The organism is Psychrobacter raelei (assembly GCF_022631235.3).
Lineage (GTDB): Bacteria > Pseudomonadota > Gammaproteobacteria > Pseudomonadales > Moraxellaceae > Psychrobacter > Psychrobacter raelei.
This window is the reverse complement of sequence record NZ_CP093310.2, coordinates 1-57,671: the sequence shown is the minus strand read 5'-3', so window position 1 is coordinate 57,671 and position 57,671 is coordinate 1. Positions and strand designations below refer to the sequence as shown.

Genomic DNA, 57,671 nt, shown 5'->3' with positions numbered 1-57,671 from the left:
ACAAGCGGTAACCCTAACTATGTTTGCAGCGGACTTCTCCTCAAGTCCGCTTTTTTTGATTCACCTTTTTTTGACTCGCCTTTTTTGAATGTAGCACCTTGATATTTATGCCCTCCCCCCTCATTCAGTTAGATATAATAGTCTAACGACTGTCTCTTATTGCATTTTTGATTTGATTACACGTTTTATTTAACGGCACTTTTCGTTTAATTGCATCTCTCATTTACCTATTAATTAACTCATTGCGTGATTTCTTATGGCCATATTACCGATTTTAAGCTACCCCGACCCTAGGCTGCGTACCATCGCAGAGCCGATCAAAACTGTTGATGCTGAAATAAAACAGCTTATCAAAGACATGATTGAAACCATGTATGACGCCAAAGGCATTGGGCTTGCAGCCACTCAAGTGGATCGTCATATTCAGCTTATCGTCATGGATTTGTCTGAAAACAATGACTCGCCTCGTGTATTTATTAACCCCAAAGTTACCCCGTTGGTGGAAGATAAAAAGCCTTACGAGGAAGGGTGCCTATCGGTACCAGATGTCTATGATTCAGTGGATCGTCCAGTAAAAGTGAAAATCGAAGCGCTTGATGCAGATGGCAATGCCTTTGAAGAGATTGCAGAAGGCCTATTGGCAGTGTGTATCCAGCATGAAATGGATCACTTAAACGGTGTCTTGTTCGTCGATTATTTATCACGCCTAAAGCAGACCCGTGCCCGTGATAAGGTCAAAAAATATCTTAAAACCCGTGAAAAGCAACTACAGCACAACAAAGCCTAGTCGCTAACGATACCGTGGTAAACATCAAACCCAAAAAAAAGCCCATCACACTTAACTGTGATGGGCTTTTTTGACTTTAGGCCATTTAGAAGATCAAAGCAGAGCGGCTCAGCCCTTAGCCCTTTAGGCCCAGAACATCTTGCATGTCATAGCGACCTGGGGCCTGCGCCACTACCCAAGTGGCCGCACGCACAGCACCTGCGGCAAAGGTCATACGCTCACGGGCATGATGCTTGATCTCCACCATCTCACCATCCGCTATTAGCATCACACTGTGGTCACCAATGATTTCACCGCCGCGAATAGCGTGGATACCAATGCTACCTGGTTTTCGCTCGCCAGTTTGCCCCTCTCGGCCATAGACAGCCACTTGTTTTAAGTCCTGACCACGGGCGGTAGCAGCGGCATTGGCCATCATAAAGGCGGTACCTGAAGGGGCATCGACTTTGTGCTTGTGATGTGACTCAATGACTTCGATATCAGCGCTATCACCAAAAGCCTTAGCGGCCATCTCAATAAGCTTTAATGACACGTTAACACCAGTAGAATAGTTGCCGGCATACACCACAGGGATTTGAGCACTGGCGGCATTAAGCATGGCTTCTTGGGCTTCACTGAGGCCTGTGGTACCGATCACCATCGCCACCTTGTGCTTCGCGCACAACTGCACATTTTTTTCAGTGGCGTCAGGCAAGCTAAAGTCGATTAGCACATCAATGTTGCCAAGCTCAGCGGCTAAGTCATCTGATAAGGCGACCTGATTTTTGTGTTGACCAATCAATTCGCCCGCATCTACCCCGATAAGACTTGAGCCACTGCGCTCAATGGCGGCAGCCAATACGGTGTTAGCATTGTTGTGTACCGCTTCAATTAACATGCGCCCCATCCGGCCGCCGGCACCAATCACGCCTACTTTGATGGTCTGTGATGCAGTCTGAGTCATTATTTTATCCTTTAAGTAATCTGTATGAGGCTAATAATAGCATGATTATCTATGCTGCTAAATTTGCAAGTTGCCATGATAAGTTTGACGTCTACCTGACAGTCGTCCTTTGATTTTGATTGCCCCATTATCTAGCCATAAGGGGAGTAGCAGATAGCCCACAAAAAAACCCATACGTTTCACGTGAAACATATGGGCCATAACTGAGCCATCTAAGCTATCTTAGTCAAACAGATCGCCTAACTTTTCAAAGAAAGATTTTTTCTTGGGCGACTGATGATGCTTGCTGTCACCATCTAAAGTGTCTTGGAACTGACGCAGTAAATCTTTTTGTTCACGGGTTAGGTTCACAGGCGTCTCAACCATGATACGGCAGATTAAGTCGCCTTTCATGGTGGTGCGTACAGGGGTGACACCCTTGCCGCGGACACGCAGTAGCTTACCACTTTGGGTGCCTTCAGCTACTTTGATTTTGACCTTGCCATCAAGCGTTGGGATTTCCACTTCTTTGCCGAGCGCCGCATCGGTAATACTCACAGGTACATCCATATAAAGGTCAGCACCTTGGCGCTTGAACACAGGATGTTCTTTGACACGCACTTCAACATATAAGTCGCCGTTTTGGACGCCTGCGCCTCCCGCTTCGCCTTCACCGGCCAAGCGTACTCTGTCACCATCGTCAACACCGGCTGGGATAGAGACCTCTAGGGTGCGTGACTTATCTTTTACGCCAGTACCATGGCAGTCATTACAAGGGTTCTTAATCTCTTGACCGCTGCCGCCACAGTTAGGACAGGTTTGCTGCACTGCAAAGAAGCCTTGCTGCATGCGTACTTGACCATGGCCACCACAAGTACTACACGTTTGGATATCTGAGGCATTCTTAGCGCCTTTACCATCACAAGTTTCACAAGGGGCAGGTGCGGTAAAGCTGATTTCTTTTTTGCAGCCTCGTACGGCCTCTTCTAAGCTCAGCTCAATGACATAGCGTAAGTCTGAGCCACGGCGCTGACGACCACCGCCCCCACGAGATTGACCGAAGATATCACCGAAGTTACCAAAGATATCACCGAAGATGTCTTGGAAGTTACCCGCACCTGCGCCACCAAAGCCGCCGCCACCCATGCCATTTTCGAAGGCTGCATGACCCATGCGGTCATAGGCTGAGCGTTTTTCTTTATCGCTTAATACTTCATAAGCCATCGAGGCTTCTTTGAATTTTTCTTCTGCATCAGGATCATCAGAATTACGATCTGGGTGGTATTTCATGGCCAGTTTACGGTAGGCCTTTTTAATCTCGCGCTCATCTGCGCTTCTATCAACGCCTAAAACTTCGTAAAAATCTCGCTTACTCATGGAGGCTCCTATCAACATGCCGGCTATGTTTCACGTGAAACACATTTATAGTTGGCATTAAAATGGGTACTAAACACACAATGGTTTAAATGATTCAAAATAATTAATCAATACTTTGCCTGTTTAATGGTGACAAACACCTCAATTATCAAGCAATTATGCTAAAATCGCCCTATTCTCCCTGTTATTTATTGAAGTTGATACCTCGCCTCTATGAAATCATTAAAATTTTTACTGATTAGCCTAGTTATTATTGCCGTTGTGATTTTTGCAGGATCACCTTACTACGCTGCGTATCAACTCAAGAATGCTTATGACACCCATGATGGCGCTACTTTGACCCATCACATCGACTTTGAGCAGCTACAGCCCAATATCCAAAACCAGCTCACCAGCAAGTTTGCCAACACTTTGCAGCAGTATCCGCTGGTGGCACAATTGGGCGGTGAAGCATTAACCGAAGCGGCCGATGAGTTCATCCATGCGTCAGTCACTAAGGCGGTCACTGAGGAAAATATCCGTAGCCTAATTAATACCCAAGGCCAAGCCAATCAAGCCACCAAAGAGCTTGCTGCCGCGTGGGCTATTGCCAGTAATAAGGTGGATTTGCAGCGCTTGATTCAAGACATCATCGTGCAGCGTGGTGATATCAATGCGGTACTCAAAAACCAAATGCAGCAGATTATGAGTGCACAATCCACAGAGCTTGAAAGCCATGTTCAAAGTGGCGAGGACAGCGCCAAACCAGAGCTGTCTTACTGCGGCATCAACTGCTTTACCCTGTCAGGTCAAGTTAAAGGCTACCCGCTGACGCTACAGATGCAGCGTGAGGGTCTAATTGGCTGGAAAATTATTAACGTGGTGTTGCCTTAGCCGCTTAACATTTCGTTCGGCCTTCAGGCGTTAATTTAGCCCTAAAAAAGGGAGAAAACTTGGGTCTTTATAGGGTGCGTTAAATGCCGCCCCATCTTCTCGATAAATAGCAGGCGTAGCAAATACTGCCAGCCCTGCTACCTTCACCTGATTTGCCTTTAGATGATCGATGCCACTGCGACAGGTATTGCTCACAGGCTTGCCACTCATCGCTTCATCTAAGGCTTGTTTGCGAGCTGCTTTGTCAGTGGTACACCATATCTGACGCATTTGTTCTGGTGACTGCTCATAGTAAGGATAAGCGATGACTTTAACGGTCACACCTTTGGCATTCAGCTTGGCCATATCCTGATGTAGAACTCGGCAATAAGGACAAATAAATTATATACATTGACATAATAACAATAGCTTATTTATCCTACCCCGATGACTCTATTTGTTATATTTTGTTAGGCGCTCACTATCTATCTCGGCTATCTATCTCAATGCACTAATCATCTAGCCCATCATACACTCTACCCAAATTGTCTGGGACCCCATCTAACACCATCACCTCATCGAGTAAACAGCGATCAGGGGCTTGTGTCACTGTCTGATTCTGCTTTAGATAATCTTCAGCCGACTGCTCAAAGCCACCTGCAATAATCATGTCCTGCATATTAAATTTAACCTGTAGCATCTCTAAGGTTTGATTCCGTTTATCAAAGACAGTTACTGCATTGGGAAAGACCGGAGTCACGTATTTAGAACCATTAAATAATGCCAAACAACCATTACGGTAAACCAGCTTGCCTCCTTGTGCTTTCATTGTTCTAACTTGATACAAGTCTGAAGTCTTAAAGGGATAGCTGTAAAATAAATCATCGCCATAACTGGATGGTGCTGTTTTGATTATGGGCAATTGAGAGTTCACATTTTCGCTACTGTCACCAATACCTGCACTCTGGCATCCTATTAAACCCGCTAATAAAAAAACACCATAACTGGCACCCAATATTGGTTTAATTATTGAAGTCATTCTCCCTTACTCCTACTTGTTATACTTGTCTGAACGATTATTTTCTTATTTTTTATTAAGCTATTCATAGCAATACTATCAATATAAGGCATCAAATAGACAAAAAAAATGGACACCTAAAGCGCCCATTTAAATAAAAAAACGAATAAACTTACTATCATTTAGAAGCTATTTACCTCATCTTCGGTCAAGAAGCGGCTATCGCCTTTCTCTAATCCTTCAAGTGTTATGCCGCCAATGCTGGCACGGTGTAGCTCAACAACTTTATTGCCAAAATAGGCCATCATACGTTTGACTTGATGGTATTTACCTTCGGTCAAAATTAGACGCGCGTGGGTCTCATCAATGAATTCTAATAACGCAGGCTTGGTCGGCTCATAATCGCCATCTAGCAAGATGCCTTGGCCTACTTTTTTGATCGCATGCGCTTGCGCTTCTTCATCCATAGCATCGGCTAAGGTTAATTCATACACCTTTTCATGCAGATGACGCGGGCTGGTCACTCGGTGTAGCCAGCTGCCATCATCACTTAAGATTAAGGCACCGGTGGTATCCACATCAAGACGGCCTGCGATACGCAAGTTACTCAGCTCAGGCACTGCGATAAGTTCAGTAACAATCGGATATTCTTTGGGTTTTAGGGTACACTCAAAGCCTTCAGGCTTATGCAATAAAATATAGCGGCTACCGGTCGCCACTGATAACGGCTCACCGGCCCACATCACTTCATCATTAAGCACATCAACGTGTACGCTGCCATCTTTTACTACTTCATCATTGACCGTAATCTCACTGGCGTGCAGCACTTTTTTCGCTTCTTTACGCGACAGTTCGGTGGCCTTGCTGATAAATTTGTCTAAACGCATTTATGGTATCCTTGGTTCTATAACTGAATGGGTCTACTATAAAAAATAGTGGTAACCTCACTTATCAGATATAAATATTTTTGGGTGGTTAATATGATTCACAGTTTAACACACCCGCTCTAGGTGCGATTGATGACTTTTTTGACCCGACCTATTTTTGGCAGTTTGTCTATTTTTATTTTTAATCAACCACTCACAAATCTATAGCCCGATAACCTATAACCCCTAACGCTTAAATCCCTAACGCTTATGACTTATCAAACCTTAGCTGCGCCCGTTAGCGCCCGACTTGAAATCAAGAAGTCTGACTTTATTACTTACGCCTATCCGGTTCACAGCCGTGAAAAAGCTATGTTTCACGTGGAACAATTGCGAGCCAAATATCCCGATGCCCGCCATCACTGTTGGGCTTACATAATCGGTGATCCCAATAACACCACCAGTGCCGGTTTCGATGATGATGGAGAGCCCAATGGGACTGCTGGGCGGCCGATCCTTAATGTGTTGCAGCACAAAAGTATTGGCAATGTGATTGTCATAGTGGTGCGTTATTTTGGCGGTATTAAGCTCGGTGCTGGTGGCTTGACTCGGGCTTATGCCGGCTCAGCTCAGGCCGTGGTAGATGAGATGACCCTCACTACTTATGTGCCGATGACTCAGGTTGAGATTGAGGCGGATTTTGCCAATGAATCGCAAGTGCGCTATGTGGTAGAGGACATGGGCGGTGAAATTGGTGATGTCAGCTATAGTAAGTGTGTTACCTTAACTGCCACTTTGCCAGAGGCTAATGTCGCGGCGCTAAAAGAGCGTTTGAGCATATATGGCAGGCTATTGGAGCAGGAATAACATAATATAACAAATCTCAGTAACCAATCGTTCACTGAAAGTTGTTGGTTTTTTCTCATTTTAACGGCATTATAGCGTTCTGAAAGGTTGATAACGACCCGTTGATGACGGAGAAGTTATTGGCCTTTTTCATCTGTATCAATAATATTTTTATACCAATAACAAGATGAGCTCATTGCTATGATCGATCTAATAAAAAAACAAATAAAATTACAAACAAGAATTGTGGCCGTAAAAGCTGCCAAAAAGAAAAGAGCCACCGCCAGATCTCACCTCTCATTGAGCAAAAGAGGCCAATTTAATCCTCCCCCTTTTAACCCTCCATTTTGGTTAAGCAACCCGCATTTGCAAACCATTTTGCCAAAGTTTGTTGCCCCACAGGCGCCTAAATACAGACGTGAAATCCTGCGCGACTCGTTGAATGAAAGCGATGTGGCCTATGACTTTTATGATGCACATCCGGTAGATAATACCGATGATAAAATCGAAACAACCCCGCTTGTGGTATTGTTCCATGGTATGGAGGGCAGCAGTGACAGCCACTATGCCCGAGTATTGGCGCATCAGATGCACGCTGAAGGGTGGCACTTTGTGGTGGCGCACTTTCGTAGCTGCGGCGGCGTCCCGGCTAAAGGCCGAGTATTCTATAACGCCGGCGATACCGCTGAGATTCATCACATGCTACAAACCTTAAGACAGCATTATCAGAATATCTATGCCGTTGGGGTCTCGCTAGGCGGTAATGCCTTGGCCAAATATATGGGCGAATACGCAGATGACGCACAGTGTGAAGCGGCAGTGGTGGTCTCAGCTCCAGTAGATATGTCTTCTGCTGCGGTAAGTATGCACCGCTTTGTCAGCCATAAGATTTACACCCCATATCTGCTCAATCCCATTATTAAAAAAGCCTTGCTCAATGAGATCAGTGAAGAGGAGATTGAAGCCATTAAGTCGGTCGATCGTATCAGTGATTTTGATACCATATTTACAGCGCCGCGCCATGGCTACCGCTCAAATACGGATTACTACTATCGCTCATCGGCTCTGCCCCATCTTGGTGATGTGGCCCACCCTATGCTGCTGATCAGTGCCAAAGATGACCCCTTTATCGGCTTTACCGCCACCGCCAATGATGTGTCTGACCAAGTCACTATCTTAGACACCAAGCATGGCGGTCATATTGGCTATTTGCGCTACCAACCCAAAGCCGCTAAAACCACTCGAAATGGCGCCGCTAAACCCAGCACAAAAGAGGGTAAGTTCGATATCAACTGGATTCCAGAAACCGTCAGTGCTTACTTTAAATCAGTAGGCATCGATGAGGCAGCTCACTCTTCATAAAGGCGGCTACTATCTGCCTATGGTCTCAAGAAAATGGTTGCGGGTGACGCCTTAGGCACGCCCGCTGCTTTGAAAGCAGGACAGTTTTGCGCATAATCTAAGTCCTACCTTCAATCTTGAGACCTGTGTATGTATCCTTTTTATCGTTATACCAAATCTATTGTTAAGGCGATTGTCGCCCAAAAAAAAGGGGACACCGTTGGCCTAGAAGATGTAGCCACAATGCAGTTTCGATGCAGCCTGACGGATATCGATAACTTCTTGGAGATGAATAACGGCCGCGTGTTTACCTTATATGACTTGGGTCGTACCGACTTTGCGGTGCGCAGTGGCTTAGGCAAGCAGCTGCTTGAGAACCGCTGGGGACTGGTGGTGGCAGGCAGTACCATTCAATACCGCAAGCGTATTCGGGCTTTTGACTTGGTCACCATCAAGACGCGTATTGCTGCTATTGATGAGCGCTGGATCTATGTAGAGCAGTCAATGTGGGTTAAGGGTCAGCCTTGCTCTTCGGCACTACTGCGTACTGGCGTGACCAAAGGTGGACGCGTTTTGCAGACCCAACAGGTGCTAGATGCGCTGGGTAAATCTGACTGGAAACTACCGCCCACAGGCTATGTGGCCGAGTGGATTAAAAGCGATGCCGATCGCCCTTGGCCGCCTAGTGTTTAAGCCCTCCCAGATGGCCGTTATTCCCCTCTAAATCAGTCGCTACATAAAAGACTAAGTGTCAAAAAGAACTCCGATACTGTGGGTTCTTTTTTTATGGCTGTGACTGTGATTGTGGTTGTGGTTGTGGGTGTAACTGTAATTTGGTATTTAAAATATTCGATGTATTTAAAACATTCGATGCAAAAATGGGCCAAATTCGCATTATAAAAATACCCATGAGAGGTGTAGAATACCTGCCTTGCTTTGCTACAGATCCTATTGAGTTAACTGCTGTTATTAGGCAGAATATTGGAATATCCACTCATGAGCCCGTCAAACATTCCGTCAAATCCCCCTTTACATGGCCTTGCCGATACGCCGGCAAATAATCCGCTCAACAAGCCTCTTGCTCCTTTACACACCACTGCCAAGCCCAATATTAATAAGCCAGCTAGAGGTGATGGCAAAAACAATAAAAAATACGCCACTATTTGGCGATGGCACTTCTATGCCGGCATGTTTATTGCGCCTTTTTTACTCATACTCTCGTTATCAGCGCTGGGTATGCTGTTTATGGCCAATACAGTGGGGCCAAATAATGAGCTGCTCACTGTCTCCAAACAAGACACGATAACGCCTGTATCGGTACAGGCCCATAGTGCTTTGAGCGCTGTCCCTGATGGCACGCTAAAGCAATATATTGCGCCCAAAAGCGATCACAATGTGGCTTTATTTCGCGTGGGCTCAGAGACAGGCCAGACCATGGTCGCTGTCGACCCTTATAGCGCAAAAGTCATAAAAATCGCCCCTAGCGACAGCAACCTTTACCATACCTTTGACAATATCCACTCTGATTTGCTTATCGGAAAAGTTGGTGATTATCTGCTAGAGACTGCAGCATCACTCACCACGCTATTGGTATTAACGGGTTGGTATCTGTGGTGGTACCGCCGTAAATCGATCAAAGCCATGCTGATTCCAGATGCCAAGCTAAACAACAAACGCTCAACCTTCGTCACCATACACGCCACTTTAGGCACTTGGCTGTCTGTTTTGTTATTGCTATTTTGTGTGTCGGGTATGGCCTGGGCAGGTATCTGGGGCGGTAAGGTGGTGCAGGCATGGAGTCAGTTCCCAGCCGGCAAATGGGGCAATGGGCCTATGCCCGCCTCCACCCTACCCCCTACCCACGGCGAGGCTCTAAACAGCAGTGGCATAAAAGAAGTGCCTTGGATTCTTGAGCTAACCCCTATGCCAACGTCAGGCTCCACGCTTGGTGAAAAAGGCATTGACCCAAGCTTACCGATAACTCTAGATACTGTAGACAGATTTGCCCGTGACAGTGGGTTTGAGGGCCGCTATCAGCTTAATTTGCCGCAAGGTGAAACCGGCGTCTGGACCTTGAGTCAAGACTCGATGAGCTATGATATGCCAAGCCCAATGGCGGATCGCACCATGCATATAGATCGCTATTCGGGCAAGGTATTGGCTGATATTCGCTTCGAGGATTACAATGCCTTTGGTAAATTTATGGCCGCAGGCAATGCCATTCATATGGGCACTTTGGGACTGTGGAGCTTAATGGCCAATGTGTTATTTTGTCTGTCGGTCATTACCATATGTATCAGTGGTTATGTTATGTGGTGGCAGCGCCGTCCCAGTAAGCTTAATACCGCTGCAACTCAAAAATCAGGCCTAAATCCGCCACCGAGCAAAGGCGATATCCCTTGGGGATTGGCCATTATCTTATTGATAGTATCGGTGATTTTTCCCACCGCTATTATTGCCATTGTGGCCATTGCGGTGCTCGACTTTGTAATTATCGGCCGAGTCCCTGTATTAAAAAGGCTGCTTAAGTAGGCCAAGATAAGATGGTTTAGCCTATAGTCGATTATTCATAGTGGCATAAACCAGCACTGCAAACCAATCAGAGCTTATCGCAACCGGTAAGCTCTTTTTTATTGAAATCTCTTTATGACATCCTAACGAGAGCCTAGTGTAAATGGCGGATAAATATGATTACAGCTCTATTAAAGACGCTATGGGTTTTATCCTCTATGATAAACCATTGCATTTACTGGCCTGTTATTTAATAGGCCCCAGATGACGTACAAGGATCCACATTGAGTCAAAAAACCACCCCTAATAAACAACTCGATCTCACCCAAGGGTCGATCGCCAAAACCATGCTGCTGTTCGCACTTCCCACATTGGGGTCGTCGATACTGCAGTCGTTAAATGGGTCGATAAATGCGGTCTGGGTGGGCCGATTTTTGGGAGAAGAAGCACTGGCCGCCACCGCCAACGGCAATATTGTCATGTTCATCTTGATCTCTTTTGTGTTTGGCTTCGGTATGGCCTCTACCATCTTGATTGGGCAAGCCATGGGACAGCGTGACAACGTGATGGTCAAGCGCACGCTCGGCACAGCCCTTGGCAGTATTATTCCTATCAGTGCCATATTGGCTACTATAGGCTGGCTATTTGCGCCCAACTTGCTCGATATATTAGGCACGCCAAGCAGTGCCTTTGATTTGGCATTGACGTATCTGCGCATGATTTTTGTGGCCATGCCGATCACCCTCACCTTCACTTTGATGATGATGGCGCTACGAGGAACGGGCGATTCTAAAACCCCGCTTTGGTTTATAGCGCTGTCGGTGGCTATAGATTTGATTTTGACGCCTCTGCTTATCATCGGCGTTGGTCCTTTTCCTGAGTGGGGCATCTTTGGCTCAGCCTTTGCGACGGCTGTTGCCAATACATTGGCGCTGATTGGTATGATTATCACCCTGTATTTGCGCGGCTCAGTACTTGCTCTTAATAGGTCTGACTTACGCTTTTTGCGCCCTGATCGAGGTATTCTTGCCTCGATGTTTTCTAAAGGGTTGCCGATGGGTCTACAAATGATAGTCATCTCTTCGGCCGCATTGACTATGCTCTCGCTGATTAACCGCGAAGGGGTGCAGACGACCGCAGCCTATAGTGCCACTCAGCAGCTTTGGACCTATGTGCAGATGCCAGCAATGGCGCTCAGTGCCGCAGCCAGTGCTATGGTGGCCCAAAATATCGGTGCCAACCAATGGCATAGGGTCTCTGACATCACCCGTTGGGGGCTTATTTTTAACGTATTATTGACAGGTCTACTTATCGGAGCACTGACTTTATTCGATAAATCCATATTAAGTTTATTCTTGGGCACTGACAGTACTGCGTTGCCCATCGCCAGTCATATTCAGATTATGGCGACGTGGGGGTTTTTATTCTTCGGGATAGCTCAGGTATTCTTTGGTACGATGCGAGCAAATGGCTATGTGATTTGGCCATTGATGGTGATGGTCATCTCTATGTATCCGGTACGTCTTGGCTTTGCTTTTGGCTTCTACTCCTGGCTTGGCGCCGATGCATTGTGGCTGTCGTTCCCTGCGGGGATGGTGGCGACTGCGGTTATGGGTGCAGGGCTATATCTACATGGCAAATGGCGTAAAGGTCAGGTGTTACCGCCCAAAGAAGCGGCTCAAATCACTGAGGGCTACCGTGCTCAGGGAAGCTGTAGCGCCTCTTGTCGTGATGTGGCCTCCACTACGGCGTGGGAGCCTTTAGAGGATCAGCAAGTTGCAGCTCGTCGGTCTTGAGGGTGGGTTTCATCGGTTTTAAATAAAAAAGAGCCATCGATTGACGGCTCTTTTTTCTTGCTCGATAAATATTAGCTTTCATCAGCATACTTAATAGTTAGCTCATCTTCGGCTTCAAAAACTTCCAAAGCATATTTAATTCGCTCAAACTTATTGACATTACTAAGATTTGTTTCTATAACATATGTCGGATTAATACTCTTAGGCTGTCTAAGTCTATCTTGGTTAGTAATCTTTACCAATTCAATTTTCTCGGCCAAGTCAGTATTGAAGAACAACTCAGGGTTTTGTTCAAACAAATAGCTTAGTACCTTCATATATAAATCAGCCATGTTTACTAAATTTATTTTTTGGCCGAACAATACTGCGTAATCTATTTTTTTATGTGTTGGGTCTTCAGCCTCAAAAATACTGACTTCCTCCAAACTCTCATCATACTCTTCAATATCTACATCAGGGTATGGCCAGACTTTCAAACACCTTTCAGCCAAGATATTGAATCTATTTTCTAAATTTTGTATATTCCAAACATCAATCTCAGACAAATATCTATTCAACCATAACCTGCTGTCTCTGTAGCCTTTGTCTGGAATATCTCTTTTACTAATAAAATCTTTATTACCTAAACTGCCGTTGTTGCCTGATAAGGTGAGATTGCCAAGAGTATGAAGATACTCATCTTTCATTTCTCTAATCTCTATATCAGATAGCTGCGACTTCCACGCATGACTCGGCTTTTGTGGAAATATATGCTCAACAGTTATATCTGAATTACCCTCAATTGTGACCACTTCATTATTATTAAAGTTTTCTAGCCTGCTGAATAGGTATAGTCTATTTTTTGATTTGATGTTATACACATCTTTATGTTTTAGAGCCTCTATCACCTCAGAATCTTGAGGCATTCTATGACTGCCTTTACGCTTAGCAATATGTTTCTGAATTGACTCCAAATAATCATCCTTATCCACTTTCTCATAAAGTGTCATAAACACCTTATTTAACGCATTCGTAGGCAGACTAATAACAAATCGCCTCCACACATATGACTGCACAAAGCTCAATATGGCTAGGAAATCATTTTTAGAGATAATGCCATTAGCGTAGTCTTCATATACTTTAATCAAAAATGGATAAGCGACTTTTATTTCAAGCTGGTCAATATATTCAAGCTGTCGACGTATATCACTATCTGCTTCATTCCTAGGATTTATCAATTTATTATAGAATTTAGCCAGTGATTTTATAGGTGACAAAATATCTTCTAGTTCAGCAATATCTGATGTAGGAAACTTGTTCTTAAACTCTTCATACACTTTATTTTTATTTGGAATTTTATTACTAATAAGAGTTAAATAGTCTCTGATAAAATCAGATACCTTGCTTATATTACGATTTTCATCTCTTGCTAGGTTTTCTATTAACTTCCAGTAATCCTCATAAATACGATTTTGGCTCTCTCGAGTCAGCCCCATTAAAATATAGTTTCTGATTAAGTCTGCTTGTGATAACTCTAGCCCAGTAGAGTTGAGGCTCTCAAAAATACGCTGTGGATTATCTTTTTGCCTTTCCAATGATATCTCGACTACCATTAATTTAGACAATCCCTCTAAAACCGTTTCGTAATTTTGCTCATTAATTCGGCTTTTAAAGTAATCAAAGTTTTCAGTAATTTTTGAGTATTTACTAAACTCCTCTGTGGCATCTGCTCTCAATAAATAATTAAGTGCCGCCAGATTATCTTGTGTAGGACGTAATTTTGACTTCTCCGACTCAGGCACAAACTTATTAACTAAGTAGGTTTCATAGATTTCACTTTTTAGGTTCTCATCCTCCATTTCTATAGCTAGATGATATATAGCTAAATAGATTAGCGTTAACGTGGTTAGTCTTTGCTGACCATCAATAATTGACAGCTCTTTAATCTTGGATGACGTATAAATATCATCATGAACATAAACAACACTCCCAATAAAATGAGCAAGTTCATAACCTGTGCCAATATGTAAGATATCATCTAAAAGCTGTTTACACTGAGCGGTTGACCAATCATAATTTCGTTGATAGATAGGTATCACAAATCTTGTTTTATTTGCCGATAAAAAGTCTTGAATTTTTGTTTCGTTTGCTTTCATTCACCTATCCCTACTCTATTTTCATCTAATCAAATCATTATAAAAATTAAATTTAGCTCATTATTATCATTATAGGTATAACTTAGTTTCTAGGCTAGACGATAAGCAGTATTAAACCCCCATTTATGCATACCACTATCCAGTCGGAGAGAATTTAACTTAATATATTTATTCAAAGGTTCATCAAACACTTAATTTTAATGTCACTTAAGCCCACACCCCAATTACTGCACCGTTTGACGCTCTTTTATTGCCTGAACAAACTGCTGTTTATCTTTGGGTGACACAACAACACGCTTATCGCCATAATGGACAGCCAATCGATCCATAGACAACGCAGGCGCAGACAAGATGCTATGTGTGGGGGCAATATAATCGATATCAGACAACGGCACCTGCCATTTAAATAGTCCGCTTTTGACCAACAATTGGTGATCATCAATCGTATATACCGTATGAAAATAGCTGGGTAATAACATTCCCAGACTAAATAGCATCGGTAGCAACATCATAAATACGCTTTGTATAAAAGACACCTCACGGCGGCTTTTGTAATACAAATACGGTAATGCCAGTACCACCAGAGTAGTGACAATGAATACCCCATGTATCCATAAATCTATCTTAGAATAAAAAACCATCTCTGGCATTGGCGCCCTCTTCCTATCAAGCCTACCCTTAGACTACGACCCAAAGAACCCCTTAAACCACTGCCAAAACCTTTTGTGGTTAGGGTTAAAACTACTCTGAGAAGGCTGATTATTCATAAATGCAGCATCCAGCGTCTCGCAAGTCGGATATTTGGCCTGTAAGTCTGCTAAATAATCGGCTTGGCTTTTCTCACCAACAAACCCATCCAAAATACCGGCCTCTTGACTGGCTCCACATTGCTCAGTTAGTCGGTTCCATCCTGGGTTATCGGGAGCGAAGATAGGCCTACCAAGCTTTATAACGTCATTATGGCAAGTGACTGGTGCAATAGCATAGACTCTATACGAGGAGGACTGAGCACTGTCATAAGTATCAACTAACGCGATAATCATATCTTGCGGCTTTACATTACTGGGGTTGAAGGTGGCCTCCAGCTGTTGCGGAGCTTCTGTGCCAAGCCGATCAAACACAGAGCCAAAAGCAAACTTAGGAGCAAAAAGGCGTAGCATATAACCTGTTTTGTCCAGGGTGTAAGACTGAATCTGACTGTTAGGCTCAACGCTTTGCAAGCGACCCAATAGAGTGCTACTGGGCGCTAGTGGCATACAAGCAAAGCAAATATTTGAGACGAATATTAGGCTTATACAAGTGAGCTTATGGAATAAAAGCTTCATAATTCTAAATATTCCTACTATTGAAAGCGGTATGAATAGCAGTTATTGCTAAACTCTTCTTAGACTAGGGCAATCAAGTGCAAACTGTTTTAATTCTTCTTTAAGATTAGCAATTGCTCGCTCAGTAACCTCAAAACTATCTAAGGAACGAATTGTTTTATAACGTTCTTCGCCATAACCTGAAAGCTCATAATCACATTGCCAAGTATTGCCAAATTGCTGCGGCTGATAGATGGTTACGGTTATTTCATGAATAATGCCTTGCTTGTCTTGGAAGTAGTGAGTTTGAGTGGCGACAATGCTTTCTGGCATCGGTTTGTAAGGCTCAAACCCTAAAAACTGATTCTTAATTTGTTCTGCTTCCTCCCAAGATTTTGCGGAAAAAACCAAACTTAATTGCTCATCATCTGCTATCGGCTTACCGAATGCTTGTAATTTAAGTTCAGTGTTTTCTTGGTTTCTATTTAATTGATAAAACGCGGCTTCAACTTGGTTATTTGGGTTGTTTAATTCATGAGCCACCTTATCTAAAACCATCTGGTCATTCGCATAATCAATCTCTTCTAAGGCTTCCTCTGATGTGTTTGGATTATCTATTAGCTGCTGCATAGCATTGATTCGATATGCGACCGCCTCTTTTAATAGGCAAATAAATTTAGGAGATATATTTAAGATAAGTGTAGGGTTCATAACTGACTCCAAAAAAAGTATCTCTGCTTCATTCTATGATAAGACAATACACCTATCGACTAGATTTTGAATGCACTGACCATCTAATAATAAAATGACTCAATAGAATCAATCCTGCCATAACGGGGAAGTAAAAGGTGCTATTTACTATTGCTTGTAACGTCGTTAATTGGGCCTCTCCCATATTGACTGCATACCAATCAATTGGCTTCCAAGTCTCATCAATAAGAACACTTATTACGAAAGGCAAAGTAAACATTACACCGTACACATCTGTATAACAGTAGGCCGAAGGTGAAATCCGGTCAATAACACAATAGACGACGCTAACGATACCATGGAATAGCACAATAAAGATGAGTGCTAACGGCCACCATCCTCTAACATCCGCGTTATTAGCAATTGTTATTTCATAGATGATATAGCTTACATAAACCAAAAAATTTGGGATAAAAACTATCAGGAATTTTTTGAGTGGCATGGCTGTAATCTTCATTATCAAATTAATATTTATTTCACTCTGTTTTAACACAGCTTGAATACTTTATGTATCATACTCAACCATATACATACTATTCACGAATTAAATAAGCACTATGCATCCCTTATCAGCCTTAGTTCTGCTAAAGTTACTCATGCGCACTTTTCTCCAACTATAAAAAATCAAAAGGGGTCAGCATGAGCACCAAAAACCTATTATCTGACCTAAACCTAACCTGCCCTATCGTCCAAGCGCCGATGGCAGGCGGTGCGACCACACCTGAGCTTATCGCTGCGGTGAGTAACTTCGGTGGATTGGGCAGCTTGGGTGCGGGTACCACTGCACCTAGTAAGATTAGTGAGCAGATTAACCAAATCAAAGCGCTTACTAACAAGCCGTTTGCAGTGAATCTGATGGTGCTATCAAAAGCTGAGTCGACTACTTTTGATACGCCGATGCCAGAGTGGTTACAGGCGCATTACGATACGCTTAATATACCAGTGGATTTGCCTTCTCATCCGGCGCAATCTTTTGAAGCCCAGTTTGCAGTACTGCTCAACAATCCGGTTCCTGTGGCCAGCTTTACCTTTGGTATTATTAGCAAGGCCCAAGTGGCAGCGTTACATGCGGTTGGCACTCAAGTAGTGGGCACCGCCAACCATCCGTTAGAAGCCAAAGCCTGGGCAGATATCGGAGCCGATGCGGTCTGTGTGCAAGGGGTCGAAGCTGGCGGGCATCGTGGCGGCTGGCTGCCCCAAAGTCAGCAAGACCCACTGGGTTTACTGACGCTAATTACGCAGACCAAGGCGGTGACCGATGTGCCGCTTATTGCGGCAGGCGGCATTATGAGCGCTGAAGCGATTAAAGCGGTACAGGCAGCAGGTGCGCAGTTGGCACAGCTGGGGACGGCATTTTTGACCACGACTGAAAGCGGTGTCAGCGACCTATATAAGGCACAGTTATTGAAAGCTGCCCAGGGTGAACGTCGGGCACAAACTCGCCTGACTCGCCTGTTCTCAGGCAAGCAGGCACGCGGTTTAATGAATGACTATCTTGAGCGCTTTAGCTCCTATGATAACGAGACCCTGCCCGCCTACCCTCAGCTCAATGCCATGACTCAGCCGATGCGAGCGGCAGCCGCGACAGCCAATAATCCAGAGTATATGTCACTGTGGGCAGGGCAAGGGGTGAGTCAGGTTCAAGCATTATCGGTTAATGAGCTCATGACGCAGTTGACTAATGGTTAGCTGCTCGCGCTTTAAGCTGACTGTGTGTCGCCCGCAGTAAGAGCAGTGGCTTGTTGTTAGTAGCAATTATTGAAATGATAATTTAATAATTGCTCATCAGTTAATAAAACTTAACATTTCCCCCTATTTAAATTCTCATCTTCATACCCATACTAAGAGTCACTAATGATTTATTGATTTGAGTTTTGGGGCATATTTATGAATGAACGAGTATCTGATAATCCTCATCAAGGGTTACGTATTCACACCAAATACTATCGTCTGATTTTTACTGGTCTGATGGCGCTATTGATGTCGCTGATCATTTCATCTGCGCTTATCCTATTAAAACAAGGGTATAGTCAGCACTTCTTTAGTGAGCTGATGCACTCATGGGGCACCTCGTTTATATTCGCTTGGCCCAGTGCTTATGTGTGTGCTTATGTGATTCAGACCAAAATACTGACCCGCGTTCACTTCCATAATGATGACTAACGCTTATCAGTAACACCGCACATATTAGGTAAAAAGCCCCAAACGGTTAAGGTTGGGGCTTCTTCACTATGGTTTTTTACTTTAATGATTGACGGCTCTAATGGGCTTGAATGGCCAATCGTAAGCATGCCGTTATTTTTTGCTAGAATCTGGCATACCTTTATAGAATCCAGATAGCGCACAGATATGTTTCGCCATTTTAATATGATGCTCAAACACACCTTTATCATAATCGTCTCTGCCTAACGCCAATAACCACGGTATCTTGTTATGGTTTCGAGTATATTGATTGACACTATATGCCCGATAATAACCATCCTCACAAAATACACGATAAGTGGTATCGGTGTACGCACCACTGGCTTTCACACTCCTTACTTCACCATAAGCAACATTTCTCGAGCGGTAAGGACTATCCACATCCAAATACTCTTTTTGGTTTTCAGCATTACCAAGTAACGGTGGTATCTCATTGACCAACAGCCAGCGCCGCGGTTTTTCTGAACCTACTACTGTGGTAGGCTCAACCTTTTTCACCGCATCCAAAATATCCTGATACTCTTGTGCCGTAGGTAAGCTTCTCATCGCTTGTTTGTCTATATTTCGCTGCTGTACCTCGTTTAAGGTTGCGCAGCCACTCACCGTTAACAGTGAAGCCAGTGCTATAGCTAACGTCTTTATACCTCTATTCATTGTTATACATCCTCACCATTCTCTGTTTTATCAACACTAGGCTTGGGCTATCCATTTCCATTCTCTAGCCCTTAGCCTATGACTTGACGCTATAGCGACTTAATTGGCGGCATCAAGCAGCTGGAAGGGGAACGTCACCACATCAAAGGCTAGAGCGAAAGGCAATAACACCAGCTTGCCCGCCGCACTGGCACCATTGTTGGTGGTTGTGGTGGTTTTGCCATTGGTATAGATAGTGACCGGATAAGGCTTGGTTAAGGCACTATATTTAGATTGTATCAGGCTCAGATTACTGACTGCCGGATAGACACCACCTTTAATGGGTACGGTAAAGCAAAAGCGCTGGGCATTCATACGCTCATCACTTGAGCTACTGCACTCTTTACCACCATTTTGTAAGAAGAAATTGTAATCGCTGCGCTGAAACTCATCTTTTAGCTTGGCATAAGACAGCTTCATTTGTCCTTGGAAGTGCCCGTCGTTATTGGGAGAGTAAAAGCGCATGTCGTTATCAACGCGGATATTTTTAGGGGTTAGATTGGTCAATAGATTGACCATCTCCGGGCCGCCTTGGCTGAGTACATAGCTGTACTTTTCACCCACTATGACCACGCTACTTGAGGGCATATTGGCCAGCGGCGTGGCAGGGCGACCAAAGGCCACCAACTGATCCTCCACCAACACCTGCTCGCTGGTGGTGGTATGGCTGCTACTGCTTCCTGAGTTGAGCAGCTCAGTAGTAGCACAGCCTGATGCCAATAATAGCGCCACTAGTGAGGCGCCGCCTACCGCTAGTTTCAGACCCTTATTTGGCAGCTTAAGCGCTTTATTCATAAAATATCCTTATTTATTATGATGTTTTAAATCCAATATTTAGTATATATTATCAGTACGCTTGAGTGTCAATATCCTTTTACCAAACCTGCAGGTTTTTTGTATATGGCGCTGTGCTGAGTGGCTTAATACGTTAAGCCACGGCACCTGGTAATTGAGTTACTTTGTTCTTTAGACATGCCACTTGGTGATCTGGTGTGCCCTCTAATACTGGCTTTGTCTGCGCACAGCCATCATCTGCTATCGGACAGCGGGTACGGAACACGCAGCCTGAAGGTGGATTAATAGGGCTGGGTAAATCCCCCTCTAACAGCTGAATGGTTTTGTTCCGCTCAATCTGTGGATCTGGAATGGGCACAGCTGACATCAAGGCCTGGGTATAAGGATGGGTGGGATTGTCATATATGGCCTTATCAACACCAAGCTCGACGGCGTTACCTAGATACATCACCAGTACCCGATCTGAGATGTGCTTGACCACAGATAAATCATGGGCAATAAAGATAAGCGCCAAGCCCATCTCTTTTTGGACGTCTTGTAGTAGATTAATCACCTGCGCCTGAATCGACACATCCAGCGCCGATACTGGCTCATCACAGATAATCAGCTTAGGTCTTAAGATAAGAGCGCGTGCAATGCCTATGCGTTGGCACTGACCGCCTGAGAATTCATGGGGATAACGGTTGACTTGGTTGGGCAGCAGACCGACCTTTTTCATCATGGCCCGTACTTCTTGCTCAACCTCAGATTTTGGCATTTTGGGATAGTAAGTGCGTAATGGCTCGGCAATGATATCACCCACCGTCATACGCGGGTTTAGTGACGCTAAGGGGTCTTGGAAAATCATCTGGATGTCTTTTCGCTTAAGACGCATCTGCTTTTTGGTGGCGCCCAACATCTCCTCGCCATTGAACTTAATACTCCCCGAACGGGCAGTCACTAAGCCAATAATGGTGCGAGCCAGCGTCGACTTACCGCAGCCCGACTCACCCACCACGCCTAAGGTTTCACCGGCGAATAATTCAAAGGAGACGCCGTTGACGGCCTTTAAAGTCGCCGGCTTTTGCCAAAAATAGCTGCCTTTTTGTTTAATATCAAAGCTGGTCACCACGTCCTTAACTTGCAATAAAGGCGCGTCATTCACCACATCGATTCGATTGCTTGTAGTCTTTGTCATGGCTTATCCCTCTATGTTATTTGCAAGTTGAGCTTGGGCATCTTGCGGCTCTGTATTGGCCACATCTTCAGGCTTCCAGTGGCAAGCACGCTGTCTTTCATTGGGCAGAAATTCAAGCGGTGGCGGCACATCACGGCACAGCTCCATCGCATAAGTGCAGCGCTCATAAAAAGGACAGCCGGCAGGCAGGTTGAGTAGGTTTGGCGGGCTACCAGGGATGGTCTCAAGCTGACCGCTGTCATTATCAAGACGAGGAATCGCACGCAGCAAGCCTTTGGTATAAGGGTGAGTCGGATTGTAGAAGATTTCTTCGGTATGACCATAAGCCATAGTACGGCCAGCATACATGACCAATACCCGATCACAAATACCTGCGACCACGCCTAAATCATGGGTAATCATAATGATGGTGGTGCCAAAGTCACGCTTTAGCTCATTCATCAAAGTCATAATCTGTGCTTGTACCGTCACATCAAGTGCGGTGGTCGGCTCATCGGCAATCAGCAGCTTAGGACGGCAAAGCAGCGCCATAGCAATCATTACCCGCTGGCGCATACCACCTGAGAATTCGTGCGGATACATGCCGATACGCTTGCGGGCCTCGGGGATTTTTACCGCATCAAGCATCTTGATGGCCTCCTCCCAAGCCTCTTTTTTACTCATGCCTTTGTGCAAGATAAGCACTTCAGCCAGCTGATCGCCGATTTTCATATAAGGGTTTAGCGAGGTCATCGGATCTTGGAAAATCATTGACACTTGCTCAGCACGCAGCTTGTTTAAGTGCTTTTGTGACATGCCTAGCAGCTCACGACCTTCGAATAATACTGAGCCTTTGGTCAGACCATTTTTGGCAAGTAGCCCCATGATGGCAAAGGCAGTCTGTGATTTGCCCGAGCCGGACTCCCCTACGATGCCCAGAGTTTCACCTTGGTGAAGATTAAAATTTAGCCCATTTACGGCAGTGACCAGTCCATCTTCGGTCTTAAATTGTACCGATAAGTCTTTGACCTGCAATAAATCTGGCGCTTTGCTGTCTTGTAATACGCTCATAATGGTTGTCCCTGTATTGGCTATTTGGCTATTGGCGGGCATTACCCACTGTATTTTTTGTGGTTTTAACTCACTTATGTATGCACGTTATGGATTGAACTGGTTAACTCAAACCATTAACTAGCGATCTTTGGGGTCAAACGCATCACGCAAACCATCCCCAATAAAGTTAAAACAAAACAAAGTCACTACCAAAAACACAGAAGGTATCAAAATCTGCCATGGTGCCACCTGCATCGTCTGCGAGCCCTCTTGTAATAAAGCACCCCAACTGGTCATCGGCTCTTGTACACCTAAGCCTAAGAAGCTTAAGAAAGACTCAAATAAAATCATGCTAGGCACCAGTAGTGAGGCATACACCACCACCACGCCAAGTACGTTTGGCACGATGTGACGCATAATAATATTAAAGCCTGATACCCCGCCCACATGCGCCGCTTCAATAAATTCTTTGCTCTTAAGACTTAGTGTTTGACCACGTACAATACGCGCCACATCCAGCCAAGAAACCAGACCAATGGCCACGAAAATAAGCATCAGGTTACGACCAAAGATAGTCACCAACAAAATCACGAAGAACATAAATGGAAAGGCGTTTAGGATTTCCAAAAAGCGCATCATAATCGCATCAATCTTACCGCCTAAGTAGCCAGAAGCTGCACCATAAACGGTACCGAATATCACCGCCACAGTGGCGCCTGCAATACCTACAAGTAGCGAGATACGACCACCAATGGCGGTACGTACCAATAAATCACGGCCCAAAGAGTCGGTGCCAAAATAATGCTTATTCTCTAATGATGGCGCCCCTTGCATATAGCCCCAATCGGTCTCTGCATAACCAAAAGGTGCAAACATCGGCACAAAAATCACAAATACTGTGACCAAAAATAAGATAACCAAGCTGGCAATCGCCGCTTTGTTTTTATAAAAACGACGCCAAGCATCCTGCCATAAGCTGCGTCCTTTAATGGCAGGTGCGGTGGGCGCTACTAAATCAATGGGCTTGTCAGTGATAACACTCATAGTCATCCTTGTTACTTAATCTTTTGCAGGTGAATGGGGTAAGTAGGCGTTAGGGCAATGGGCATTTCATTGATGCTTTGGCGAGCCTACTTAACGGCCTAGTACTTAATCTGTGGGTCAATAACTGCGTATAAAATATCGACAATGGCGTTAAAGGCAATGGTCAATACGCCCACCAAAATGGTTAAGCTAAGCACCATGCCATAGTCACGGTTTAAGGCGCCATTAACGAATAATTGACCGATACCGGGCAGACCAAAAATGGTCTCAATCACAATTGAGCCGGTGATAATACCCACAAAAGCAGGGCCTAAATATGAGATAACCGGCAGCATCGCTGGGCGCAGTGCATGCTTAAATACAATACGCTGCATCGGCAAGCCTTTGGCACGTGCGGTACGGATATACTGGCTGTTCATCACCTCAATCATAGAGCCGCGCATGATACGCGCGATGCTGGCAGTATAAGCCAAAGCCAGTGCCGTCACCGGCAAGATAAGGTTTTGTACCGCCCCATCATTCCAGCCGCCACCGGGCAGCCACTTTAAAGTAATGGCAAAAATAAGTACCAACAGGGGCGCTTTGACAAAGCTTGGAATAACCACTCCGATATTGGCAAAAGCCATAACGATATAGTCAATCCATGAGTTTTGTTTTAAAGCGGCGACAATACCGAAGATCAGTCCGAGCACTAAGGCTAGGATAAAGGCATAAAGGCCCAGCTCCACTGAAACCGGTAGCGCTTGTGATAACAGCTCATTGACGGTGTAGTCTTTGTACTTAAAGGAGGGGCCAAAGTCGCCCACTGCAATTTGCTTTAAATAATGCACATATTGCAGCCACATGGGGTCATTTAAGTGATATTTGGCTTCAATATTGGCCATTACCGCGGGTGAAAAGCTACGCTCGCCACTAAACGGACTACCCGGCGCCAATCGCATCATAAAAAATGACACGGTAATAAGGATAAACATGGTGGGAATGGCTTCTAATAGCCGCCGAAATATAAGCTTTAACATAAACCCTCTGTTATCAGTAACGCATTGATTCCGTTGTTAAAATCGATAATTAATATCCGTGTTTGGTGCTTATTCTTTATCTGCTATGGGTGTGTTTTACCCTTAATGCTTAGCAATGGCCAAGTCTTTGGCTTGCCACACATCTAGTGGATCGTTTTCTGGGAAGCCCACCACATAAGGCTTAACCAGACGTACCCCAACATAATGGAACATGTTTAGATTGGGCATATCCGCATCTAACTGAGCTTCAGCCTGTTGATATAGCTTGGCACGCAGCGTCGCATCGACCCCTTCAACCAAGGTTTGATTCATAATGCTGTCAAACTTAGCACTGGAGTATTTACCGTGGTTATTGGTGTTGTCAGTCTTAAGTGTGTTTAAAAACGAGGATGGTTCATTATAGTCCCCACACCAGCTTGAGCGGGCAATGTCATAGTTGCCCAATCGGCGGGTATCTAAGTAGGTTTTCCACTCTTGATTGACCAAGGTAACATCCACTGTGTCCTCCCCTAGCGCTTGCTTCATTAAAGCGCTAAAGGCCACGGCAATTTTTTTATGGTTGTCACTGGTGTTATACAACAGCTCAAACTTCAGTGGATGGCTGGCATTGTAGCCTGCCTCGTTTAATAGTTTTTTTGCCTCATCAATGCGCTGCTGTTTGCTCCAGCTCTCCCACTGCGGAGTGAAGTTCTCCATGCCATTGGTAATCGGCGGCGTCAACTGATAAGCAGGCGCTTGACCTTGCCCCATAATCTTAGTGGCGATGGTGTCACGATCTAAAGCCAAGGCCAAAGCTCGGCGTACGCGCGCATCATTAAATGGGGGCTTGACGGTGTTGTATTTGTAGTAATAAGTACACAATCTAGGTGCTACTCTGAGCTCATCGCCCAGCTCTTTTTTGAGCATATCAAACTGCTCAGGCGGTACTTCAGCACTGACATCCACCTCGCCTGCTCGGTAACGTGCCACATCTGTTGTGGGCGATGACAGCGGTAAAATGGTGACTTGATCAATTTTGGTGTTCGCATTATCAAAGTAATGGGTATTGCGGGTCAGCACAATTTTGTCATTCACTGACCACTCGCTTAACGTATAAGGCCCATTCACCACGATGTGCTCAGGTGCCGTCCACTTCTCCCCAAACTCAGCAATGACCTTTTGAGGCACCGGCTTGGTAGAGGTGTGAATAAGCATGTCAGGAAAGTAAGGCACAGCTTCGGTTAAGGTAACTTGTAGCGTCTTGTCATCAAGCGCTTTAATGCCCAAGGTATCTACTGCGGCTTTGCCCTCCATGATGGCTTCAGCGCCCACCACTTTGGCATCGACCAAGTAGCTGGCATAAGGTGCAGCGGTATTTGGGTCAATGAGGCGCTGCCAACTGTAAACGAAGTCGCCAGCGGTTACCGGATCGCCATTACTCCACTTGGCATCACGCAGCTTAAAGGTCCAGACCTTATTGTCACTACTCTCCCAGCTTTCAGCCATACCAGGCACAGTTTTGCCTTCTCGGTCTGTATCGACCAACCCGGTGAACATCTGACGGATGATGTTGCCTTCTGGCACCGCTGAGACTTTGTGCGGGTCTATCGACTCAGGTTCGGCAGTGTTATTAATGACGATGTGCTGCGTATCGGCCAAGGCTGTCTGCTCAATCTGCTCAGAGGTCTTGGCTGTGCTACCGCTCTCTTGTGGGTTTTTGTCACCACACGCACTCAGTGATAGCCCAGCTAGGACAGCCATCACCAGTGGCAAGCGTGTCGGTAATGTTGTACGACTTAAAATCTTCATAATTTAATCACTTTTATTAATACCAAATCCAACCCTCATCGCAGCCACTCTTTTTAGTCATGCTTGGCGATAGAGACATCCTTAATCTGCCAATTGCTCAAAGGATCTTGCAAAGGAAAATTGATCACATAAGGCTTAACCATGCTGAGCTTGACGATATGGAATACATTAAGCTGCGGCATATCAGCATCGAGCTGAGCTTCCGCTTGACGATACAGCTCTGCTCGCTGCTCGGCGGTCACGCCCTCTTTGAGCGTTTGATTCATAATGCTGTCAAACTTAACACTAGAATAACCGCCCCAGTTATTACTATTACCGCTCTTGGCAATATTCAAAAAGGTAGATGGCTCGTTATAATCGCCACACCAGGTATAGCGTGCCAGCTGATAATTACCATTACGAAAGGTGTCCAAAAAGGTTTTCCACTCTTTGTTCATTAGGCTCACATCGACAAAGCCAATGGCCTCTTTTAGCAGCGAGCTTGTGGCCACAGCCAGCTTTTTATTGCCTTCATTGGTGTTGTACAACAACTCAAACTTCAGCGGATGCTGCTCGTTGTAGCCGGCTTCATTGAGTAGCTTTTTGGCCTCTGTAACCCGTTTTTTCTGATCCCAGCTTTGCCACTCAGGTGTAAAAGGGGTCATTCCTTGAATCGACGGCGGCGTGTATTGATACGCTGGCGTCTGACCTTGTCCCATCACTTTTTGGGTGATGGTATCGCGATCTAAGGCGATGGCCAGCGCTCGGCGCACCCGCACATCGTCAAAAGGTGGCTTTTTGTTGTTGTACTGATAATAAAAACTGCACAAGCTTGGTGAGACTTGAATTTGATCACCCAGCTCTGCCTTTAATTCATCAAACTGCTCAGTTGGCATGCCGGCACCAATATCAATTTCACCCGCTTTATAACGGGCCACATTGGTGGTCTCCGACTCAATCGGCAGTAAAGTAATGGTATCTATGGTGGTGTGGGCATTGTCGTAATAGGCCGGATTACGCTGCAGCACTATCTTGTCATTGACCGACCACTCGCTAATTTTATAAGGGCCATTGACCACTATGTTCTTAGGATCGGTCCATTTCACCCCAAATTTTTCAACCGTGGCCGGATGTACCGGAGAGGTTGAGGTATGTATCAGCATATCGACAAAGTAAGGTACCGGCTCAGTTAATCTCACCTCTAAGGTTTTATTATCCAAAGCTTTAACACCTAACGTATCTGGGCTTTGCTTACCATTGATGATGGCTTCAGCGCCCACCACTTTGGCATCGACCAAGTAGCTGCCATATGGTGATGCGGTCTTAGGATCCACCACTCGGCGTAAGCTATAGACGAAGTCTTGTGCGGTCACAGGATCGCCATTTGACCATTTGGCATCACGCAGTTTAAACACCCAAACCTTGTTATCTTCACTCTGCCAGCTCTTAGCCATCGCAGCAATGGTCTTACCTTTAGCCTCAGTAGTGACGAGCCCCACCAGCTGCTGACGGATAATATTGGCTTCAGGTAGGCCGGATATCTTATGCGGATCAAGCGACTCAGGCTCGGTACCATTGTTAATAACAATCTGCTGTTTTTCGGCCAAGACATTAGGGTCTATCTTAGCTGAGGCCCCAGCATTACTGGCCGCCTTGTCGCCACAGCCACTTAAAAAAACGGCCGTGGTTATCGCCACAGTTAAGGTGATTGAAGGGAGTGCTTTTAAAGTCCTGCGCGAAGATGAGACCATACTTATATCCTTATTAGTTGTCACATTGGCCATCGCTAAAATCAATACCGGATAAGCCGCTTGAGTGTCGACTTATCCGTTTGTCTATTTAATGAGGATGCGGCCAGCCGAAGACGGCTGGCGCTCAGGGATGCTAAACGTCGCAATAAGCCTATCAGTGATTAATGCTTAGCGATTTTTAGATCTTTACCTTGCCAGTTGTTTAAAGGATCATTAACTGGGAAGCCGACCACATAAGGCTTGATAAGACGAGGGCTTACATAGTGGTAGACGTTGATATTTGGCATGTCTTTGTCAAGCTGTACTTCTGCTTGTTTGTACAAGTTGGCACGCTGCTCTGGGGTAACGCCCGCTTTTAAGGTTTGAGTCATCAAGCTATCAAAGGCGGCACTTGAGTACTTACCTTGGTTATTACTGTTGCCAGATTTGACGATATTTAAGAAGGTAGAAGGCTCGTTATAATCGCCACACCAGCCCGCACGGGCCACTTGATAGTTACCATTGCGGCGCGTATCTAGATAGGTTTTCCACTCTTTGTTAATTAAGCTTACGTCAACGAAACCAAGTGATTGCTTCCATAACGAGCTTGCCGCGACAGCGATTTTCTTGTGGTTGTCACTGGTGTTATATAACAGCTCAAATTTGAGGGGCTTAGATTCGCTATATCCGGCCTCATTAAGTAGCTTCTTCGCCTCTTCTACACGGCGTGCTTGATCCCAGTTTTGCCATTCAGGTGTGTTGTTTTCCATGCCATTGGTCGATACTGGAGTTAACTGATAAGCGGGCGTCTGACCTTGTCCGACGACCTTATCGGTAATGGTGTTACGGTCTAACGCTAAGGCCAGAGCACGGCGGACGCGCGCATCATTAAATGGCGGCTTAACGGTATTAAACTCGTAGTAGTAAGTACATAGCATAGGCGATACGCTTACCTCATCACCCAACTGCTCTTTTAAAGACTTGAACTGCTCTGAGGGCAATTCTTCATTCGTCACATCAATCTCACCAGCCTGATAGCGTGCCACGTCGGTGGTGCTAGAGGGGATGGCCAACATGGTAATTTTTTCTAGGGTGGTGTTGGCATTGTCGTAGTAGCTCTCGTTACGGGTTAACACAATCTTGTCGTTGACCTGCCATTCGCTAATTTTGTATGGGCCGTTGACCACGATATTGGCTGGATCGGTCCATTTATCACCGAACTGCTCTACCGCTTTTTGGTTCACAGGTTTTACAGAGGTATGGATTAAAGTGTCTGGGAAATAAGGCACAGGCTCTGATAAAGTCACTTGTAAGGTTTTATCATCAAGGGCTTTAACCCCTAAGCTATCTACCGCAGCTTTACCTTCCATGATGGCCTCAGCGCCCGCCACCTTGGCATCGACTAAGTAACTGGCATAAGGGGATGCTGTATTGGGATCTAACAGACGGCGCCAGCTGTACACGAAGTCATTAGCAGTAACCGGGTCACCGTTTGACCATTTGGCATCACGAATTTTAAAGGTCCAAACTTTATTGTCTGTGCTCTCCCAGCTTTCGGCCATGCCAGGAATGGTTTTGCCATCTCGGTCTGTGGTGGTTAGACCCACCAGCATTTGACGAATGACTGCCGCTTCTGGTACCCCAGAGACTTTTTGTGGGTCTAATGACTCAGGCTCAGCTGCGTTATTAATAACCAGCTCTTGCTTATCGGCTAAAACATTGGGGTCTACTTTGGCTGAACTGCCACTGCTGGCTGATTTATCACCACATCCGACCATCATCATCGCTAAGGCTAACGTGGTTGGAAGAAAAACTGTATTCACTAAAGAGGTTGATTTACGCACAATAAAATCCTTTTGGGCAATGGCAAATATAAGCTTTCATGCAAAGCTTGCATAAACGAATAAAACAACAATCTAACAAAAACACGATAGTTAATAAAACACACTATCTTACAAAAGCTCAAACCTAACTAACAAGCTAATTCTTTTTAGCAACTAAATTACAGACTTGTTATTCATTGTAGTTATATTAATAAAAAAAATATATGAGTCTGTCAATAAATATTCATGTATCTGTGATACACAAAGTCACTTATTAAAAATTAAAGTCAATAGTAGCAAGGCTTTACACAACAATACACCTTTGATTTTTTATTTATTTAAAACGATAGAAATCGACTCGATTTTGACAATATCCTAAAAACTAGCAAACTTTTGTTTGCTATTAACAGCATTACCCAGAGTTTATCCATCGCTATTGGCCTAAAAACTGTTACTCTTAACCGCTATAAATACTCAATGATTAATTGATTAAATGATTAATAAACCTTGCACTCAATTTGCCGCTTTCGCTGTATCTTAAGCTGCGTGCCGAGAAAATTATGACCCAGCCTGCCCCTAAATCGAACCTGCCCGCCTCTGATCCTAATAGCGCAGTCGCTCTAGCCTCACAGCCCAATGGCGTCCGCCCCAGCCCGCTTGCCTGGATAAAGTTTTTTGATAACAGCTTATTAATCATTGCCGCTACGGCCTTGGCGCTGGCCTTGATATTTTTTGTGGCTTATAACTGGACAGCGATGGGCAAGATGGGCAAATTTGCTCTGGTTCAGTCGGCCTTGATTGTCAGTGTGCTGGGCTACGTGGCCTTTGCCTATAAGCGGAGCACAGTATCGGCTCAGCATAAAACTTATCTCATCGAGCCGTTGTTGCTACTTATCGCAAGCGTAGTGGTGGGCAGCTTATTGGCATTATTTGGTCAGATTTATCAGACTGGGGCTGACAGTTGGCAGCTGTTTTTTTATTGGGCGTTGCTGATTACGCCTTGGGCAATTATCGCGCGGCTGCCAGCTTTATGGCTATTGTGGCTGCTACTGATTAATATCAGTCTTAAGCTGTCCTTTGCCGATGTCAGCTTTTGGTTTGTTGACTCTTGGCTAGGCACTGGGATGGATTACCAGCTGTTTCGTGGGGTGTATCTGATGCTGATGACCGCGATAAACTCTGTGGCACTTTTGATGGCTTTGTCGGCAGCTGTTAATGGTTTTTTTGGCCAAAAGCTATTGAACACCTCGATGTTTAATAAGCTGTTTTTTTATAAAAAGGCCAATTCAAAAAATCCACCCCAAGCCGCCTCTTCTGCTTCTGCTGACGCCAACTTTCAGGCCACCGCTCTGCCTTGGTCTGTTTATTTGGTAGGATTATTGGCCACTTATTTTGCCACCCGGCTGGGATTATTTGTGGTATTACAACAAAGCTTTCATCTCGATATGATCAGTATCGCCTGTCTAAGTCTGTGGCTGGTATTTATTGGTTTTTTCTATGCTCAGTTTCGTCGTCGACGCACGGATTTATTTATGCTGACCTGCCTGTCAGGGTCGGTTATTATCGTTGTGTTAGGGCTGGCAACTCGGATACTGTCGCAGTTTATGAGCACCAGTGCTTTATTTATCTTGGCATTGTTACTGATTGCCATGAGCGCTTATGCAGTCAGTTGGCTGCGTAACTTGCACAGTCAACAGCCACCGAATCAACAGCCGCCCAGTGAACCGCTAGACACACCAGGCCGCGTACAGCAGACGCACGCCAAGCAGCTGCCCGCAAACGTACCCAATGATTTGGCCACCAAGCTCACCCCACCCACCCCCACTGCATCGAAAACCCCCTCCATTTCGCAAAATACACCTTGGTATTTGCAGCTGTTTTTGATCTTAAGTGGCCTATTGGCTGGTGGATTGATCAGCGGCTTTATTGTTTTATTACTAAACGTGGCCTTAAAAGACGATATCATTAAGCTAACCGTTGGCCTGTTATTACTGTTTGTCAGTTTTGTGCTGTCACGCCAAGAATTATTTATTCGTCGTGACCTGAATACACCCTCGAAACAACAAGCCTTTAGCGATAGTCTGGCGTTTGCCTTGAGTCTGTCAGGTCAGGCGTTTTTGGCGGTTTTTTTGTTTGAAATCATCGATGATATTGCCTTAAGTATCGCCGCCTTTATGCTGATGCAGGCGCTGCTTCTTACGTTATTCACCGATGTTTTATCACGATTTTTTAGCAGTGTTATGGGGCTTTTAGCGCTCGTATGGCTACTGGCTTACGTGCAGCTTCCTGAAGCGTCACCGGCCATATTGGCATTGCTTGCTGTGCTTTTTGGCGTGCACCTACAGAGTGTCAAGCAGCCCTTGAAAGGAAGAAAAACCCTCTCGCCGTCACTACTAAATGCTATGGCTTATGCCACAAGCTTTGTTTTACTTCTTATCTCAGTGGTGTTTATTGCCGCTGAATATCAAGACGGCTTGATCGGTATTGGCTCAGACTTTCAGTACCGTTATGCGCTTGCACAGCTCTTACTGACCTTAAGTAGTCTTTACGCCGCGTATATCATTTTGCAGCGCTATCAACTTAAGAGTATCTCAAAAACAGGCGGCTTAATTGCACTGGCCATTGGGCTTCTTGCCGTGGTTTCAGTCTATGTTTCAGGAGTGCTTGCCAGCAGTTTGGTCATCATTATTGCCATGGCCAATCAAAACCGTACCCTACGAGGTCTGGGTATTAGCGCCTTGGTCGGCTATATCTTCTGGTACTACTATCAGCTAGACAGCAGCTTATTGTTAAAGGCCGGCTCTATGCTGGCCGTCGCCGCCGCACTGTTTATGATCCGGTGGGCCATGCGGCGCTTGGTGGGGATACCTAAGTCGACTGAGCACCTCACTCAAAGCCACCTGCCCTCTCAAGCGGATGCCAAATCGCTTATTTATGCCAATGTACCTACTTATGCCAATGTGCGTACTTATGCCAATGTACCTACTACAACTCGTGCTTGGGGCACAAACCTTGCTGCCGCTATCTTAGGGCTACTTCTGACGTTAAGCGTAGTCAATATCAGTATTGCCAAAAATGAGAAGCTACTGGCCACAGGAGAGAGCGTTTTACTAAAGCTTGCACCTGTGGATCCGCGCAGCTTAATGCAGGGCGATTATATGGCGCTTAATTACGCCCTATCTGAGCAGATAATTCGCGCCCTTGAGGCTCAGTTGGCAGCAAAAAACCCCGATCAAAAGGGTGGATCTGAGGTGTACAACCTATCGAAAAATGGCTGGGTAATTGTCAAAAAAGATGCTCAAGGCATTGGGCACTTTGTACGCTTGCAAGATACCAATCCTACAGAGGCGAATACGCTAGGCCCTCATGAATTGGCTCTCTATTATCGGCTGCGTCATGGTGAGGTGAGGCTGGCCAGCAATGCGTTCTTCTTCCAAGAAGGTCACGCCAAAGCATTTGAAAAGGCAGAGTATGGCTTATTTCGGGTTGGCCCATCGGGTAAGCTGTTATTGACTGATATGGTCGATGACACGCGACAAGTGATTACAGGCAGCTCTATTGACCCGACCGAGGCCAATTAGACCAGCTATTGTTTAAAGGCCGTTTATGTTAAACACCCTACCATTTAGACTGCCGATAACCGCTGTCTTATTTTTTAACCAAACACCGGTTGATGCGCACACACTTGCTTTGCTACTGTGAACCAACCCAAGGATGTAATACTCTAAAAATGGATAATTGAAACAACAACTTAAATAATAAAGGACTTGACTATGCGCGCAGCCAGTTATACACAGTTTGGCAAACCCTCAGACGTACTTAGCATAACAGACCGACCCATTCCTGAGCCGGCACCCCATGAGGTTCGTATTAAGACCGTTTTGGCCACCATTCACAATCACGACTTAATCACCATCCGCGGTCAATATGGCGACAAGCCTAACTTGCCTGCCATTGCAGGTAGTGAAGCGCTGGGCGTTGTCGATGCGATTGGCTCTGAGGTAGAAGGCTTTGAAGTCGGTCAACGTGTGGCGGCAGCCAGCGTACACGCCACCTGGGCTGAGTACTTCACTGCACCGGCTAAAATGGTGTTCCCTATTGCTGATGCCATTGACGATGAAATCGCCGCTCAGCTGATTGCGATGCCGCTTAGTGCCCTAATGCTGCTTGAGTTTTTAGAGCTTAAAGCTGGGCAATGGGCACTGTTAAATGCAGCCAATGGTGCGGTGGGCAAATCATTTGCCATGCTCGCAGCAGCGCGCGGCGTCAACAGTATTAGTCTGGTGCGCCGAGCAGAAGCGGCAAACTCTCTTAAAGAGCTGGGAGTGGCACATGTGGTCGATGTGTCTGAATCTGACTGGCAAGATCAGGTTCGCAAAATTGTTGGCGCCGCCCAAATTGATGCCGCAGTAGACTCACTCGGCGGTGAGGCCAGCAATGACTTATTAACCTTACTTGGCAGCGGCGGTACTCTGGTGTCTTTTGGTGTGATGGCCGGCCAGCCTATGGTATTAAACCCCAGTAATTTGATCTTTAAAGAAGTGGTCGTCAAAGGCTTCTGGGGCAGTAAAACCAGCCGTGAGATGAGTCTGGACAATAAGCTGCGCCTGATTGATGAGTTAAAGCAGCGCGTACTCGAAGGCACGCTGTCTTTACCTGTACACGCTATTTATACGCTAGATGACATCACTACTGCCGTGTCTGGTGAGGTACAAAAAGGTAAGAAAGGTAAGGTGCTACTACGAGTTTAGCGTATGAACCTATGGGATAGAATTCGAGCCGATTTTAGCCAGAATAAAGCGATATTCTGGTTAAAGTTTATCATCAGTATTGTGATGCTGTATTGCAGTGTGCAGCTGATCTTTATTTTGATAGCGGACTTTAGGCGTAGTGAGTTTACCTCGACTGTCACCTTATACCCTTTCTTTATCGTGCTTTTGACAGGGGTTATGTATTTGATTCGGTTGTATCAAATATCGTTTGATAAGCAAAGCCCACAGTTTAAGCCATTATGGACCAATGTTATCGCTAACTTTGCGCTATCTGCATTGCTGCTTTTTACCTACTTTGTGTCTAATTCAGCTTAATCACTCGATTCGACATTAAAAAGCACCCAGTGGGGTGCTTTCTTATGTTTGAGTTGTAGACTTTAACAGTCTGCCAAAGAGATGATATGTACTGTGTGATTTACACATTCGAAGACAAATTTTTGCGTTCATTTGCGTTCATTTGCGTTCATTTGCGTTCATTTGCGTTCATTTGCGTTCATTTGCGTTCATTTGCGTTCATTATCAGTTAAATAATAAACGACCGAACGATTTTGTCCACGAGTATTAATAAAACCAATTTCAATCAATTTTTTTAATCTTTGATATGTTTTCGTTTTACTTTCTTTTAAATATTCTTGAATTTCCTTGCGTGACATCTCATCATTTAGTTTTAACAGTTTAATAATTTTTTCATCGTTAGACTCAAGTCTAGGTTCAGATATTTGAACTTGTTGATTTTCTTCATTAACTTTTTCTATATCATCACTACTGATAAAACCTAGTTCAAGTTGTTCTCCCTCACTAAGAGCATTTTTCCAAATACTACCTTGCGAGCTTTGTTTAACTATATTATTGTCAAAATAATGTCGATTATATAAAACCACCTTAAATTGGTTGGGTGTGACATCAAACTCTGGTTCTTTATCAAAGCCTTTGTAACTGGCAAGAATCCTTCTAATACCTGTTGCGAAATTTTCTATGTATCTTATTTTGTCTAACACATGAACGATACTGGGATTTCTACGTGCACTGATGCCTTTTTTAATATCTGATACGCTGATACCATCAGGTATCCCACCTGCTGAAAATATCTCCATTCTATCATCATAAATTTCAACTTTGATATCCGCTGATAAAGAGTAATCCCTATGGGCATATGCATTTATAACAGCCTCCCTAACAGCTTTAGAGGGATAGCCTTCGTGCTCAAGTCGTGCAGCCGCGCCTGTGAAGGATACTTTTTTATCGTTTAATAAGGATATATATTCTAATGTCATATCAATTTGTTTAATCAGAGAACCATTAAACTCTTTTTTAGCTAAAAAGTCAGATGCCATATCCAAGCCATCAACAACAGCTATCTTAGTACAAAAAGGGTTTTGATCACTTAGTAGTAGTGCATTATTATTATATTTTTCACTACCACTAGCACTTAATAGCCTTAACCCATTTTTATCAAAATCAATACCAAACTCTGAGAGCTTATCTTTTAGATACTGAAAACTAAGTGTTTTATCATTCTTAATTGGCTGGCTATCAAATTCATCAGCAACCTGTGCTTTTAGCATACGTCTAACTTCATCATCATCTGCTCGACGTTTACTGCTACCCACACGAATGTAGATACCTTTTAGATTAAAGCCTTCACCTTCTTTATAGTAATAAGGTGGTTTATCACCTTTTTTAATATGAATACCAAATGCTTCATCTGTTACCTTAATTTTTACAAACTCATGGACAGACGTATTGAATGCATTATTAATCCATTCAGTAATTAATAATTCCCACTCTTTAAACTTACTCCTTTTCTCAGGAATTGGTTTTCCATCATCATCGACACCAAGATATATAGTACCGTCATTTGAATTTAGAAAACTAACCATCTCAGCTTTTAACTGACTAGGCTTTTTAGGTATATCAGACTTATATTCAATTGACTGGCTTTCCATACATACTCTTTAATTTAGATAAATATCAGAATAAAACTATATTATATAACTCCTCAGTAGTTAGTATAATATTAAAAAAACACCCGATTGGGTGCTTTTCTATTTATAAACCTGTTATCTAGGGTGAGTCAAAGAGGCATTTAGTGCAAGGAAGATGAGCGCAAATTGCACATCAAGTGCATTAAGCGAACCTGACACCGCAATAAACGTCTATTTGACTCAACCTGACTTGTCAATTATTCCCACTCAATAGTCGCCGGCGGCTTGCTCGACACATCATAAGTCACACGAGACACATCTTTGATTTCGTTCATGATGCGGTTACTGACCGTCTCGATTAGCTCGTATGGCAAGTGCGCAAAGCGGGCAGTCATAAAGTCGATGGTTTCAACCGCACGTAGGGCGATAACCCACGCATAACGGCGGCCATCACCGACCACGCCCACAGATTTCACTGGCGTGAATACCGCAAAGGCTTGCGCAGTTTTCTCATACCAGCCTGAGCGCTCAAGCTCTTGCATAAAGATAGCATCGGCTTGACGCAGGATGTCGGCATATTCTTTTTTGACTTCGCCTAAGATGCGTACGCCTAGACCTGGACCTGGGAATGGATGACGATAAATCATTTTGTGTGGTAAGCCTAAGGCAATACCCAGTTTACGGACTTCATCTTTGAACAAGTCACGTAATGGCTCAACCAATTCAAACTGCAAGTCATCGGGCAAGCCGCCTACGTTGTGGTGGCTCTTAATCACATGCGCTTTGCCTTGGTGTGATTTGGCAGATTCAATCACGTCTGGGTAAATGGTACCTTGCGCTAAGAACTCAACCGGCTTACCGTCGCTGCCTTGGCTGATATCACGGGCGGCATCGGCGAATACATCAATAAAGGTTTTGCCGATGATTTTACGCTTAGCTTCCGGCTCACTCTCACCCGCTAATGCGCTTAAGAAGCGATCTTCAGCATCGACACGCACCACTTTTACGCCCATATTTTCGGCGAATACTTGCATCACTTGGTCGCCTTCGTGCAGACGCAGTAGACCATTATCCACGAACACACAAGTCAGCTGATCGCCAATGGCTTTGTGTAATAAGGCCGCCACAACTGAGCTGTCCACACCGCCTGATAGGCCAAGTAGAACTTGCTTATCACCGATTTGCTCTTTTAATTGCTCAACCCGCATATCGATGATGTTATCTGGCGTCCAGTCACCGGCGCAGCCACACACTTGATGCACAAAGCGAGACAATAACACGTCGCCTTGTAAGGTGTGCGTTACCTCTGGATGGAACTGTAGGCCGTAGTATTTTTTGTCTTCATTGACCATCACGGCGATGGGGCAGCTTGGCGTACTGGCGACGATATCAAAGCCTTTAGGGGCTTCAACTACTTTGTCACCGTGGCTCATCCACACATGCAAGCGGCTGTTGTCTTTGTGCTCATCTTCAATACCATCAAGTAAAGCGCTATGGCCCGTCACATCAATGGTAGCCGCGCCAAATTCATGCACATCACTTGCCTGAACCTTACCACCGAAGTGATCGGCCATGGCCTGCATGCCGTAGCAGATGCCTAAGATCGGCACATTTAAATCAAACAAAGCTTGATTGATTCTTGGGCTATTTTCGTCGTGCACACTTTCAGGGCCACCTGATAAGATCACACCTTTGGCACCGAATGCTTCGATACGATTGGTATCGATATCATAAGGATACATTTCGCAGAATACGCCCGCTTCACGAACACGGCGGGCAATCAGCTGGCTGTACTGTGAGCCATAATCGATAATTAAAATGCGGTCTTCTTTGATGGTGGGTGCGGCTATACTCATAATGTCTTCCAGTCTTTGAATAAAGAATAACTAGCAAAAATTTTAGCGCCTATTTTAACAAGTTTATGCGTTATGATGGGGATTGTATGACAGAGAATTATGTCGATATCACAAATAAATTGTTATAAAGGTCTTCTATTATGAGATTAAAAAGCGCAATCGTATTTTTTATCATAGTATTTATTTTAAATAATCTACTTAACTGGGTGTTATCGCTGGGTCAAGACCTATCGTATATCGCCATTTTAAGCATGGTCACGACAGTACTGTTTTATTTTTTGATGGCCATGCGAGACAAATGGTCCAGCTAGAAAGTCTGCACAAAGCAATAACGGGCGCATGACTGGTTGTTAATTTGATAGGATAAAGGGCTTGGCAGCTTCTCATCCTAATAGTGGCGGTTAGCTTTAATGGTGCTCCTAAGTTTCGATAATGACTTTTAATGTAGCGGGTGGCTTTTATAATTAAGCCAGAATAGGCTTTAAAAGTTGGTTAGTTTAGCGGCCTATCTGGTATGTTAATATATAGGCACCTATTAGTTTTATTAAAGGATTAGCCCATCACTATTAATACAGGAGTCAACACATGACTAACACCAGTGGCCGTAAAGACAGCCACAAATCCAATCGACCCTCTCATTTGGACTCAGACGATTATTTACCTGACTTTATTAGGGCCACTACCCGGCATACCCGGCCACCTCGCTTAGGGACTTTTAATGCAGGTATGCAAATCTCGCAGCGCCGTCCCGATCATGAGCCTGATACCCGTATTGATAAGTTCACCTTTGGGATGGTATTGGCCATCTTATTGGGCATCTGTATTCCACTAATTTTCTTCCCAGAGCAAGGTAAAGAGTGGGTCGGTATTGCCCGTAATTTTGTCACCACTAATTTTGGTTTTGCCTACCTCACCTTTGGGGTGCTGGCGATGATGTTTGTGATTTACATCATCTTCTCTGATATCGGTAAAATTAAACTCGGTCGTCCAGAAGACACCCCTGAATTTGGCGATGCCTCTTGGGCAGCCATGCTATTTTGTGGGGGTATTGGTGCCAGTATCCTGTACTGGGGCTTAATTGAGTGGGCCTACTATTACCAAGGACCACCGTTTAATATTGCCGCAGGCTCCCCCGATGCCATCCGCTGGGCGACCACTTATGGCATATTCCACTGGGGCCCTGTGGCTTGGGCCATCTATCTGGTACCGGCTGTGCCTATCGCCTATTTTTATTACGTGCGCCAGACCCCAGTTCTCAAAGTCAGTCAGACCCTAATGCCCTTATTGGGTGAGAAGCTTGCCAGCAGCAACTGGGCTAAAATGCTCGATGTGCTGTTTGTGTTCGGTATGGTTGGTGGTGGTGCGACCACGCTAGGTTTGGCCTCACCCCTAATTAACGAAGGTCTGTATAACTTATTTGGCCTACCGCGCAATATTACCATGCAGTTGGCGGTATTGTTCGTGACCACCATGATTTTCGCTTATAGTGCCTATCAAGGTCTTAAAGGCGGTATTCAAAAACTATCCAATATCAACTTTTATCTTGCCGTAGCCTTCTTGCTATTTATTTTAGTAACAGGCCCTACCGTCTTTATTTTTAATACAGGTCTAGAGGCTTTGGGACGCTCCCTTACTGAAATGCCGCGGATGATGACTTATATTGAGCCGTTTAAAGACTTTGGTAGTTTTGGCTTTGAGCACACCACTTTTCCACAAGATTGGACCGTGTTCTACTGGGCATGGTGGCTAGTATTTGCACCCACTATTGGTCTATTTATTGCTAAGATTTCACGTGGTCGCACTATTCAAAACATGGTGGTGGGCTCTATGTTCTACGGCTCATTGGGCTGTGCAATGTTTATGATTATCTTGGGTAACTATGGCCTATATTTGCAGCTAACCGGTACCGTCGATGTGGTATCAATTTTAAACAATGAGACAGCCACGGCAGCTATTTTTGCGATTTTAAATAGCCTCCCCATGTCGTACTTGGTCATATCGGTATTTACCTTCTTAGCCATCATCTTCACCGCGACGACCTTTGACTCTATCTCCTATATTTTAGCGTCTGTGGTACAGGTAGAAGTGGATGATGAGCCGCACCGCTGGAACCGCTTATTTTGGGCATTTACCTTGTGTCTACTGCCAGCCATCTTGATGTTCTTAGGCGACTTGGCCACACTACAGACCGCCTCCATTATTGCTGGTGCGCCACTGATTATCATCTTATCTATGATGATGTTATCGCTGATTAAAGCGGCCCGTTACGACCTACATTATCAGCCAGATTACAACTTGAAAACCATTCATATTGAAGAGCTGGCCGAAAATGCACCTTGGGAAGAAGGCGAAACCTCTGAGGCTCCTGAGGGCTCAGTATTGGCACAGCAAGAAGAGTGGGAAACCATGATTGAGGATGAAGAAGCACAGCTTGCTGAAGAAGAAAAGCAAGATGAGCTCGATAAAGACTCAGATAAATAAGTTAGCTATTGGCTACAGTTATTGGTCAGATAGCCAGAGCCAGATAGCCAGAGACAGTACCTTTGTAAATCGTCTAAAACCAAAGCGGCGGAACTCATCAATGAATCCCGCCGCTTTTTATTTCATGTTGCAACTGCTTTAATGATTTAGTGCCTGTTTGATCCGCGCCAAGCCTTCAAGCAATACCGACTCTGGGCAAGCCACATTAATACGCATTTTTAGATGCCCTTCACTACCATAGCTGATACCAGCATTGAGCTCGACCTTAGCATCTCGTAGGCTGTCATATAGCGCCTGATTGTCGTCAGCATAAGCTGAGCAATCCAGCCAAATTAGATAGGAGGCCTCAGGGCGCATCACCTTGATATCGGGCAAATGTTTGGCCAGATAATCTACCGTTAACTCAATATTTTTTTCAATATAAGCCAGCGCCTGCTCAAGCCATTCGCCGCCCTGCTCATAAGCACTTTGCATGGCGCTATAGGCAAACATATTTAGCTCATATTCATCGTTTAAGCGCTGCTGATTGCTGATTTGTTTTAATAAAGCTTTGTCTTTTGCAAATATCATCGAGCCTTTGATACCCGCAATGTTAAAGGTTTTAGTCATCGAGGTTAGGCTGACCACCATGTGCTCATAGCCTGATGCCAAGTTTAAAAACGGGGTAAAGGTATGACCAGTTAGGGTTAGATCTTGATGAATCTCATCACTGACAATGGCAACTTGATACTTTTTACACAGCTCAAGCACCGCTTTTAGCTCATCTTTGGTCCATACTCGCCCGCCCGGATTGTGCGGATTACACAACAAAAACAGCTTCACTTTGTGCTTTTTAATCTTGGCTTCGATGTCTTCTAAATCAAACTCATAACGCCCGTTGACCTCTTGTAATGCCGAGCTGACAACTTTACAGCCATTTAGCTTGGTCTTGGCCACAAATGGTGCATAAATCGGATCATTGATCAGTACTGCATCGCCCACCTCAGTAAACAAATTGACCAGTAACGCAATACTGGGGACCACGCCGGGCGAAAACAGAATGTTACTGGCCTCAAGCTCTAGACCATAGCGGCTACTGTGCCAATTGATAATCGCCTGATATAAGCGATCGGTTTGTTTGGTGTACCCAAGAATGCCATGCGTAATAATCTGCTGTAGACTGTCTAAAATAGGCTGAGCGGCCTTAAAATCCATGTCAGCCACCCACAATGGAATGGTGTCATCTTCATAATGCCATTTGAGCGAGCCGGTGTTGTTTCTGTCGATTGCTTCATCGAAATTGTACTGCATGGTGGGGTTCCCGTAGTTAATGTCACTTGTATCTATGTTTAAGTGCTTTAAGTATCTATCCGCTCAAGCTCGATAATTGCTTTATTACGATAGTATAAGTCATCACGCACGCTAAAGCCCAATCGCTCCCAAAAGCCATTACCAATCTCATTGCGCTGAAAAATAAACAACCCAACTTTGCTAATAGACAATGCCTTCATCGCATCCATTACATGATTAACCAGTGCCTCGCCGATGCCTTGATTGCGATAAGCCACATCCACCGCAGTATGATAAATATAACCGCGTCGCCCATCTTCTCCTGCGATAATCACACCAACGATGTGTCTACCTTTTTGACCTTCAACCTCTGCAACAAAGCTTAGCGTTGGATTGCGCTTGAGCATCCGTGCGATACCGTCTTTAGAGTCATCAACGTCATTTAAACCCATATTGGGCGTGTTTATCCATAACTGGTATACAGCTTGGTAATCATTGAGGGTCATTTGGCGGATGGTCATGGGATTGGCCTTGTTGTTGGTCTAAGATAGTTAAAAGAATAACATTAAAACACCCACTTCTATGGTGTATATTAAGATTACAATTAAAGCGTTACCTATCCATTTTCAGCCCATTAATACTTTGATTTAATTTATAGAGATTTATCACTATGACCTTATTTAATACAGCATCACCTAAAGCATTAGCCGCGCTTTTATTCGCATTTGTAGTACCACTTACGGCATGTCAAACCACATCAACTAGCCAACCAAATATGCAATCAACCCAACAAAAGTCCAAGATAGCTGCGGATATAGAAAAATTAACTTATGACTTAAGCTTGGTTGAGGAAAATCATCTCGAAACTAAACTTGCAGGCGATACTTATATTTTGGACACTTTTATCGTGCCTTTTGAGCAGCCTTATTATGTGTTGGTGCGCCGGACAGATGAAAAACGTATTAGTAAAAATGCGGCAGAGTTAATTGCTGAGACTTATATTCAGCCACGTGGATGCACGGAACCATTGAAACGCCGTGAAGACTTAGATAAGCAAAATGCAAAAGGCTCTGTGCATTTGGTAGGGATTGAGTGTTAGATAAGGTTTATTAAGCAGCTATTTTAAATGGCAACTTAACTATCAGCCTATGCTAATTTCTTTCCATGATAGGTGAGGCTATCGTGAAATTACAGCCCACCTACTTCATAAGGAGTTGGAAATGCAAAATGAATCATACTCTTCGGACGCTCCAGTTTCTAAAATAGACGACGATGAGTTCTCACGTTGGAGTTTCTCTGAAAGAGTTGCTCAAGTTATCGCTGACAGGAAAGACTCAAGCAGTATTGTTATTGGTCTATATGGTGCATGGGGTGATGGTAAAACTTCAGTACTAAACTTTATCGAACAATCTTTGGTTGGTACTGACGATGTCATCTGTATTAAATTTAATCCGTGGCGATTTGGTACTGAAGACCAGCTTTTAATGGGGTTTTTTAATCAAATTGCTGATGCATTGGATAAAAAGTTAACCACTTCAGGAGATACACTAAAAAATATTGGAAGCAAAATAATACAACCCTTATCTAAGATGGCGAATGTTGAGGCTGTAGGAGATATTGTCACCTCATTTATATCCATGCCTGATATAGATATTTTTAAAACAAGAACCGAAGAGCTATTAGAGACGTCCAAAAAACGTGTTTTGATTTTAATCGATGACGTTGATAGATTAGACAAGACAGAAATTCACTCTTTATTTCGCTTAGTTAAGTTAACAGCAGACTTTAAATACACCTCATACATCCTTGCTTTTGATAAAGATATTGTTGCGTCCTCTCTACAAGATAGATATTCAAACTCTCAAGGTAATTCAGGTGAGGCTTTTCTAGAAAAAATAATTCAAGTGCCATTAAATTTGCCACATATTGATAGATCAACGTTAAGGAGGTTTTGCTTTCAAGGTGTTGATGAGGCATTAAAATTAGCTAACATCGAGTTAACTCAAGAACAAGTTCAAAGATTCCACATCAATTATCTATCTGCTTTTGACGACCATATATCTACGCCCAGAAAGGCAAAGCTCTATAGCAATACCCTTATGTTTTCCTTACCCATATTAAAAGGTGAGGTTAATCCCATTGATGTAATGCTTATTGAAGGTATCAGACTCTTTTATCCAAAGCTTTACGACTTCATAAAAAATAATCAAGATTTATTTGCAGGTACTTTTATTTCGAGTCAATATGGAAACGATGATGCAAATAAAGAACATATCAGAGAACTAATTGATGAGACCATATTAAATCTCAATGTAACAGAAAAAGAAGGCATAATAGAGTTACTTAAAGATATATTCCCTAGGTTACAAGCCGTTTATAGTAATACCTATCATTCTGGAGATTCCCTTAAGATATGGGATAAAAACCAGAATATTTGTTCTAAAAACTACTTTTTTAGATATTTTGGATACTCTTTACTGCCCAATGACATCTCTGATACTAATCTCAATCTGCTAATACAGGATATAAATAATTGGCAACAGCCTTATTCGATTGAGACTAATCCGTTATCTGTAGTTTTGACTCCTGAAAATGCTGATAGTTTAATACAAAAGCTGTATAAAAAAGTTGCAAGTATAGATTCAATAGGCGCTAATCAAATGGCGATTGCTATCACTCAAGTTAGTGAAAAACTACCGGCTGAAGACAACTTCATGTGGGCAGATGCTTATACACAATCGACTTGGCTAATAGCTGACCTTATACTTAACGTTTCTAAGGTTGAGCGAGTTGAAGTCGTTAAAAATTTATTTAACCATGCAAATACGATTGACTATCAAACAACAATTTTCAAATTTTTAAAGCATGACCAAAGAGATAATGCACAACCAAATTATCTTAATTCAGAAGAAATGAGGGATATCGGTACTCATTTAGCAAGAAAAATATTAGCTGAAATTCAAGATAAAGATATTACCTTAGATGAGGAGAATCCTACATCTTATATATTTTGGTTACTCAATAAATATATTAATCAAGATGTCGTCAACGACTATATTGAAAAGATAATAAGCTCTGATGATAATGCTATTTATCGAATACTTGATGCACATACTTCTACTTCAAAAAATTTACTCGATGGAACGAATAGTAAAGGTTTATTCGAGAAAGATACATACGAATATTTATCTAAAAACATAAATTCATCTATAATTTTTGGAAAACTAGAACAAAGCTGTTCTGATCTATTATATGACCTTAAAGAATATCCCAAAGTAAATAAGCGAGAATACGATAGAAAGAGAACTATACTTCAACAATTTGCATGGCTATATAAACAAGACTGGTCACATCGAGAATTTGAGTTTTTATCTAATTCAGTCAATTCAAAAGTTTTATTATTCAAATAAATCTGAATCTTGAGATATAAAGTAAAACTAAATCTGAACCCTTTTAAGAACCGCAAACCCTGCCGTAGGAGTGGTTTAGCCCCGATTGAAGCGGATATACTGGTGGCTAAAGTGGGCTGCATAAGCTTGGTTTTGCGTGGCGCGCAAAGCAAGCGACGCGCCAAACCTTAGCGCATCGCCCCACTTAAGACGACAGATAGCAGCGAAAAGCGGTATTGGCTGCCTACCTAGTTATCTGATTGACAACCGCCCTGTCACACCCTAAAACCCAATCGTCATCTTCCAATAAATCAGCACCGCACTCATACTAAAAAACGAGCCAATGGTGGAGACAATCACGATGGCAGACATACGATTGACCAGCCCATAATGCTGACCAATAATAGCAATGGTCGAAAATACGGGGGCTGAGGCAAACAGCATAGCGACATAGTTATCTTGTAAGCTACCGCCTGATATCATGCTGATGGCCAGCAGTATCATCAATGGATGCACAATCAGCTTACCCAGGCCAATAGTAGTAATCTTAGGCAAATCACCCTTTAGCTCAAGCCCATACAAGCTCATCCCAATCACAAATAGCGCAACAGGAGCGGCCGCACCCGTAAGCATTTTAATGGTTCCAGCCACTATTGAGGGGATAGGCAGACGAAAGATAGAAAACACAATGCTGACCACAATAGAGATAATCAGCGGATTACGGGTAAAGTTTTTGGTGATACCTAACAACACGCCGGCCAATGACTTACCAGAATTTCCGTTCAGCTCTGCCATGATAAACAGCATCGGCAGGATCAGTAGGTTTTCAATAATGACGCCCATCGATAGATAGCTGGCGGCAACACTTGAGCCAACAACCATAGCCGCAACGGCATAACCGATAAAAGCACTGTTGGAGAAGGATAGCGCTGTAGAATTCAGCGCAGCAGAAACATTGTCTTGTTTCCAAATAAGCTTGGTCAGCATCAGACCGATGACAAAGGCCAGCAGCGAGCCAAGCCCATAAATAATGAGATAATATGGCCGTATCACCTCTTCAAAGGGCATATCAGCAATTGCATTGAACACCAAAGCTGGCAAAGCAATCTTTAACACCAGACTGCCCATGCCTTTGGCGTGCCTGGGGTCAATCACCTTCAATCTTACCGTTAAATAACCCAGCGCGATAATGATAAAAATAGGGGCGGTGATGTTAATAATATCCAACATATATAAGGTTGCCTCTTATCGGCAGGGTAGAAATACAGATCGCTCAAAGGCGGTATTGATGATAATCGACTCAGTTCGCCCTGGTTTCATTCAAACCCAGGGCAGTGTTATTTGGTTTATTTTTAGTCTATTTTTGGTCTACTCAAGCCAAACTTGATACCACCCAATTAGCTGAACCCTGCTTTTTAAACCAAGCATTAAAGGGCGGCTTGGGGCTTAACGTCCCTTAAAGTTGGCCTCACGGCGCTCAACCATCGCCATCACGCCCTCACGGGCATCTTCCGACTCAAATAAGGGCGGTAAAAAGCTGTGGATATCGGCCATAGCACTGTCTGCGCCATTGCGCGCGCCGTCTAATGCAGATGCCAATACCCCTTGCACGCCCAGCGGTGCCGCCTTGCTAATCTCAGTTGCCAGCTCGTAGGCTCGGTTATACTGCTCACCCTTGGGTACCACGTCGCTGACCAGACCTAATTTGTCAGCAGTATTGGCATCAAATGGCTTACCGGTTAATAAATACGGCATGGCTTTTTGCCAACCTGCCGCCGCCACAAAACGCACCGTCGCTCCGCCAAACGGCATGATGCCGCGCTGCACTTCCATCTGGGCAAAGTTGCAGTCGTCACTGGCGATCACCACATCGCTATTTAGCATCAGCTCAATACCCGCCGTGAAACAAGTACCTTGTACTGCCACTACCACAGGCTTGGTACGCAGCTTGCCACTGATGCCCCAAGGATCGATTTGAGACTCATCAAACGCAAACACCCCTTTATCAAGCTTGTCTTGTAGTTCCATGAGATCCAGACCTGCGGTAAAGTGCTCGCCATGAGCAAAGATGAGCGCACAGCGTAGCTCGCTATCGGCTTCATAGTCAGTTAGTGCCTTTGATAACTGGGCAATCATATGGCTGTCAAAAGCATTACGTTTATCGACTCGGTTCAGACCGATTAGGCAGATGTGGCCATCTTGTTGATAAGTGAGACGAGTGAATGGGGCATTATTTTGACTATTATTGCTCATTATTATTATCCTTTTATAAATCATAGATGACGGCATTTAGCTCGTATTGTTTTTAGCTCAAGCGAGCATCTCTTTCACTATAATCTTATGTACAAGGCTTAGCAAACCTCGCAGATATGTAATTTGTTGAGTTTCAGCGCGATGTTATTGCCCCAAACCTGTTAAACTAGCGGCAAGATTGCCAAAACTAAAAAACAGCTTAATATTGTAAACTTTTTAAAGAAAACACCTTAAACGCAAGATATTGATTTTATTATAAATTTTAAATCATTAATTGATGATTTTTTGTTATAAAAATAGTTATCCACAGCTTAAAAAACCTCTGAAAGCCTTGATAAACAAGGTCTTTAGAGGTTTTACACACATTAATCATAGCCAGTTATTATTTTTATCGCCTATCTTGGTTCATCACCGTTATACCTCAGGTTTCATTGCCTATCTATTTTAATTATCCACCCCTCACATGAATAAGTTTTTACGACTATGACACACCCTGTAACGCCAAAAAATACCACCCGCCCTACACCTGCTAATAAGCCTGCTGCCAGCACATTACATCCGCGCAATCCGCATCAAGGTCGTTATGATTTTGATAAGCTTATCAAAGCCTTACCTGAGCTTGAAAAACATGCCATTACCAATCCGAGCGGTGAGGCGACGATCAACTTCTCGGATGCCGATGCGGTATTAACCCTCAATAAAGCGTTATTGGCGCATCATTACAACATTAAATACTGGGATTTACCCAAAGGTTATTTGTGCCCGCCTATTCCTGGCCGTGCCGATTATATTCATCAAGTAGCAGACTTACTTAACAATAACAACAGTGGTTCAGAGAACAAAAAACCACATGTGTTAGACATTGGCACCGGTGCCAGCTTAATTTATCCAATTATCGGCAGTCAAAGCTATGGCTGGTACTTCACCGCCACCGATATTGATCCTGTGTCTATTAATACCGCCAAGGCCATTTGTGAGATTAATCCCAATCTAAAAAAACTGGTCACTGTCAAACAGCAAAAGAACCCAAAAAATATCTTTAAAGGCATTATCGGTGAACACGATTATTTTGATATCACTGTGTGTAACCCGCCGTTTCACGGATCAATGCAAGACGTGCTGGATGCCAATAATCGCAAACAAAGCAAACTGCAAAAAAACCGTGCCCGCCGCAACCCCAATGGCCAAGCCAACAAGTTTGCTGATGCCAAAAATAACCTAAACTTTGGCGGTCAAAACGCAGAGCTGTGGACCGAAGGCGGTGAGTTTGCCTTTATTAGCCGCATGATTAATGAAAGCGTGGATTATGCCCAGCACGTCAACTGGTTTACCACCCTTGTATCGCGTGCCGAAAACCTAAAACCGCTTGACGCCTTACTGCGCAAAGTAGGCGCCAGACAAATCAAGACCATTAATATGCAGCATGGTCAAAAAGCCAGCCGCATTTTGGCATGGCGCTTTAAATAAGGCTGGAACAACTTACCTGATGACACTGTAAACCAAAAAAGAGCCTGCGTTATGACGCAGGCTCTTTTTTATTATTAACAGGCTAACCACTTTATACTTGGCTACTTTATACTTGACCACTTTATACTTGACCACTTTATACTGTGCCACTTTATATAGTCAAAGAAGTCTAAAATGGTGACAAGGCAACCGAGCGTAAGGTCTACAAATGCAGGTTTAGCGAGGTTAACACCGTAACTGTTTAGTTGTTCGCCGACGATAGCTATAAAACCATCTTGATACCAATGGCAATCAGCACCACACCGCCCACGACTTCCGCTTTATCTTCAAGCCAGGTTCCTGATTGACGGCCTAAATATACCCCAAAGAAGCTAAATAAAGCGGTCACAAGCGCTATAATTAAGCAGGCCAGCCAAGCATTGACGGCTAATAAGTTTAAGGTAAATCCTGCTGCCATCGCATCAATACTGGTAGCAATCGCCATCGTGCCCATCAGTTTGTGATCGACGCTCTGATTGTCATCTAGCCCGAGCTCCTCTTCTTCATGGTCACCCTGTATGGCCTCATATAGCATTTTTGCGCCCAGACCAATGAGGATAATACAGCCAATCCAAGGGGCTGCGGAGGCCAACCATCCAAGCAAAGCTGATCCCAATAAATAGCCAATCAAAGGCATCACGCCCTGAGCCACACCGAAGTAAAGTGCTGCCATCAGTGCCAGCTTTAATAACATAGACTTTGCCTTTGCTGCGCTTGAAAAGGCAGTATTGGCCTGTTTTGCCCCCAGTCCAATAGACACAGCAAACGCATCCATTGCTAAAGCAATGGCCAAAAATAGAACGTCAATCATGGGTTAATTTCCTAAGCACTCAGCAACGGCAGCTATTATAGCTGAAAAGTAAAAACCAACTAAAAACAGAGAACAAAAAACTTATGTTTCACGTGAAACAAAAAAGCCACCTTGCTAGCAAGATGACTTTTTTATTAGTGATTTAAGTCGTTATACGTTGTCCATTCTCTTGACTACTACTGGCTTTAACTACTAAGCGTTTAGATATCAAGATTGGTAACGGTTAAGGCATTTTCTTCAATGAACTGACGGCGCGGCTCTACATCATCGCCCATCAAGCACATGAATAAATGATCAGCGGCAATCGCATCCTCAATGGTGACCTTTAACATACGGCGGTTCTCAGGATCCATGGTGGTGTCCCAAAGCTGGTCGGCGTTCATCTCGCCCAGCCCTTTGTAGCGCTGCACAGACAGACCACGACGGGCTTCTTGCATCACTTGTTGCCATAGATGATCAAAGTTGCGAATCAGAGTATCTTTGGTGCCACCAGCTGTGGTATCACGGCGGATAAAGGCGGACTCTGTCAGCAACGTATTCCACTGTTTTGACAGACGCATCAAGCGTGCGTATTCGCCTGAATTAAAGAAGCCGGCATCAAGCAGATAATGCTGTGCCAAGTTATGCACGTAAATGGTAATACGAGGCAACCACTGCGGCTTGGTTGATAGCATGTCGCTGTCTTGACCTTCCACAACTTCGGCATCTTCAATATCACTATTCGGGCTGTCTACTTTTGCGCCGATTTTAAATTTAAACTGATTGTTGGCATCTTTAGCCGCTTCAGACAGCTCATCTGTGCGCGGCGCATGGATGTTATCAAGCTCAATGGAGGGGCGCAAATCACTACCGAAGTGCTCTAGCTGAGCCTGCAACTGCTGCTTCCACTCAGTCATGGCATCGAAGTCGTAAGTCATGTCTGTAGTCAGCTTAGGCACATGAGTCAAAGCATCGAGCAATATTGCAGGATAACGAATCTGCAAACGTGCTTTCACCAGTTGTGTTTGGTTATAATCGTTTAATAACGTCTCTAAGGCTTGACCGGTAATGGCTGGTGCATCTTCACTAATGTGTAGATTCATCTCATCAATCGTCGAGGATAATAGATACGCTTTGAGCGCCTCATCATCTTTTAGATACAGCTCTTGACGGCCTTTTTTTACCTTGTACAAAGGCGGCTGAGCAATATAGACATAGCCTCGTTCGATAAGCTCTGGTGTTTGACGGAAGAAGAAGGTCAAAAGCAGCGTACGAATGTGTGAGCCATCCACGTCGGCATCGGTCATAATGATGATTTTGTGATAACGTACTTTATCTGGATTGTATTCATCGGGGCCAATACCACAGCCTAGCGCGGTGATTAACGTACCGACTTCAGCAGAGGATAACATCTTGTCAAAACGGGCACGCTCAACGTTTAAGATCTTACCTTTAAGCGGCAAAATAGCCTGAGTCTTACGGCTACGACCCTGCTTGGCAGAACCACCTGCTGAGTCACCCTCCACAATATATAATTCAGACAATGCTGGGTCTTTTTCTTGGCAATCAGCCAGTTTACCGGGCAGACCAGCGATGTCTAAAGTGGTTTTACGACGCGTTAATTCACGTGCTTTACGGGCTGCATCACGAGCACGGGCCGCATCAATAATCTTATTGGCAATAGATTTTGCCGCACCTGGATGCTCAAGCAAGTAGTCATTAAACTTGTCATGCATCGCTGATTCAACAGCGGATTTCACTTCGCTCGATACCAGCTTGTCTTTGGTCTGACTTGAGAATTTAGGATCAGGTACTTTGACCGAAACAATGGCGGTTAAGCCTTCACGCGCATCGTCGCCTGTGGTGTTCACTTTTTCTTTTTTAACCAGTTTTTCATTGTCCATATAGCTATTTAGACAACGGGTTAAGGCTGAGCGGAAACCTGATAAGTGAGTGCCGCCATCTTTTTGTGGGATGTTGTTGGTAAAACACAGCACTTTTTCATTATAAGTATCTGTCCACTGCAGTGCCGCTTCCACAACGATACCGTCTTCTTGCTCACTGACAAAATGAAAGACATCATTTAGGCCTTCTTTGCCAGAATTGATGTAAGCCACAAACTCCGATAGCCCACCTTTGTGCTCGAACACATGCTGTTTGTCTGTACGCTCATCGGTTAGCACAATGCGAACCCCTGAGTTTAAAAATGACAACTCGCGTAAACGCTTGGCTAAAATATCAAAGTCAAATACGGTACCGGTAAATACCTCTGGGCTCGGATAAAAACGAATTTGAGTACCTGTCTTATTGGTTTTTTCTAATTCTTGAATATCGCTATCTGGTACGCCATCGCTATAAGTCTGCTGATAATGGTGGCCTTCACGCCAAATATTCATCTCAAGCTTTTTGGATAAGGCGTTCACTACTGAGACACCCACACCGTGCAAGCCGCCTGACACCTTATAACTGTTGTCATCGAACTTACCACCGGCATGCAGCACGGTCATAATGACCTGAGCGGCCGACACGCCCTCTTCAGGATGCACATCGATAGGAATACCACGGCCATTGTCCATCACACTGACCGATTCATCTTCATGGATGATGATATCGATTTGGTCACAGTGCCCTGCTAATGCCTCGTCAATTGAGTTGTCGACTACTTCAAACACCATGTGGTGTAAGCCAGTACCGTCATCAGTATCCCCGATATACATTCCCGGACGCACGCGTACAGCTTCAAGGCCTCTTAATACTCGAATATTTTTTGAGCTATATTCTTCTGGCTCTGCACCTGCTGGTAAGTCTGTGGCATCGACCCCTTCAGGCAAGCCTTGTACTAGCGCTTGCTCGGTATTATGGTTTGATTCACTCATGTTATATCCTTTCCTAAAACGGCAATGCTGAGAGTATCAGCAATTCAAATGGCGTCGTGGCTTTATAGCTGACCTGTCAACCTTCTCTAATCTTCAGTTTTGGCAGTCCAATCTTGCCAAATACTAGGGTCACTATGCCAATAAATTTAGTATAAAACTTATTCACTATTATAGCATTTTTTAGTCATAAAAGCATGCACTGTACAGGCGTCAATTGCCGTAAACTGTAGGGTTAAGCCCCCTTTACTCAGTCATTTTTTGTATATGCCCTTGTTTCACGTGAAACCTTTGCGCCTGCGGCCAATACTGTTTAATTTGCGGCATAATATCGCCATCCAAACTGGTAATAAATATCTGGCACGACAACTCAGAGAGCGTCTTAAGCAAGATACTCAGCGCCCTTTCATCCAGCTCAGCAGTGATATCATCTAGTAAGACCACAGGTAATATGGCATCGCTTAAAGCCGAAGGGTGTGGTTGGTCTTCAGAGGCGCTATTAGAGCCTATAACAGTGTCTGTCACAGCGGCAGAATCAGTGAGCGATAACTTTGTGGATAGTTTTGTGGATAGTAAAGGTAGCTGAGACAAGCGAAGTGCGGTAATTAACAGTTTTTTCTCACCACGTGATAATACATTAGCAGCCTGCTCTCGCACGTTACCTGTCAAGGTATAAGCGGTCTCATCTTCCCAGTTATTCACATCCTCTATATTATCCACAAGGTCTGTGGATAACTTTATGTCAGCATGAGAATGAATATTGGAATGGGCAGCAGTCTGCGCCATACCCGATGTTTCAGCAGCTTGCTGTACGGTCTGTCTAGCCTGTGCATCTTCAAGCCAAAGCACCTGTATATCCGCTCTATGACAGCCAACTCGGGTATAACCCGTCTGAAAATCCTGCGCCAGACGCTGCTGCAATAACTCATCTAAAGGCTGATCCGTGTTGTATCCGGCAGAGAACCTGAGCTGAATAAAAGGAGCGTAATCTGGCAACAACTGCTCAATTAATTGATTGAATAAGGGCTGCCACTCCTCAAATGCCTCATGGCGATAATGAGTAATTAAAGCGGCATGATTGGCCAACCCCTTGTCCCAAGCTGCCAACTCTTGTCTTTGATAATCGGACAAATACCCAGACTGCCTTAAAATAGTATTGCGCTGCTTTAATAGACGTTGGTAAGCCAACCACTGTGCATGAAAGCCAGGTTTCACGTGAAACGTTATCCAGTCTAATAACTGACGACGACTGCTGCTACCTATTTCAAGCACATCCATCGATGAGGGATCAATGAGCAAGGTGGGCAACTGCTTAGCCAAGGCACTTTGTACATATACTGTCTGCTGATCTAAGCGCAGAATGGTGCTGGCATCTTGCGCCTTTTGGATGGCCATACTGCTGCCATTGGCAAACTTGGCATGGACAGTGGCGTGCGCAGCATGATGTGAGATATAGCGCTTGGGCTGATGATGACGAAAGCTTTTACCCCGCGATAGCAGATACAATGACTCTAGTAAAGAAGTCTTACCACTGCCATTGGCACCCACAAACACGTTACACTGCCCGACTTTGATATTAACGGAATGCAAATTACGTAATTGATGAATGCTCAGTTGCGTCAGCATAAAAAAACCTTCAAGCTATGAATAGATATCGATAGAGTTGTAAATAGCCTGACTTACTTTAAGCCAGCCATAGTTAGCATTATGACAGCAATCATTGCGATTTAAATATGCATATTGTATTTAACATAATGTCAAAACATCCTTGCCATAAGATTATGTTAAATCAAATCGGTAATTACTGACTATAGTTTTAGGAAAAGTTATCCACAGCTTATCCCCATAAAAAAAGCAAAACCTTAAGTTTTGCTTTTTTATTATGGCATTAGCTTTTAATATTATGGGACAGCATAAGCGGTTAAATACGCATGGGCATAATGACATATTGGTGTTGGCTGTCATTGAGCTGATTTACCAATACCGAGCTATTAGCTTGACTCATGTGTAGTTGCACATCGCCGCCTAAGACATCGAGTACATCTTGTAAATAGGCTGCGTTAAACGACAACTCAATCGGGGCACCTTGATATTTTACTTGTAAGGCTTCGACTGCTTCATCCTGCTCAGCATTATTGGCACGTACTTCGACATTGCCATCTTGCGAGAATTTAAAAATAACCCCGCGCGACTTTTCATTACTTAAGATAGAAACCCGTCTTAAGACATCGGTCATTTGTTCTTTATTAGCCAGTGCTATTTTATCAGTATTATTAGGCATAACTCGGCGATAATCAGGGAATTTGCCATCTATTAAGCGTGCCGTAAAGGTCACACGTACTGAGTCATCAATCTGGCCTGTGCTGTCCACACTACCAAAAGGTAGGCTTACTTGTAAGAACTCACGGCCAAAGCTTAAGGTGAGGTTACCATCATTACCCCCCACTAATTTACCCAGCTCATTGGCCAAACGCTCAAGCTCAATAACTGCTTTGCGCGGTAAAATAGCCTGCATGCTAAAATCATCTGCCACTTCAATAACACTACGAGCCAAAGCCAAACGGTGACCGTCTGTGGCAACCGTGGTGAGCTGACGCTGCGACACTTCAAATAACATACCGGTAAGGTAATAACGAACATCTTGAATGGCCATCGCAAACTGCGTCTTAGCCATAAGATCCATCAGCACATTGCGGCTTAAGGTGAGCGGCGTAATATTGGCCGGATTACCCAATATTGGGAAGTCTGCAGCTGGCAATGTGCCCAGTACAAAACGGCTTTTGCCACTATTAATCACGCAGCGCTCATTACTCTCCGCTGCAAGGTTAATCATGGTGTCTTTAGGCAGTAGCTTACAGATTTCATGTAATTTAGATGCCGGCAGCGTGGTCGCACCAATACTACCTGTGGCACCATTACCAAGCTTAACTTGTGCGCTCAGCTCTACTTCTAGATCTGAGGCCGTCAAAATCAGTAGCTGCTCAGTAACCTCTAGTTTAATGTTACCCAAAACGACCATGTTATGGCGTTTGTCTGCTGCTTTAGCAATTAGATTAATGGCTTTTAAGAGCAGTTCACGATTGATAGACAGTTGCATAATATAGGACTCTTTAATGGGGTCTTAATATAAGTTAATAGCCAATTTAGTATTGATTATAAAGCTTAACACTCACTATGACACAAGGATGCCGTTATAAACTGTAAATAACGGGTTATGGCATGTTTTATAAATACCAAAAAAAACCAGATCAATGCCATTAATAGTGACCTGTTAGTATACCCAAATAACAAAGTACACACCACAAACACCCCTGCCCCAGCGACTAAATAAGGCTGAAGTCAGGCCAGATTGTAATCTTATCCCGCCTGTAGAGTCATAGATAAGGCTTTATATTCTTTATCCAACACCGGATCTTCGCTACGCAGTTGAGCAATCTTATCACAGGCGTGCATGACTGTGGTGTGATCACGACCGCCAAAAGACTGGCCAATATCAGGGAAGCTGTCTTTGGTTAATTCCCGAGCCAGGGCCATGGCAATTTGACGAGGACGCGCGATGCTACGGGTGCGTTTTTTACTCATCAAATCCTTCACCGACACATCATAGTACTCCGCCACCACCTTACGTATGTTATCCATACTTACCGCTTGCGAGCGAATGGCTATCACATCTTTTAGTGCATACTGCACCATGTCAAGGTCAATGGGATTCCCGGTCAAGTTGGCTGTGGCCACCACTTGGTTTAATGCCCCTTCTAAACGTCTGACATTCGACACCACGTTTTGAGCAATAAATAAAGCGCACTCTTTGGGAAGATCAACCCCTGATAGATGAGCTTTTTTCTGCAGAATCTGCATGCGTGTTTCCATCTCAGGCGGCTCAATCGCCACAGCCAGCCCTGATGAAAAACGTGAGCGAAATCGTTCATCAAACTCTGTCATCTGTGACGGATGACGATCTGAAGCTAGGATAACTTGCTTGCCCTCAACCATAAAATCGGCAAATAACGACAAAAACTCATTGCTGGATTTATTTTTGCCCGCCAACACATGCACGTCATCAATAATCAACAAGTCCACCCGTTTAATCTTACGTTTGAACTCTTCAATCTTCTGGTTACGTAGTGCATAGACCAGCTGATTGATAAACTTCTCAGAAGAAAAATAGTAAAACGTTTTACCAATTTTCAAGTATCGATGTGCCACAGAGTGCATCAGATGCGTCTTACCGAGACCAGAAGGTCCGTACAAGAACAACGGGTTATGACGATTCTGCGATTGTTTTTTGCCAAGCTCCTGACAGGCTTTGTAAGCCAGCATATTAGACTTACCACTGACAAAGGTCTCAAAAGTAAAATAGGGATTGATATAACTAAGTGACTTATCTGACGCCATTTGGGCGGCATCGGCATCCTCTTCATTTTGAGTCTGCAGATTTTGTTGAGCACTCATCACCACAGGGCCATTTTGCGCACTGGCTAGGGTAGTGTGACCCGCTTTCGTCTGCCCACCAGAGTGCACGCTACTTTCCACTTGAATCACAACTTGACGTATTTCGCCATTGCTATGCTGCTTAGCCAATACTTCAATTGCGGCAAAATGATGCTGCTGTACGTGGGAGACAAAATACTGGTTTGGAGCAAGCAACTCTAGCTTATCCCCAATGATATGAGCTGAAAGTGGACGCAGCCACATCGTAAACTCATTTTCTTTGAGCTGATATCTTAAGTCATTAAGACATCTATCCCACAACGACAAACTATCTGACAT

At 44.2% G+C, this 57,671-nt stretch carries 46 protein-coding genes; 16 read left to right on the top strand and 30 right to left on the bottom strand.

The genetic code is table 11. The annotated features are described in order from the left end of the window. The first annotated feature begins 256 nt into the window (after positions 1 to 256). Entirely contained in the window at positions 257 to 787 is a 531-nt protein-coding gene (def, locus tag MN210_RS00230; protein ID WP_011959338.1) for a peptide deformylase, read from the top strand. Positions 788 to 902: 115 nt separating this feature from the next. Here the strand turns inward: def and dapB are convergent, their stop codons facing one another. From dapB to dnaJ, 3 genes are read right to left on the bottom strand one after another with little or no spacing between them, the layout of a single operon-like run. Next, the gene (gene dapB, locus MN210_RS00225; RefSeq protein ID WP_011959337.1) at positions 903 to 1,730 is read right to left on the bottom strand and encodes a 4-hydroxy-tetrahydrodipicolinate reductase; all 828 of its coding nucleotides are present in this window, start codon (positions 1,728 to 1,730) and stop codon (positions 903 to 905) included. A 57-nt stretch (positions 1,731 to 1,787) separates the two neighbouring features. Then, positions 1,788 to 1,931, bottom strand: coding sequence for a hypothetical protein (locus MN210_RS00220; protein ID WP_162617725.1), 144 nt, complete (start codon positions 1,929 to 1,931; stop codon positions 1,788 to 1,790). A 21-nt stretch (positions 1,932 to 1,952) separates the two neighbouring features. Continuing rightward, positions 1,953 to 3,086: a molecular chaperone DnaJ gene (gene dnaJ / locus MN210_RS00215; RefSeq protein ID WP_011959335.1), complete on the bottom strand. Its 1,134-nt coding sequence runs from the start codon at positions 3,084 to 3,086 to the stop codon at positions 1,953 to 1,955. A 213-nt stretch (positions 3,087 to 3,299) separates the two neighbouring features. On the opposite strand from dnaJ, the gene MN210_RS00210 reads away from it, so the two are divergent. Then, positions 3,300 to 3,959 (top strand): DUF2939 domain-containing protein, encoded by a 660-nt coding sequence (locus tag MN210_RS00210; RefSeq protein WP_241878843.1) that lies wholly within the window; start codon positions 3,300 to 3,302, stop codon positions 3,957 to 3,959. 30 nt (positions 3,960 to 3,989) lie between these two features. On the opposite strand, the gene MN210_RS00205 is transcribed toward MN210_RS00210, so the two are convergent. From MN210_RS00205 to MN210_RS00195, 3 genes are all read right to left on the bottom strand, one after another. After that, the gene (locus tag MN210_RS00205) at positions 3,990 to 4,337 is read right to left on the bottom strand and encodes a thioredoxin fold domain-containing protein (RefSeq protein WP_425605657.1); all 348 of its coding nucleotides are present in this window, start codon (positions 4,335 to 4,337) and stop codon (positions 3,990 to 3,992) included. A gap of 112 nt (positions 4,338 to 4,449) precedes the next feature. Beyond that, on the bottom strand, positions 4,450 to 4,977 hold the full coding sequence (locus MN210_RS00200; RefSeq protein ID WP_338412351.1) for a hypothetical protein: 528 nt from the start codon (positions 4,975 to 4,977) through the stop codon (positions 4,450 to 4,452). 161 nt (positions 4,978 to 5,138) lie between these two features. Further along, on the bottom strand, positions 5,139 to 5,843 hold the full coding sequence (locus MN210_RS00195; RefSeq protein ID WP_011959332.1) for a pseudouridine synthase: 705 nt from the start codon (positions 5,841 to 5,843) through the stop codon (positions 5,139 to 5,141). Positions 5,844 to 6,092: 249 nt separating this feature from the next. Between MN210_RS00195 and MN210_RS00190 the strand changes: the two genes are divergently transcribed. The 5 genes from MN210_RS00190 to MN210_RS00170 all read left to right on the top strand — a co-directional run bounded on the left by MN210_RS00190 (position 6,093) and on the right by MN210_RS00170 (position 12,316). Then, positions 6,093 to 6,689 carry a YigZ family protein gene (locus MN210_RS00190; RefSeq protein WP_241878840.1) on the top strand — a complete coding sequence of 199 codons (597 nt, stop codon included), beginning with the start codon at positions 6,093 to 6,095 and terminating at the stop codon, positions 6,687 to 6,689. 180 nt (positions 6,690 to 6,869) lie between these two features. After that, positions 6,870 to 8,030 (top strand): YheT family hydrolase, encoded by a 1,161-nt coding sequence (locus MN210_RS00185; RefSeq protein WP_338412350.1) that lies wholly within the window; start codon positions 6,870 to 6,872, stop codon positions 8,028 to 8,030. A gap of 129 nt (positions 8,031 to 8,159) precedes the next feature. After that, entirely contained in the window at positions 8,160 to 8,702 is a 543-nt protein-coding gene (locus MN210_RS00180) for an acyl-CoA thioesterase (protein WP_011959329.1), read from the top strand. Between the two features lie 303 nt (positions 8,703 to 9,005). Then, positions 9,006 to 10,541, top strand: coding sequence for a PepSY-associated TM helix domain-containing protein (locus tag MN210_RS00175; protein WP_338412349.1), 1,536 nt, complete (start codon positions 9,006 to 9,008; stop codon positions 10,539 to 10,541). Between the two features lie 263 nt (positions 10,542 to 10,804). Then, entirely contained in the window at positions 10,805 to 12,316 is a 1,512-nt protein-coding gene (locus MN210_RS00170) for an MATE family efflux transporter (protein WP_011959327.1), read from the top strand. Positions 12,317 to 12,387: 71 nt separating this feature from the next. Here MN210_RS00170 and MN210_RS00165 read toward each other — a convergent pair whose 3' ends face one another. The 4 genes from MN210_RS00165 to MN210_RS00150 all read right to left on the bottom strand — a co-directional run bounded on the left by MN210_RS00165 (position 12,388) and on the right by MN210_RS00150 (position 16,466). Continuing rightward, the gene (locus MN210_RS00165) at positions 12,388 to 14,451 is read right to left on the bottom strand and encodes a DUF262 domain-containing protein (protein ID WP_241878832.1); all 2,064 of its coding nucleotides are present in this window, start codon (positions 14,449 to 14,451) and stop codon (positions 12,388 to 12,390) included. A gap of 224 nt (positions 14,452 to 14,675) precedes the next feature. Next, entirely contained in the window at positions 14,676 to 15,101 is a 426-nt protein-coding gene (locus MN210_RS00160; protein WP_110815862.1) for a PH domain-containing protein, read from the bottom strand. A 33-nt stretch (positions 15,102 to 15,134) separates the two neighbouring features. Next, on the bottom strand, positions 15,135 to 15,707 hold the full coding sequence (locus MN210_RS00155) for a hypothetical protein (protein WP_241878830.1): 573 nt from the start codon (positions 15,705 to 15,707) through the stop codon (positions 15,135 to 15,137). A gap of 117 nt (positions 15,708 to 15,824) precedes the next feature. Then, complete coding sequence (locus MN210_RS00150) at positions 15,825 to 16,466, bottom strand: DUF6968 family protein (RefSeq protein ID WP_241878829.1); 642 nt, start codon at positions 16,464 to 16,466, stop codon at positions 15,825 to 15,827. Positions 16,467 to 17,144: 678 nt separating this feature from the next. On the opposite strand from MN210_RS00150, the gene MN210_RS00145 reads away from it, so the two are divergent. Both MN210_RS00145 and MN210_RS00140 read left to right on the top strand, forming a co-directional pair. Then, on the top strand, positions 17,145 to 18,194 hold the full coding sequence (locus MN210_RS00145; RefSeq protein WP_241878828.1) for an NAD(P)H-dependent flavin oxidoreductase: 1,050 nt from the start codon (positions 17,145 to 17,147) through the stop codon (positions 18,192 to 18,194). 198 nt (positions 18,195 to 18,392) lie between these two features. Next, positions 18,393 to 18,668 carry a DUF2798 domain-containing protein gene (locus MN210_RS00140; RefSeq protein WP_241878827.1) on the top strand — a complete coding sequence of 92 codons (276 nt, stop codon included), beginning with the start codon at positions 18,393 to 18,395 and terminating at the stop codon, positions 18,666 to 18,668. Between the two features lie 132 nt (positions 18,669 to 18,800). Here the strand turns inward: MN210_RS00140 and MN210_RS00135 are convergent, their stop codons facing one another. The 9 genes from MN210_RS00135 to MN210_RS00095 form a co-directional block, all read right to left on the bottom strand. After that, positions 18,801 to 19,361, bottom strand: a complete 561-nt coding sequence (locus MN210_RS00135) for a hypothetical protein (protein WP_011959323.1) — start codon at positions 19,359 to 19,361, stop codon at positions 18,801 to 18,803. Between the two features lie 99 nt (positions 19,362 to 19,460). Further along, positions 19,461 to 20,195 (bottom strand): YidX family protein, encoded by a 735-nt coding sequence (locus MN210_RS00130; RefSeq protein WP_338412348.1) that lies wholly within the window; start codon positions 20,193 to 20,195, stop codon positions 19,461 to 19,463. A 133-nt stretch (positions 20,196 to 20,328) separates the two neighbouring features. Further along, positions 20,329 to 21,372 carry a murein tripeptide/oligopeptide ABC transporter ATP binding protein OppF gene (gene oppF, locus MN210_RS00125; RefSeq protein WP_338412347.1) on the bottom strand — a complete coding sequence of 348 codons (1,044 nt, stop codon included), beginning with the start codon at positions 21,370 to 21,372 and terminating at the stop codon, positions 20,329 to 20,331. 3 nt (positions 21,373 to 21,375) lie between these two features. After that, complete coding sequence (locus MN210_RS00120) at positions 21,376 to 22,422, bottom strand: ABC transporter ATP-binding protein (RefSeq protein WP_011959320.1); 1,047 nt, start codon at positions 22,420 to 22,422, stop codon at positions 21,376 to 21,378. 120 nt (positions 22,423 to 22,542) lie between these two features. After that, positions 22,543 to 23,448, bottom strand: a complete 906-nt coding sequence (gene oppC / locus MN210_RS00115; protein WP_011959319.1) for an oligopeptide ABC transporter permease OppC — start codon at positions 23,446 to 23,448, stop codon at positions 22,543 to 22,545. Positions 23,449 to 23,546: 98 nt separating this feature from the next. Continuing rightward, positions 23,547 to 24,467, bottom strand: coding sequence for an oligopeptide ABC transporter permease OppB (oppB, locus tag MN210_RS00110; RefSeq protein ID WP_011959318.1), 921 nt, complete (start codon positions 24,465 to 24,467; stop codon positions 23,547 to 23,549). A gap of 102 nt (positions 24,468 to 24,569) precedes the next feature. Beyond that, entirely contained in the window at positions 24,570 to 26,255 is a 1,686-nt protein-coding gene (locus MN210_RS00105; protein ID WP_338412346.1) for an ABC transporter substrate-binding protein, read from the bottom strand. Positions 26,256 to 26,308: 53 nt separating this feature from the next. Beyond that, complete coding sequence (locus MN210_RS00100; RefSeq protein ID WP_338412345.1) at positions 26,309 to 27,985, bottom strand: ABC transporter substrate-binding protein; 1,677 nt, start codon at positions 27,983 to 27,985, stop codon at positions 26,309 to 26,311. Positions 27,986 to 28,146: 161 nt separating this feature from the next. Continuing rightward, positions 28,147 to 29,748: an ABC transporter substrate-binding protein gene (locus MN210_RS00095; protein ID WP_011959315.1), complete on the bottom strand. Its 1,602-nt coding sequence runs from the start codon at positions 29,746 to 29,748 to the stop codon at positions 28,147 to 28,149. Positions 29,749 to 30,347: 599 nt separating this feature from the next. Here MN210_RS00095 and MN210_RS00090 point away from each other — a divergent pair. From MN210_RS00090 to MN210_RS00080, 3 genes are all read left to right on the top strand, one after another. Continuing rightward, a complete protein-coding gene (locus MN210_RS00090) occupies positions 30,348 to 33,368 on the top strand; it encodes a GDYXXLXY domain-containing protein (RefSeq protein ID WP_338412344.1) in 3,021 nt (1,006 codons plus the stop codon). A 192-nt stretch (positions 33,369 to 33,560) separates the two neighbouring features. Beyond that, positions 33,561 to 34,538, top strand: a complete 978-nt coding sequence (locus tag MN210_RS00085) for a zinc-binding dehydrogenase (protein ID WP_241878818.1) — start codon at positions 33,561 to 33,563, stop codon at positions 34,536 to 34,538. Positions 34,539 to 34,541: 3 nt separating this feature from the next. Then, positions 34,542 to 34,874, top strand: coding sequence for a hypothetical protein (locus MN210_RS00080; RefSeq protein WP_241878817.1), 333 nt, complete (start codon positions 34,542 to 34,544; stop codon positions 34,872 to 34,874). A gap of 188 nt (positions 34,875 to 35,062) precedes the next feature. Here MN210_RS00080 and MN210_RS00075 read toward each other — a convergent pair whose 3' ends face one another. After that, the gene (locus MN210_RS00075; protein ID WP_338412343.1) at positions 35,063 to 36,505 is read right to left on the bottom strand and encodes an ATP-binding protein; all 1,443 of its coding nucleotides are present in this window, start codon (positions 36,503 to 36,505) and stop codon (positions 35,063 to 35,065) included. Between the two features lie 236 nt (positions 36,506 to 36,741). Next, complete coding sequence (guaA, locus tag MN210_RS00070; RefSeq protein ID WP_110815849.1) at positions 36,742 to 38,340, bottom strand: glutamine-hydrolyzing GMP synthase; 1,599 nt, start codon at positions 38,338 to 38,340, stop codon at positions 36,742 to 36,744. Positions 38,341 to 38,925: 585 nt separating this feature from the next. On the opposite strand from guaA, the gene MN210_RS00065 reads away from it, so the two are divergent. Beyond that, positions 38,926 to 40,821 (top strand): BCCT family transporter, encoded by a 1,896-nt coding sequence (locus MN210_RS00065; protein WP_083757349.1) that lies wholly within the window; start codon positions 38,926 to 38,928, stop codon positions 40,819 to 40,821. 138 nt (positions 40,822 to 40,959) lie between these two features. Here the strand turns inward: MN210_RS00065 and MN210_RS00060 are convergent, their stop codons facing one another. Then, positions 40,960 to 42,111, bottom strand: coding sequence for a MalY/PatB family protein (locus MN210_RS00060; protein WP_338412342.1), 1,152 nt, complete (start codon positions 42,109 to 42,111; stop codon positions 40,960 to 40,962). 47 nt (positions 42,112 to 42,158) lie between these two features. After that, positions 42,159 to 42,611, bottom strand: coding sequence for a GNAT family N-acetyltransferase (locus MN210_RS00055; protein ID WP_241878811.1), 453 nt, complete (start codon positions 42,609 to 42,611; stop codon positions 42,159 to 42,161). 149 nt (positions 42,612 to 42,760) lie between these two features. On the opposite strand from MN210_RS00055, the gene MN210_RS00050 reads away from it, so the two are divergent. Then, a complete protein-coding gene (locus MN210_RS00050; protein ID WP_011959307.1) occupies positions 42,761 to 43,189 on the top strand; it encodes a hypothetical protein in 429 nt (142 codons plus the stop codon). Between the two features lie 121 nt (positions 43,190 to 43,310). Further along, complete coding sequence (locus MN210_RS00045; protein WP_338412341.1) at positions 43,311 to 45,500, top strand: KAP family P-loop NTPase fold protein; 2,190 nt, start codon at positions 43,311 to 43,313, stop codon at positions 45,498 to 45,500. A 261-nt stretch (positions 45,501 to 45,761) separates the two neighbouring features. On the opposite strand, the gene MN210_RS00040 is transcribed toward MN210_RS00045, so the two are convergent. Further along, positions 45,762 to 46,709 carry an AEC family transporter gene (locus tag MN210_RS00040; RefSeq protein ID WP_241878808.1) on the bottom strand — a complete coding sequence of 316 codons (948 nt, stop codon included), beginning with the start codon at positions 46,707 to 46,709 and terminating at the stop codon, positions 45,762 to 45,764. 216 nt (positions 46,710 to 46,925) lie between these two features. Further along, complete coding sequence (locus tag MN210_RS00035) at positions 46,926 to 47,732, bottom strand: crotonase/enoyl-CoA hydratase family protein (protein ID WP_241878807.1); 807 nt, start codon at positions 47,730 to 47,732, stop codon at positions 46,926 to 46,928. Positions 47,733 to 48,215: 483 nt separating this feature from the next. Between MN210_RS00035 and rlmF the strand changes: the two genes are divergently transcribed. Next, entirely contained in the window at positions 48,216 to 49,199 is a 984-nt protein-coding gene (rlmF, locus tag MN210_RS00030) for a 23S rRNA (adenine(1618)-N(6))-methyltransferase RlmF (RefSeq protein ID WP_338412340.1), read from the top strand. 262 nt (positions 49,200 to 49,461) lie between these two features. Here the strand turns inward: rlmF and MN210_RS00025 are convergent, their stop codons facing one another. The 5 genes from MN210_RS00025 to dnaA form a co-directional block, all read right to left on the bottom strand. Then, positions 49,462 to 50,049 (bottom strand): manganese efflux pump MntP, encoded by a 588-nt coding sequence (locus MN210_RS00025; protein ID WP_011959302.1) that lies wholly within the window; start codon positions 50,047 to 50,049, stop codon positions 49,462 to 49,464. A 200-nt stretch (positions 50,050 to 50,249) separates the two neighbouring features. After that, on the bottom strand, positions 50,250 to 52,904 hold the full coding sequence (gene gyrB, locus MN210_RS00020) for a DNA topoisomerase (ATP-hydrolyzing) subunit B (protein WP_155587223.1): 2,655 nt from the start codon (positions 52,902 to 52,904) through the stop codon (positions 50,250 to 50,252). A 243-nt stretch (positions 52,905 to 53,147) separates the two neighbouring features. Further along, a complete protein-coding gene (gene recF / locus MN210_RS00015; protein WP_338412339.1) occupies positions 53,148 to 54,527 on the bottom strand; it encodes a DNA replication/repair protein RecF in 1,380 nt (459 codons plus the stop codon). A gap of 295 nt (positions 54,528 to 54,822) precedes the next feature. Then, complete coding sequence (gene dnaN / locus MN210_RS00010; RefSeq protein ID WP_338412338.1) at positions 54,823 to 55,998, bottom strand: DNA polymerase III subunit beta; 1,176 nt, start codon at positions 55,996 to 55,998, stop codon at positions 54,823 to 54,825. Between the two features lie 260 nt (positions 55,999 to 56,258). Then, positions 56,259 to 57,671: a chromosomal replication initiator protein DnaA gene (gene dnaA / locus MN210_RS00005; RefSeq protein WP_011959298.1), complete on the bottom strand. Its 1,413-nt coding sequence runs from the start codon at positions 57,669 to 57,671 to the stop codon at positions 56,259 to 56,261.

Bases quoted from the DNA above. Each gene is read 5' to 3' on its own strand.
- MN210_RS00105 (WP_338412346.1), bottom strand. From the start codon at position 26,255: ATGAAGATTTTAAGTCGTACAACATTACCGACACGCTTGCCACTGGTG.
- MN210_RS00080 (WP_241878817.1), top strand. From the start codon at position 34,542: ATGAACCTATGGGATAGAATTCGAGCCGATTTTAGCCAGAATAAAGCG.
- guaA (WP_110815849.1), bottom strand. From the start codon at position 38,340: ATGAGTATAGCCGCACCCACCATCAAAGAAGACCGCATTTTAATTATC.
- MN210_RS00055 (WP_241878811.1), bottom strand. From the start codon at position 42,611: ATGACCATCCGCCAAATGACCCTCAATGATTACCAAGCTGTATACCAG.
- MN210_RS00160 (WP_110815862.1), bottom strand. From the start codon at position 15,101: ATGCCAGAGATGGTTTTTTATTCTAAGATAGATTTATGGATACATGGG.
- MN210_RS00195 (WP_011959332.1), bottom strand. From the start codon at position 5,843: ATGCGTTTAGACAAATTTATCAGCAAGGCCACCGAACTGTCGCGTAAA.
- MN210_RS00085 (WP_241878818.1), top strand. From the start codon at position 33,561: ATGCGCGCAGCCAGTTATACACAGTTTGGCAAACCCTCAGACGTACTT.
- MN210_RS00140 (WP_241878827.1), top strand. From the start codon at position 18,393: ATGAATGAACGAGTATCTGATAATCCTCATCAAGGGTTACGTATTCAC.
- MN210_RS00095 (WP_011959315.1), bottom strand. From the start codon at position 29,748: ATGATGATGGTCGGATGTGGTGATAAATCAGCCAGCAGTGGCAGTTCA.
- rlmF (WP_338412340.1), top strand. From the start codon at position 48,216: ATGACACACCCTGTAACGCCAAAAAATACCACCCGCCCTACACCTGCT.
- MN210_RS00120 (WP_011959320.1), bottom strand. From the start codon at position 22,422: ATGAGCGTATTACAAGACAGCAAAGCGCCAGATTTATTGCAGGTCAAA.
- MN210_RS00025 (WP_011959302.1), bottom strand. From the start codon at position 50,049: ATGATTGACGTTCTATTTTTGGCCATTGCTTTAGCAATGGATGCGTTT.
- MN210_RS00135 (WP_011959323.1), bottom strand. From the start codon at position 19,361: ATGAATAGAGGTATAAAGACGTTAGCTATAGCACTGGCTTCACTGTTA.
- MN210_RS00155 (WP_241878830.1), bottom strand. From the start codon at position 15,707: ATGCCACTAGCGCCCAGTAGCACTCTATTGGGTCGCTTGCAAAGCGTT.
- def (WP_011959338.1), top strand. From the start codon at position 257: ATGGCCATATTACCGATTTTAAGCTACCCCGACCCTAGGCTGCGTACC.
- oppF (WP_338412347.1), bottom strand. From the start codon at position 21,372: ATGACAAAGACTACAAGCAATCGAATCGATGTGGTGAATGACGCGCCT.
- oppC (WP_011959319.1), bottom strand. From the start codon at position 23,448: ATGAGTGTTATCACTGACAAGCCCATTGATTTAGTAGCGCCCACCGCA.
- MN210_RS00130 (WP_338412348.1), bottom strand. From the start codon at position 20,195: ATGAATAAAGCGCTTAAGCTGCCAAATAAGGGTCTGAAACTAGCGGTA.
- MN210_RS00200 (WP_338412351.1), bottom strand. From the start codon at position 4,977: ATGACTTCAATAATTAAACCAATATTGGGTGCCAGTTATGGTGTTTTT.
- MN210_RS00145 (WP_241878828.1), top strand. From the start codon at position 17,145: ATGAGCACCAAAAACCTATTATCTGACCTAAACCTAACCTGCCCTATC.
- oppB (WP_011959318.1), bottom strand. From the start codon at position 24,467: ATGTTAAAGCTTATATTTCGGCGGCTATTAGAAGCCATTCCCACCATG.
- MN210_RS00210 (WP_241878843.1), top strand. From the start codon at position 3,300: ATGAAATCATTAAAATTTTTACTGATTAGCCTAGTTATTATTGCCGTT.
- dapB (WP_011959337.1), bottom strand. From the start codon at position 1,730: ATGACTCAGACTGCATCACAGACCATCAAAGTAGGCGTGATTGGTGCC.
- gyrB (WP_155587223.1), bottom strand. From the start codon at position 52,904: ATGAGTGAATCAAACCATAATACCGAGCAAGCGCTAGTACAAGGCTTG.
- MN210_RS00185 (WP_338412350.1), top strand. From the start codon at position 6,870: ATGATCGATCTAATAAAAAAACAAATAAAATTACAAACAAGAATTGTG.
- MN210_RS00050 (WP_011959307.1), top strand. From the start codon at position 42,761: ATGACCTTATTTAATACAGCATCACCTAAAGCATTAGCCGCGCTTTTA.
- MN210_RS00060 (WP_338412342.1), bottom strand. From the start codon at position 42,111: ATGCAGTACAATTTCGATGAAGCAATCGACAGAAACAACACCGGCTCG.
- dnaJ (WP_011959335.1), bottom strand. From the start codon at position 3,086: ATGAGTAAGCGAGATTTTTACGAAGTTTTAGGCGTTGATAGAAGCGCA.
- MN210_RS00045 (WP_338412341.1), top strand. From the start codon at position 43,311: ATGCAAAATGAATCATACTCTTCGGACGCTCCAGTTTCTAAAATAGAC.
- recF (WP_338412339.1), bottom strand. From the start codon at position 54,527: ATGCTGACGCAACTGAGCATTCATCAATTACGTAATTTGCATTCCGTT.
- MN210_RS00090 (WP_338412344.1), top strand. From the start codon at position 30,348: ATGACCCAGCCTGCCCCTAAATCGAACCTGCCCGCCTCTGATCCTAAT.
- MN210_RS00165 (WP_241878832.1), bottom strand. From the start codon at position 14,451: ATGAAAGCAAACGAAACAAAAATTCAAGACTTTTTATCGGCAAATAAA.
- MN210_RS00100 (WP_338412345.1), bottom strand. From the start codon at position 27,985: ATGGTCTCATCTTCGCGCAGGACTTTAAAAGCACTCCCTTCAATCACC.
- MN210_RS00220 (WP_162617725.1), bottom strand. From the start codon at position 1,931: ATGGCCCATATGTTTCACGTGAAACGTATGGGTTTTTTTGTGGGCTAT.
- dnaA (WP_011959298.1), bottom strand. From the start codon at position 57,671: ATGTCAGATAGTTTGTCGTTGTGGGATAGATGTCTTAATGACTTAAGA.
- MN210_RS00035 (WP_241878807.1), bottom strand. From the start codon at position 47,732: ATGAGCAATAATAGTCAAAATAATGCCCCATTCACTCGTCTCACTTAT.
- MN210_RS00190 (WP_241878840.1), top strand. From the start codon at position 6,093: ATGACTTATCAAACCTTAGCTGCGCCCGTTAGCGCCCGACTTGAAATC.
- MN210_RS00075 (WP_338412343.1), bottom strand. From the start codon at position 36,505: ATGGAAAGCCAGTCAATTGAATATAAGTCTGATATACCTAAAAAGCCT.
- dnaN (WP_338412338.1), bottom strand. From the start codon at position 55,998: ATGCAACTGTCTATCAATCGTGAACTGCTCTTAAAAGCCATTAATCTA.
- MN210_RS00150 (WP_241878829.1), bottom strand. From the start codon at position 16,466: ATGAACCCTACACTTATCTTAAATATATCTCCTAAATTTATTTGCCTA.
- MN210_RS00065 (WP_083757349.1), top strand. From the start codon at position 38,926: ATGACTAACACCAGTGGCCGTAAAGACAGCCACAAATCCAATCGACCC.
- MN210_RS00180 (WP_011959329.1), top strand. From the start codon at position 8,160: ATGTATCCTTTTTATCGTTATACCAAATCTATTGTTAAGGCGATTGTC.
- MN210_RS00040 (WP_241878808.1), bottom strand. From the start codon at position 46,709: ATGTTGGATATTATTAACATCACCGCCCCTATTTTTATCATTATCGCG.
- MN210_RS00175 (WP_338412349.1), top strand. From the start codon at position 9,006: ATGAGCCCGTCAAACATTCCGTCAAATCCCCCTTTACATGGCCTTGCC.